This is a genomic window from Paenibacillus sp. FSL R7-0272 (assembly GCF_037969905.1).
GTDB lineage: Bacteria > Bacillota > Bacilli > Paenibacillales > Paenibacillaceae > Paenibacillus > Paenibacillus polysaccharolyticus.
The window spans coordinates 980,414-1,038,084 of record NZ_CP150221.1; the positions used below are offsets into that span (position 1 = coordinate 980,414).

A 57,671-nucleotide genomic window follows, 5' to 3' on the forward strand; every position below is an offset into this window, starting at 1 on the left:
GGATTTCCTGGAACCAGCAGAAGAGAATGAACCATGGTTCCCGATCTACACGTTCAATTTTGAACCGAATAAACCAGAAACGATTGCCAGACAGAAGATGGACGATGTGAAACGCAAATGGTTGCCTAAAGTGATCATGACTTCACCGGCAGAGTTCGATCAGGCGTGGGAAGAATATCAATCCACACTGAAAGAAAGTGCAGATATCAAAGCCTATGAGGATGCACTGACCGAAGAGGTGCGCAGACGTGTAGAGCTGTGGGGTTAAATAGGTGAAACAGATGCAAGTAGTAAGACAGGTTATACGATAAGAAGCAAGATAAGCAATACGATAAGCCTTACGAAAAGTACTACGGTAAGAGAAATATGACAAATAGCATGATAAGTGGTGTGAAGAGTAATACGAGAAGCGGTATCAGTAGGTAATAGCTAAGGTAAAGGCAGAGAGGCTATAGGATATCCTGTAGCCTTTCTTAATCCACACATAAACGTGTACCCATTGGACAGGAATGGATTCGAATCATCCACAGCGGATGATATAGATAAAACTCGGAATCAAGGAGAGAGAAAAGCATGGCTAAAAAGGAGCTACAGTCCTCGGTCAACACCAGTCATATCCCTTCGGGGAAGAGCTGGATCGGGTATAACTTGTCCAGAATGAAAAGTCAGCGCCAATTGATGTGGATGTCATTCCCCTTCATTGCGTTTATTGCTATTTTTGCGTATGGGCCTTTATGGGGCTGGCTCATGGCTTTTCAAAACTATAGACCAGGCCTTGGTTTTATGGAGCAGGATTGGGCAGGACTGGATCATTTCCGAACGTTATTTACAGACCCGACTTTCTTGCGTGTCATTCGCAATACACTGGCGATGAGTCTGATCAGTCTGTTTCTTGGATTTGTCGGTTCAATTGGTCTGGCGCTCTTGCTCAACGAACTGCGGCTGGTTTTATTTAAACGTGTCGTGCAGACCGTTTCTTATCTTCCGCACTTTCTATCGTGGATCATCGTGACAGGCATTGTTGCGAATGTATTGTCGACGGAAAACGGGATTGTGAATGTGCTGATGACCAAGCTGGGGCTGATCGATGCGCCGATTAATTTCTTTGCCGAACCCAAATACTTCTGGGGCATCGTTGGTCTGTCGAGCATGTGGAAAGAGATTGGATGGGGCACGATTATCTATCTCGCATCCATGGCGTCCATTAATCCAAGTCTGTATGAGGCAGCCTCCATTGATGGAGCCGGCCGTTTCCGTAAAATGTGGAATGTCACACTTCCGAGTATCAAACCAACCATCATTATCCTGCTGATTATCAACGTCGGTAACGTACTGAATGCAGGCTTTGAGATTCAATATTTGCTGGGGAACGGACTGGTGCAGGATGTATCCGAGACGATTGATATCTTTGTTCTAAAATACGGGATTAATCTTGGAAACTACTCACTTGCCACCGCGGCAGGAATCTTCAAAAGTGTGGTCAGTCTAGTGCTCATCTTTATCGCCAACGGGATTGCCAAATCTCTTGGTGAAGAGCGGTTGATATGATAAGGGGGCAGCGCTGTGAATCGAATTAGCGGAAAACGAAGCCTGGGTGACTCAATTTTCTCTATCACCAATGGCATATTTATGTTGCTTGTTATGGTTGTTACGTTATATCCTTTTTTAAACACCATTGCCGTATCTTTCAATAACGGTCTGGATACGATTCGCGGGGGAATCTATCTCTGGCCGAGAGAGTGGACGCTGCAAAACTATGTTTCTGTGTTCCAAAATCCACATCTGACCCAAGCGGCATTTATTTCAGTTGCCAGAACGGTCATTGGAACCGTGGTACAGCTCTTCTGTACAGCCATGCTGGCTTATGTACTGAGCCGTAAGGAATACATGTTCAACAAGTTTGTAACGACACTCTTTGTGATTACGATGTATTTCAGCGGCGGCTTGATTCCTGGATACATGCTGATCAAACAAGTGGGGCTACTGAACAGCTTCTGGGTTTACATTATTCCCGGACTCATCGGGGTATTCAACATGATTGTCATCCGTACCTATATTCAGGGGTTATCCGAAGGGCTGATTGAATCGGCGAAAATGGATGGTGCAGGAGATTTCCGCATCTTTATGCGTATTGTGCTTCCGCTCTCTAAGCCGGTGCTGGCTACGGTGGCTCTCTTTATTGCTGTAGGTCAGTGGAACTCCTGGTTTGACTCCATGCTCTATACGGCAGGTAACCGCAATTTGACCACCTTGCAATATGAACTGATGAAGCTGTTATCTTCGGCAACGTCACAAGGGGGAACGGTCAATGTGGATCAGTACAAAAATGTGACGAATATGGTCACCCCCGTATCCATTCGGGCAGCCATCACCATTGTGACAGCCATGCCTATTGTCGTGCTTTATCCATTCTTGCAAAAATACTTTGTCACTGGACTCACCATTGGAGGGGTAAAAGAATGAACAATGTTAATCAAGGCGAGCAATGCACGTTTAACAATCCGATCATGCCAGGATTTTATCCAGATCCGTCTGTCTGCCGGGTAGGGGAAGATTTTTATCTGGTCACATCCACGTTTGCCTATTTTCCTGGCGTTCCGATCTTTCACAGCCGTGATCTGGTTCATTGGAAACAGATCGGTAATGTGCTGGATCGTGAGTCTCAGCTTAATCTGGAGGGCGCAGGGCATTCGCAGGGGATCTTTGCACCGACGCTTCGGCATCATGATGGACTCTTTTATATGATCACAACGAATGTATCTCATGGTGGGAACTTTGTTGTAACCGCTACCGATCCGGCTGGGCCATGGTCTGATCCTTATTTTATTGAAGGTGCGGAAGGTATCGATCCAACGATATTCTTCGATGAAGACGGCAAAGCATATTATTTAGGTACACGGCCTTGCTCGGAAGGTGTCCGTTACAATGGCAACTGGGAAGTGTGGCTACGTGAACTGGATCTTGGTAGTATGAGGCTGGTAGGAGATAGCTATGTTCTCTGGCGCGGAGCGATGGTGGATGTGATCTGGCCGGAAGGACCGCATTTGTATAAAATCGGCGAGTATTATTACCTGATGATTGCCGAAGGTGGCACAGGTCTGAACCATGCGGTTACGATTGCACGCAGCAGCAGTCTGACCGAAGGTTACGTCGGCAATCCGAATAATCCGATTATTACGCATCGTCATATGGGCAAGCATTATCCGGTTATTAATGTTGGACATGCTGACCTGGTACAGGCACCTAACGGTCAATGGTTCATGGTGATGTTGGCTTCCAGACCATATGGTGGGGCTTTCAGTAATCTTGGTCGTGAGACATTCATTGCTTCAGTGGAATGGGAAGATGGCTGGCCTGTCGTCAATCAAGGGCTGGGCAAACTGGAGGAGCAGGGGGTATTGAATCTGCCAGCAGTACCTGTGGAACCAGATCTGCGCTGTGAAAATTTCGACAATGATGAATTGGGCCTGCAGTGGATGTTCCTCCGTAATCCTCAGGAGAACCTGTACTCGTTGACTGAACGCAAAGGTTACCTGCGCTTGAAGCTGAAACCGCAAACATTGAAGGAACTTGAGAATTCCAGCTTTGTCTGTGTACGGCAGCGGCATATGGATTATGTTGCAGCGACTGCGATGGAATTTGTGCCGCAACATGAATATGAGACGGCGGGTCTGGTGGTTATCCAGAATGACCAGTATCACGTGAGAATCGAACGTGCATGTGAAGGTGAGCAGCGGGTTCTGCGGGTAATGACGTGGCTTGGTGGTGAGGAATCACAGGTTGGCCGAGTTGTGCTGGATGGAGAAACTCCGCGTGTTTACATTAAAATGGTGGCGCTAGGACAGCAACTCAGCTTCTACTACAGTACAGATGGAAGTAAGTATCATTTGGTTGCAGGACAAGTGAATACGACCAGCTTGAGCACGGAAGTGGCTGGTGGTTTTGTTGGGTGCTGTATCGGCATGTTTAGTAGCAGTAATGGTGAGTCTTCCGATCAGGTGGCGGACTTTGACTGGTTCGAATATGGTTCGTACTGATATGTAACGGCGAATAACAAAATATCCATCCAAGAAAGCTCAGTCCAGTAGCAGAGGCGCACAGGATTGAGCTTTTTTGATGTTCTTTGTGAACATATCTGGATTAGGATGCTACATTTCCACGCAGGTATTGACCCGGTTTACATCCAAAATTTCGTTCACGTCATGTGCTTCAAATTGATCAAGCAGAGCGTCCAAGCCATACTCCAGCTTGTGTTCAAGCTCCTCCGGATAAATGGGAAGGATCGCATAGAAGTGCACAGTTTGCCCACCCCCCATGTCCAGTGTGAGGAAATCCTCTTCAACCTCAAGTGGAGGCAACACGATTAAGGCGCACATATCTGTATTGTTGGAAAATGGCGTTGCCGGGTCGCCATTGGGTACTGTATGACCCCAACTCAGCCAGGTATCATAGTCATGTGGCAGTCGAGCCATCGTTTTCAACCATCGGATCGGCCAGTAATTATCGGATTCCTCTAATTCTTCTTCTAATAGAGGCCAATCCGGAGGTAAACATATCATCAGTTCTGCATACTCATAGTCCTCTGCATCTTCAGGCGTATTCATTGGCAAGGCACTCATACCTGTGGTATACAACGTATAATAATTACGTTCTGGTGTTGGACGAATGATATGGACATCGATATGAACTCTATCGGACACCAGCTCATGGAACACAGAGTCGGCTTCGCCAAGATATGTATCCGCGTGTTTCTCAATCCGCTGCAGCCATTCGGTTGTTGCATAAGAAGTAGATTGCCACTCGCGATCCAAATCTTTATGACGAATAATAGGAACGCCAGAAGGCGAATATTCAGATGAATTAGACATGTTTACTGCTCCTTTGTACCAAATAATGTATTCGCTTTTTCATCATATCATATCGTGTGAATGGAAGCCCTCACTTCGTTCTATGGTATGATAGGGTCAGGTTGATGAGTTCGATTGAAGGAGCAAAAGGGTATGAATCAGAACGTACAACAGTTCAAAGCCGATTTCTTCAAAGCACTGGCACATCCGATGCGAATTCGCATTCTGGAACTGCTGAGTGAAGGAGATAAAAGCGTCAATGAACTGCAAAGCATTCTTGGAACGGAAGGATCTGCGGTATCCCAGCAACTGGCTGTGTTGCGTAGCAAAAATGTAGTACAGGGCATGAAAGAAGGTACTACAGTCACCTACTCCCTTCGTGATCCGCTGATTAAGGAACTGCTTGCCGTTGCCAAGCAGATTTTTGATAACCATCTAGTCGATGCGATTTCGATGCTTGAGGATATGCGTAAAGACAGCTGACACAGGAAACAAGAGCAACCGGAAGTTAGCAGGGAGCTCTTGTTTTGATGTTTGCAAGATCAGGTAGCGGAAGCACAATTTTATAGGATTGTGATATTTGCGATTGACAGAGCATATATCAAGGAGTAGTGTTCACTTTATATTCAAATATTCAAATATATGAAGAAAAGAAGGTCATGGAGCATGAGAGGCATCGGGAGATATGCGGGGTATCGAATAGCTGATTTTCGCAAAGATCTGATATCGGGGCTGATTGTAGGTATTATTGCGATTCCTCTGGGTATGGCTTTTGCCATCGCCTCTGGAGTCAAGCCGGAATATGGATTGTATACCACCATTATTGCAGGTATTTTGATTTCACTGCTGGGCGGTTCCAAATTTCAGATCGGTGGGCCGACAGGGGCATTTATTCCAATTCTTTTTGCTATAGTCATGCAGTATGGTTATGAAAATTTGCTTATTGCTGGCATGTTGGCTGGACTGATGCTCATTGTTATGGGGATATTCAAACTCGGAGCATTAATTAAATTCATTCCAAGACCCGTGACGATTGGCTTTACAGCAGGCATCGCTGTTTTGATTTTTAGTGGACAGATCGTTAATGTGCTGGGACTTACGGGTGTCACGAAACATGAGGATTTCTACTCCAATATGAAAGAGATCGGGATGCACATCGGGACGATTAATATATACAGTTTGCTGACAGCGGGGGTGTGCCTGGCTGTTCTTCTGCTTGTGCCGAAGTTTGCACCCAAAGTGCCTGCTTCCCTGCTGGGTCTGATATGCTCGACCGTTGTTGCAGCTGTCTTTTTCAAAGATCAGGTGGCTACGATTGGCTCATCCTTTGGTACTATTCCTGGAACCTTACCTGGATTCCACTTGCCGGAGATCACATGGGAGCATATCGTGAATCTGCTGCAACCTGCTTTTGTCATTGCTATGCTCGGTGGTATTGAATCGCTGTTGTCCGCCGTTGTCGCTGATGGTATGACGGGCAGCCGCCATAACAGCAACCGGGAACTGATCGGGCAGGGAGTTGCCAACCTTGTCACACCATTGTTCGGTGGAATCCCGGCGACAGGAGCCATTGCTCGTACAGCAACAAATATTAAATCGGGTGCAGTGTCTCCATTGTCAGGTGTCATTCATGGTGTTGTGGTTCTGCTTGTTTTGGTTCTGTTTGCACCGTATGCATCCCATATTCCGCTTGCCAGCATGGCGCCGGTTCTGATGTTGGTGGCCTGGAATATGAGCGAACGAAAATCCTTTGCTTATGTACTGCGAACCAAAACGGGGGATTCACTTGTGTTACTTTTGACCTTTCTTCTTACTATATTCACGAGCCTTACGACTGCGGTGGAGGTGGGATTGATTCTGGCGGTCATTCTATTTGTGAAACGAATGAGCGAGATGCTGAAAGTGGCCAAGGTACTGCCTGATCCGGATCATAAACATGAGAAGGTTATGGCTCATATGGTACGGGAGGGACATGATTGTCCACAGATCAGCCTGTACACGATCGAAGGGCCATTATTTTTTGGTGCAGCGGATATGTTTGAAAAATCGGTTATGGATTCACTTCCGGAGCGTCCAGGTATGCTCTTGTTACGCATGGGGAAAGTTCCTTTTATAGATACAACAGGAGAGGCTAACCTGGCTAGTTTAATCAAACATTTTGAACGTTCAGGCGGGATCGTACTGTTGTCAGGTCTTCAGGAGCAGCCGCTGGAAATGCTGAAACGAACAGGTTTGCTGGAACGGTTAGATCCGGCACATCGGTTTGAACATACGGGAGAAGCTATAACCTATGCATTAAGGCATCTGAACCAAGAGAAGTGTAAGGGATGCAAACATTTGGCGTTTCGGGAGTGTGCGGCTTTGTCTGGTTGTGGGTTGGAATCTAAGCCTGAGCAGCAGCAAAAGTGGAAAGTCGTGACCGCTAAAGCGGCTCCTTAATAAATGTTCCAATAAATACCTTTATGATATATATTAAGTATATTAATGATATATCAGACAGGAAGGAACTTGACTATGTTTAATCATGCAACGGCTTTACGTTCGGTGCTCAGTCCGGCATATCTGGAGTGGGCATTACAAGCACATTATGATATCGGAACGTGGCAGGAATGCAGGTTTTGGCTGCGAGGTTTGAATGATACTTACCGCTTACGCACAAGCACAGGAACTTATATATTGCGTATATATCGTACTGAGGTGGCGGAAGCAGATGTTCGTTATGAACTGAGTGTTCTGACTGCACTAAAAGAAGGTCTCAGTTCAAGTGCGCATACAGAGGTGGGAGACTTTATCCCAACGAAAGATCAGACCGGGTATACAATGCTGGATGCGGCTGAAGGAAAGCGGGCAGCTGTGATCTTTCACTATATTGAAGGGACAGAAAATAATCTGGAAGATGAGGGTTCCTGCTACGCTTTTGGCCGTTCTGCTGCTGAACTGCACCAAGCTATGGATGGGATTAAGTTGGAACAGGAGCGAGAACTTGCTTCAGCATCAGTAACGGAGTTGGAGTCAGTACATGCAAGGTTTAAGCTGGATACGAAATTTCTCATCGATGAGCCACTGGAGCGAATCATTCGTTACATTGGAGAAAGTCATAAGGAAACAGCATTTTTGCAAACGTTTACCACCGTGTTAAAAGAAAAGATCTCTACCATCTCCAGTTCAGGTCTGGACTACGGCTTATGTCATGGCGATATGCATGGAAACAACAATGTGTTTGAGCAGCAAGAACGCTTCATCCATTATGATTTCGAATGGGCTGCTATGGGATGGCGTGCGTATGATCTGGCTCAAGTGAAAGTTCGGAAACGGCAGTCGGGTGATACGGAGAAGAAGCAGCAGTTATGGGATGCGTTGATGAAAGGATATCGATCTGTTCGGAGCTTTACAGATGCAGATGAACAGGCGGTCGACTTGTTTATTATCGCTCGCAGGTTCTGGGTGATGGGTCTGGATGTGGCCTTTATTGATAGTGATATGGGCGCCCTGGATTATGGCGAAGATTGGTTGAATGACTTTATTGAGGAGTTTCGTGATACAGGTATTGTATAGGGAACTAATTCATATGAAATAAAAAAGTAACTGTCCTTAAAAAACGATTATGCAGGTTTACTCGCATAATCGTTTTTTTTACTTGTTGGTGCTTAATATGATCAATTAATATAGCAATATTCAATTTTGCGCTACCGATATCAACTATGATTGTGTGGAAGAGGCAGCAGTCGCGGCTGCAGCAGCGGCTGCTGCCGACATGGCGGCTTGCTGAGCGACGATAATGTTGGTAATCGTTGTAGACATGGAAGATGTAAGGATCTCATTCTGTAGACTCTCCACATGTTGAAGTGCAGTCAATGCAGATGAGAACAGCAGCAACTCCTGTTTGTTTATAGACCACGCCCCAAAACCATTTTGAGTTCTTAACCAATCGTATGTCTCAATAACCTGATCTACCAGCAAGTCGATCTCTGCTGGCAATAATGCAAAGAGTGCGAGTGAAGGCAGTGTGTACGTTTTATCCATGCGAAGATTCCTTGAACGGAAAGCCTCGCTTAAAGCCAGCAAACGTTCACTGACCTGAGATCCGCCATCCCCGATAACGAGAATGTGTGTTAAGGTCTGCACGCTGTTTTTCGCGGAAAAATGAGGTTTTAACTCCCGATAGAGCTGCTCCATATGCGCGACAGCATTGTCCACATCCAGATTCGACAGGGCTAACATCGCTGTGAAAATATAGTCATCATGTCCTGTGAGGAAGGGATGCTCTTGTTTCATACGGTCATAGAATGCTTTGGCACGTTCCACGGTATGCTGATATTGATCAGGCGGCACTTGAGCAGCGATCTGATAGGCAGCCATCACCAGGTAATCGGAGTTGCGGAACTTGATTTCTTTCATCAAGTCATGGACTTGAATCGTATGTTGCAGTCTAGTAAGTTGATCCGTTGTCAGAGAAAGCATAGCTGCAAAATGAAAGGAAGAAGGGCCCCTAAATGCAGAGAAACGTTTGGTGTGCTGCTTCATCAAGTCGTTGCTTTGTTGAATGGCTTCTGGATCTATACTTTTATTCTCCACTACATATAGCAACGCCGCCAAACGGCGCATGATGGGGTTCTGCCATTTGAATGGTTTCTTGAGCATCAGGGTGTTAGAAACGAATAATTCGGCTTTTTCCAGCAGTTTTGGTTGCATGTGCAACCCTCCTAATGATTAGTAATGTTATTTCAACATAAGAAATATTAAATGAATCAGTGCAATGCATCCCATTGGATAGATCAACGATCTGGAAAACCTATTTTTAAATTCGTTCTGAGGATGCTTTTCGAAAAAGAAGTGTAACACGGTATGTATGATAAAAAATACATCTAGTACCCAGAATGTTATGGTCTGATAGGAACTGAAAAGAAGTGAGAAGATGATCGTATACAGTGGAAGATGAATCCATGTGAAATATGTATATGCTTTTTCTGCTTCCATATCTTTTAATACGATAAACAATTTCCATTCGGATCGTCGGATCGCATCCATTTCATGTAGTAGAAATAGGGAAAGATTAAACAGAAATAAGATCAATAACAAGCTTGGCATCTTTATCCTCCTCATTTAATTTTCATGGATCGGTTGGCAAAGGCATTAAAAATCATACGTGACTCACACTGGAAAAGTTCCGGTAACATGAACAAAAGCGCTATTCACATCACAAAGAAATGATTAGATATTTGAGCAAATTTTGACATATGTACCTGTGAGTGCTTACTTCCTCATAATCCATATTGTATTTCTGCTTCACATCTCGTACAATTTGATGAAGTAATTCTGCATTGCGTTAATGTGAGCGGATTGAAATGGAATGATAATTGGAAGCTGTTTATGAGAAAAGGGGAGAATCACTTGGAATCAAAGGAACTATCGAGAGGGCTGAAACCCCGCCATGTTGAGCTGATTGCGCTCGGCGGTACGATTGGCGTGGGGTTGTTCATGGGATCGGCAAGCACGATCAAATGGGCAGGTCCGTCCGTATTACTGGCCTATTTACTGGCCGGGATTATTATCTTTTTTGTTATGCGTATTATGGGTGAGATGTTGATTCAGGAGCCGGTGACCGGTTCGTTTGCAACATTTGCTCACAAATATATTGGTCCGCTTGCCGGGTTCCTCACAGCCTGGAGCTATTGGTTCCTATGGGTTACGGTGGGAATGGCGGAAGTTACGGCAATCGGGATTTATGTGGGGTACTGGTTCCCGGATATTCCACAATGGATTCCTGCGCTCATCGGGGTATTCATTATTGCGGCAGCCAATCTGGCAGCGGTCAAGTTCTACGGCGAATTCGAGTTCTGGTTTGCGATGATCAAGGTAACCGCCATTGTGGCGATGATTGTTATCGGAACAGGTCTTATTTTCTTCGGATGGGGTAATGGAGGACAACCGATCGGTTTGTCTAATCTGATTAGTCACGGAGGATTTTTCCCAGGAGGCATCAAAGGATTCCTGTTTGCACTATGTATCGTAACGGCTGCTTATCAGGGCGTTGAAATGGTCGGAATTACGGCTGGAGAAGCAGAAAATCCGAAACATACACTGCGCAAAGCGATCAAAAATATTGTGTGGCGTATTCTCATTTTCTACGTAGGTGCGATATTTGTGATCGTTACGTTGTATCCGTGGAACGAGGTAGGAGAGACCGGAAGTCCATTCGTGCTCACCTTTGCCAAAGTCGGCATTGTTGCAGCGGCAGGAATTATTAACTTCGTGGTCCTGACAGCAGCGATGTCGGGATGTAACAGCGGGATCTACAGCGCAGGACGGATGTTATACACACTGGCAGAGAACGGACAAGCACCGGCTTTTTTCAAAAAGCTGTCCAAAGGTGGGGTTCCCCGCAACAGTATCGTGGTAACCATCTCGCTTCTTCTGATCGGGGTTGTACTTAACTATCTGATGCCGGATTCGAAGCTGTTCCTGTACATTTACAGCGCAAGCGTATTGCCAGGAATGGTGCCTTGGTTTGCACTGGCGTTCAGTCAGTTCAGATTCAGAAAGCGTTGGGGACAGGACCTTGCCGAGCATAACTTCAAGTCGAAATGGTTCCCCATCAGCAATTACATTATTATTGTGTATCTTATTCTGGTCATTATCGGTATGGCCTTTAACCCAGATACACGTCTGCCGCTGATTGTGGGTGCAACGTTTATGGCGATTGTAGTGGTTGGCTATTACGTATTTGGCATCGGCGGGCGTCAGTCCAAAGCTAACGATTCCAAATAAAAGGCAACAATGATGACGCACTTCTTGAACATACCCTGTGACTCGCAAAGAGTCCGTATGTTGAAGGAGTGTTTTTTTTCAGTTTAAATACCGGGCAACTCGGTTACAAAGGAAAGAGTGAACCTTTACACAGATGAAATTCACAACACATATATTTGAACCGAGGAGGAACCAAACATGGCTACGCAAAATCAGCATTCGATTCAAGATCCAACGACACAATATCCGAAGGCAACGAAAGAGTGGAAGCAACAGCAGGATGAGCCGGGATTGCAGCGTGAGATGACTCCTGTTCCAGATTGCGGTGAAAAAACGTATAAAGGAAGCGGGCGTCTCACTGGTCGTAAAGCGGTCGTTACCGGTGCAGATAGCGGGATTGGCCGAGCGGTGGCAATCGCCTATGCACGTGAAGGTGCGGACGTTGTACTTTCCTATCTGCCGGAAGAGGAAGCAGATGCCAAGGAAGTGGTGCAACTGATTGAGGAAGCTGGCCGAAGAGCTATTGCCATTCCAGGCGATTTGAAGGATGAGAAATACTGTGAACAGTTGATTGAAACGGCAGTCAAAGAACTCGGTGGCCTTGATATTCTTGCTAATGTGGCGGGGAAGCAGCAGTTTGTCGAGCAGATTGCAGACCTGACGACAGAACAATTCGATGCGACGTTCAAAACAAATGTCTATTCCATGTTCTGGCTCAACAAAGCAGCAATTAAACATATGAAAGCAGGCGGTTCGATTATCAACACTTCGTCGATTCAGGCGTATAAACCGTCTCCGATTTTGCTGGATTATGCAACAACAAAAGCTTCGATCAATACGTTCAGCAAAGCGCTCGCACAGCAGGTAGGGAGCAAAGGTATTCGCGTGAATGTTGTCGCGCCAGGTCCAGTTTGGACACCGCTACAGATTGTTGGTGGACAACCTGTAGAGAAACTGGCTGAATTCGGAAACAACACACCGCTAGGCCGGGCAGGGCAGCCTGCCGAGATGGCTCCAGCATACGTATTCCTGGCGAGTCAGGAATCCAGTTATGTGAGCGGAGAGACATTGAATGCCAATGGTGGTACGGTTAGTCCGTAATAGGGTGAACGCTATATATGATATAGTGATAACTTCGTTATTTGAATTGGATGTCAATCCATTCGATGAAGATTTCAAATAAACAGGCCAAGGCAGAGTCGCTCTGCTTTGGCCTGTTTGACTATGTATAATTCTTAACCCGGTACCAATACGAATAGGCGTCGGTATATCCCAATTTTGCATATAGTCGCCGTGCCGCCGCATTGCCCTCGACCACTTGCAGATAGCTTGAAGTAGCACCATGGCTTTTTCCCCAATGCAACAAATGCAAAATCATCTGCTCTGCCAGACCGCGGTTACGGTAGTCCGGATCTGTAATGATGTCATGCAGTCCAATGAATCCACGTTCAACCACACCTAGCCCACAGGCCACTATACAGCCGTCAACAGACAGTGTGATGAATCCCGTCATTGCGCGGACATTGAATAACATCTGTGTCATGGTTGCCCGAAACTCTTCACTGACCGCATTTAAACGGCAAAAATGATCTAACCATTCCTCCGTTAACTGTTCATTGATATGCGCCTCCAAATGTTCAGGAACTTTCAGATCCTTCAGATCTCGAAGTTGTACAAGCGTTTTATCTACAACGAAATAACCTTTATCTTGTAAAAGTTGATCCAATTGTTCAGGTTGAATGAACGGCGTAATTTTAAAAATGGTATTTAATTGGTTCGAACTGTAGATATTCTCACATGTCTTGATCTTTTCATGCACATCCAGAGTAGAAGGGTAGAGCGGTTGAATGGAGTTGGCGCGTTTGGAATATCCTTCAGCAAAACGTAGCACCCAACCGTCATACAATGAGGTTGATAAAGGTTGCCAGTGGTTGAGCGTTAGTTCTTCAATCAGACGAAGTTTGTTTTCTGTTGCATACATGTGGCTTATCCTCCTCACATAGGATATAGACGATATAACATCGAATTTAATAATAATACATAATAATGTATAAAAATTCAATATAGATTGTTCGGATGTTATTCCTCTGAATGGTATAATCGATAAAGAGATCAATTTGTGGAATGGAGTACAAATAAACATGATTAACATAGAGATTCAGGGACACATGATTACATGTCATATCGAATTCGGTAAACGAAAAAAAGCCTCAATCACCATGGAACTGCCCTACATGGTCACCATTAAGGCTCCGAATGGCACGAGTGAGGAAGTGATCCGGCAACTGGTTATGCATCATGGAACTGAGATTGTACAAAAATCAGCTCGCATGCAGCAAGTCCTGGATGGTCCCCAAGCTAAGGAATATGAGAATGAGGGTAAGGGGGCATTTTTGCTCTTTGGCAAAGCCCATGCCTTGCATCAATTAATTCCGGTGGAGGGGTTAACAGAGGAAGAACTGCGTGCGAATTTGAAAAAGTTTTATTTTGCAGAATGCAAACGCATGATTGGGCAGCGAATTATACGTTATCAGCAGGAACTGAAGGTGAAGCCGAAGTCTATTGATATCGTAGATTCTCCTACGAAATGGGGGAGCTGTAGCTGGGACAAAAAGTTGACGTTTAATTACCGCCTTGCCATGGCGCCACCAGAGGTCATTGATTACGTTATCATCCATGAGCTGTGCCATATTCATCATATGAATCATGATCGCTCGTTCTGGCGGCGGGTAGGTAGTATTATGCCGGATTACAAGGACAAAGAAGATTATCTGATGCGTAATGGAAGGGCCATGACGTTGTAGTATAAAGACACTCAGACGAGTGTCTTTTTTTGTTAGAATCTTTTCAACTTCAGCAGAAGAATATGGTCTGATGTAGTACAATAGAGCCAATATTACTCGCCGCGAACGACACTGAAACATACGTGGTGGAAGGAGCACAAGATGGATCAAAACGGACAGTACTCGGAACTAGTGAATGAATATATTGCTGCATTTCCAGCGGATGTGCAACTAAAATTACAGAGGTTACGGCAGATCATTCAGGAAGCGGCTCCGCTCGCTGAAGAAAAGATTAGTTACAAAATGCCTACATATGCGCAGCACGGGAATCTGGTTCATTTTGCCGCATACACGAAACATATCGGGTTCTATCCTGCACCCAGTGGTATTCTGGCCTTCAAGGAACAACTCTCCAGGTTTAAGGGCGCGAAGGGTTCCGTTCAGTTCCCACTTGATGAGCCATTGCCGGAGGAACTAATTCGCCAGATTGTTGAATTCAGAGTGAAGGAGAATGTGGACTTTTTCTACTCAAAATAATAGGTAACATCAGAGTTGCCGGCCGCAGGGATCAGATACATAAAGTAGGGACTCACCTGTAGGTAGATGTTCAGATCAGACACACCGAGACTGCGAACCGTTAGATTGAAACGGCCATCTGCACCCACTGTGACGGTTTCCGTACGAATATGTTTTTCTTCTGGTGACGGTCCATGAATCTGAAAGGAGAACGTTTGACCCGCATAGGCCGTAAGTGTTCCTCGTACGTTCAAGGTGCGCTCCGCTGTATATTCGAATTGCACATGACGATCATCAAGAATTACCTCATTACCGGTATCCGGTTCTTCAGGCTGTGTTCCGGGATCTTGGGGCTGCGTTCCAGGATTCTCTGGATCGGTCACAGGTTCCTCTGCGGAGGGACTAATCGTGAAAAATTGAGTTTGATAAACGATGTCTGCGTTGGAACCATCTTTTTTCTTCAATCCGGTAATTCGAACGGTAAACGTATCTCCATCCTTCAATGCGTTTAAGTTATCCGGACGGAAAATTACAGCATAGCTATACCCGTATCCATCGGTATTGACGTTGAAAAACGCTGTGGCAGGATCACTGCTGGCAGGAGTTTTTCCACCGAAATTCCAGGTTTTCTGATCCGACATTCGTTTAAGTTCTACCTGAACCTCCGAAGTTAAAGGCTTTGCAAAGACATCCGGGTTCAACTGTGCAGACCAGGCCTGCGATACATTGAAAGCTTCAATCGGAAAAGCGCCTTTGTTTGGATACAGGTTGTAATTGTAGCGCAGCTTTCCTGCCCGACTGGTATCCATCACCTGCATGGTGCTAAAATGACTTGCATAATTTTTGTTGTCCCGGGATGCGATCCCGAAGCCGACTTTTTTCAACTGCGGACTCAGAATCCAGCGACGGTGACCTAGTGCGCCAATGTTACTTGGGTCGGAGTCGTCCATATACGCTTCCACACTTTTAACAGCCAGATTGCCGGCAGCGCCATAGGAAGCATATAAATTGGAACTGGAGGCTGATTTGGCACCCAAGTCAAAAAAATCTTTTGGCATATCGGCAGGTCGAGCCGGGAAATGGCTTAGAGGACCGGTAGAGACAAGAACTGCACCGTGTTGAGCCTGAACGTTAAGCGTAGCATCCAGCACAAGATCGCCTTCCAGTCCCGAAAGGAAACGATAGAAGTTGGCCGCATTTAGTGCCTGTTGCAGAGACGATTCACTTAATACGCCAGCAACATAAGGTGCTGTGGTGGAAGGGGGTTGGATATATGTAGCGGGTTGATCCTTGTTCGACATCCATTGCGTCCATTTTTGATTAATTTCTTGCTGACTTCGCTCAGGCAACAAGCTGTCGACGGGGGCAGCTAAGGTTTGCTGTGCACCGAGTAGTACGAACATTAGACCAGCTAGAGGAAGCGTAAGCAGAGTGCGAATAACCTTTTTCCGAATAAACATCTTCTAATCTCCTTCTACTTCTAAAATGTAAATAATATACTTTCAATTCATTTTATCGACATTAGAGGATGTATCAGTTAGTTGATTCTAATAAAATGAACCTTTTGTACCATTGGATGAAGTTATGCGTAAATGAACAGTTGATTCCATGAAAAAAGCACCTCTCGAAACGGACAAGCCGGATAATGATCTCCCATGCTTGCTTGTTCGTAAGGTGCTGTTGAAGTTTAACCCGAACCCGAAGTCTAATGCTGGTTTAACGATGCTCTTATTAACGTTCTTAATTCTCAGTGTATTCGTTAATAGCCATTTTCCCTTCCTCTACACGAATGAAGTAGGAGTAATCTTCTCTTACATTCAAGTAAAGGTTGAGGTGTTTGGTGTTTTGTTCATTTACCTTGACCGTCAGTTTGAAGCTTCCGTCTGCATCCAGCGTTATGTTTTCGGTCTGAATAGGCAGTACTTCTGGCGCCGGTCCGTTGATATCAATTGGAATGGTGTGACCGGCATAGGCTTTAAACGTACCTCGCAAAGTCAAGGTGTGATCCACCGTATATTCGGCCTGAACTGTACCATCCGGGAGGTTTCCTTGTTTCTCATTGTCGCCTGTTGCGGTGACTTGTTCAGGTCTACCCCAAGGCTGAAATCCTTTTCCCTTCAAGTTCCTCAGAAATACAACAGCTTCTGCGCGTGTAAATAATTCCTTGCCGGCATAACCTTCGACAGTAGCGGATGTTTTACCAGAGGAGTATCCCATGTTCAGCAAATACTGAATATTGTCCTCATCTTTAACATAGTTTCTACCGCCAAGACTGGCGACAATAATAGCAACCTCTGTTCTATTCAGCGCATGATTGCGTAGCTTAGGGTTTCGAATGCTCGCCTCTAGAGGTAGATTGAGTCTGGATGCATAGGTATAGTAACGATCACTCCAGTTCGCACCCGGAGCATCGGTCTTATCCATATACCGCAGGTATTTGGAGTTGGCATACATATTAAACAGCATGGAAAGAAACTCAGCTTCGCTCACCTGATCATTGGGTCTGAACGTGTCATTATCCCCGCTAACCATGTTTTGCTGTATGGCCCACAGAATATCATCTTTAGCCCAGTGAGCCTGAATATCTGTATAATGGAGCATTTTTTTGACTATGACCGTGACAACCGTTTCTTTCCCGGCAAAACGGATTCGTAAATCGGTTTTACCGACCTTTGTTCCGACAATTTTGCCATTCTGGATCGCGATCTTATCCGAAGATGTTGTGTAGGTCAGGTTGGAAAATGGAGAGTATAACGTTCCATCCCCAAGAATCGCTGTTACGGAGGGGGTGTCTACAGTGTCTCCTACTCGCAAAGTTAGATTTGATTTTGCAGGTGTAATCTTGGTTAAAGTCGGATCCTGCCCGCCGTCTACATGGAAGAAACGTGTCGTATAGGAGATTTCAGCGGGAGAGCCGTCTTTCTTTTGCAGACCTGTAATATGTACTTGGAAGGTATCACCGTTTTTCAACAACTGCACATCGTCAGGACGAAAAATAATAGCGCTGTTATCGCCGAAATTGGATGTCTCGACATTAAAATAGGCCTGCTCAAACCAGCGTCTATTGGAAGGGTCTACATTGTAGTATTCCAAAGGAAACTCAGACTTTTTTGGTTGATGGAACGTCCACTTCCGTTGATCAGAGGTTCGGATCATCTCAACTTGAACCTTTTCCAATTCAGGTTCTGCGAACACATTCTGGTTTAATTGAACGGACCAGGCTTGAAGCGCGCCGAAGGCTTCAATGGGAAAGTCGCCTTGGTTGGGAAACAGGCTGTAGTTATAAGGTGCAACTTGAGTTCTGCTTTGGTCAAAGACCTGCATGGCACTATAATAACGAGTTTGTTCTTCCTCTTGATGGGCAGCCAGTCCGAATCCGATTCGTTGCAACTTCGGGCTTAATATCCAGCGGCGATGCCCCACCCGATCAATATTGGATGCATCCGAGTCATTCATGTAGCCCTTGATGCTTCCAGCCAGTACATTGAATTTGTCATTGCTGGTGACATGCAGGTTAGACGAGGAAGCTGAGGTATAGCCTTTATCAAAAAAATCCTTCGGCATATCTGCCGGTTGTTCAGGGGAATGGCTAAGCTGCCCTCCGGTGGAGACAACAACAGCTCCGTGCTGGGCTTGCATATTCAAAGCCGGATCGAGTACCAGGTCTCCAGACATGCCTGCGATAAAGCGATAGAAGTTGGCAGCATTCAGACCTTGCTCCAGATATCTCTCATTGAGCAGTCCGGCAGAATAAGGGAAAACGGTGGAAGGTGTTTCGGTAAACATAGGGAGTGTTTGATCAACCCTCATCCACTCATTCCACTTTTGGTCGATTTCTTGCTGACTACGCTCGGGAAGCAAGCTATCGATCTGTTCTGCATGAGCGGTCTGCGTTCCGCCCAGAAGCAATAACAGGCCAGCGAGTGGCAGTGCAAGCAACGAACTGATTTTCATTTTTGTACCCATCATAAATCTTTAAAACTCCTCTCATCTTCAGTGCACACCCAAAGGGATACGCAAATGTAACTTTATGTATAGTAACTTTATGTATATATGTTATCGTCTGTTTCGTTGATTTTGCTTAGGGTGAATCCAGAATGAAAGGATTAAAAAAAGAACACAGGCTATCCTTAGATGCAGGATAACGTATGCTCCTCTTTCATATCGCTCATATCCAACTCGTTCATTCCAGATTTAAGTCGAAATCCGGCTGACACATATAATCAATGGGATATAGGTCATCTCGTGCTGATATCAATGCGCGGAAGTGAAGATACAGATTATTCGGTTGCTCCACAACGCCACCTGCTCGAAAAGGGACAAGCTCAGCCACAACGAAGACATCCTCTGCATTCGTACAGCGGAAAATAACATTGTTCGGATTAATAACTTCATCCATATAACTGTAGGTCATCACATGAAAGGACTGGCCGCGCCAGTTCGTCTGAATGACCCGGTACGACTGGGTTCGAATCAGATCAATGTAACGTTCCAGTGGGAAGGTATGCTCAAACTGCGTGATATAACCTTTCTGATCTACATCGATCGTAAATTCGACGTCATAGCTTTCGTTGAATTCTTCCTGATATGTACCTTTCATGATCTTCATCGTATTAAAGTGTGATCCAAATTCCGGATCGGTCACATAGGGAATAGAAATCAGTCCAGAATCAACATACTGTGAAATTTGACTTGTCGTGGACGGGGGCTGGTTATGTTTGGTTGGTCTCAGATCAATGGAACCGATCATGCTTCCGGGAAAACCGGGGTTGCAACTTATTCGCATAGTCATCTCCTTTGAATTATAGTCATCTAGTTGGACGAAGTTTACGGGAGAAAGTTGCACCTTAATATGGAAGGAATATCAAGATACAAATTCATCAGTTAACTTGAAGCGGGAGATTTCAGAGGATATAGTGTAGAGGGTATTCTACATTATCAATGACATATACATGAGGTATGGCTTCATGAACGGGAGGGCTAGACATGTTATCCACTAAAGTCATTGAACATTGCCGCGTAAAAGGCTGGTGGCATGAAGACGTGCCGGCTGAATATTGAGGAAGCATTGCGTAAGCTGGACATGGATCTGAACTCGGATTTTGCACAATTCTACCTTCATGCAGAGGATGGACCGACATTCTATAGTCGGCATCAGGAGCTCTACCAGATCTGCTGGGTGATCGAGAATACCGTATACCTGCAGGATATGCATATATCGCAACTTACACTGGGGTTACCAGAGGCATATATTCCGCTGGACAGCTTTGAAGGGGAAGGTGGATTTTTCTATAATCGCCAGACCGACGAGGTTGTGCTGGTTGAACTGGGGGAGTCCATCGAACGTTTCCTGAATGGAGAGAGCAAGCCGCAATGGGCGGATTTCAATGCCTTTCTGGAGTGGTATTTCGGTTTGGCGGAAGTGACCACACTGTAACAGTAAAAGGGTACTCCCGTGGCTATGAAGGCCAAGGCAGTACCCTTTTGCATGTTCCAACTTGATGAACGATATTTTACTTAGAGCTGGTGAATGGACCTTCTACGTTGTTCTTCCCGTAAGGGAAAAACTCATCGACGAGATCTTGAGGTGAGATCGATACGAAGACATGATCCAGGTCGGTCTTTTTCGCAAAATCTATAATGTCACCCGTATAATACCTTGGATCAATCAGATACACATCCGAGACAACCGTCGAGAGAAAAGAAATCATAGGTACGGCGAGGGAGTCCTTGATAAACATGACCTTGAGTCCGTTTGGATTGTCTTTATTCGTCACATGTACGATTCCCTGATTGCCATACAGATACGTAAAGTATTTGTCCGCTGTCAGGTCGTAGGGAGCACCCTTCACATTCAGGGGATATGTCGTAAGCAACGCATCCTCAAATCGACCATTTAAGGTAGCTTCCGTCTCACCTGTTTTAAAATAAAAAGAATAGTTGGTTTTGAATTTCGGATAAATCAGGTCAAAATCATCATCACCGGCGTACAATTTCCCGGTTTTGCGGCCTTGTGAGCCGATAAAGAAATCCTTATAAGGGATTACATTGTAGTTATTCATGTCTGTAAAATAATGCTCGGGATCGAGCGGCTTATGGTACAGCCCGTCCAGATGTTGAACCAGCTGGCCGAAGGCCCAGAAGGCCGTTTTGATTTTCCAGTGATGATCGGTTGTGAAAAACAAATCCTTCGCCGGTATGCCGCTCTCCAATAATCCTTCGCGCAGATCCAACGTGTCGATTCCGCTCTGCTTCAGATGATCCAGAAAACCATCGGCCGTTTCGTTATTGTAGTTATAAGGAATGCCTTCCGGAAATGTTGTATAGCCACGTACATATTTGTCAGGTGTCATAACATACGTAAGCTTGGTTTTTGACCCCAATTGTGCCCCTAGCTCGGCAACCCGATCAGAAAGTTCTTTCGTATCCGTTGGCCCCGTGGCGAAATACGTATAGTGAAGCTTACCCTCCGTATCTTTGACGACCTCGAAGTTGTTCTCTTCGTTCTTCCACATGAGTGACTGCAAGTATCCGTAGGCTTCCACGAATCCAAACTTTTCAAAAACGTGCTCATTGATATCTGCATCCAGTTCGTTGATGATACCTTTGGCATTGGAGAAGCGGTAGTCCGCTGACGCCAGTGTTTTTTTCAAAGGCTCGAAAGAATGAATCATATTCAAGATCGAGAACGTGGCGAGCGCAAGAATGAAGAGGAAGGCGGTCATTCTCTTTTTGGCAAAAAAGTTATGCATATGAAATCCTTCTCTCAGAAATTAAAATATATGAACGGGTTGTATGTTCCTTTGACCAAATAGGATACACATACAAGGAACAGAGCAATAATGGTCACCGGGTAAAGCAGTTCAAGCGGTTTACCGAAGCGTACACCATCCACCATCCATTTGTTCATCCGTAAGGCAAGTGGTGTGGAGAACAGAATGCCTAGAATGAAGAAAAGGGCATATTCCTTCATGAACATCCAGGTCGTATTACTCCAGAACCCGTTACCATACAGTCCGAACATATTGCCAAGGTAGTTGCCAGCCTGTAACAAGTCCGGTGAACGGAAAATCACCCATCCAATAACTACGATAAACATGGCATAGAAATGTCGGAGCGGAGCATACCGTGTGCTCTTATCCAGGTTGAAAATTTTCTCGAGTGCAATGAACGCGAAGTTGATTAATCCCCAGATCACAAATGTCCATTCCGCACCGTGCCAGATGCCCGTCAGTCCCCAGACAATCAGCAGATTGCGGATCATTTTATCCTTGTTGCTAACGCGTGATCCTCCCAGCGGGAAGTAGACATATTCCTTGAACCAGGTGCCGAGCGAGATGTGCCAGCGGCGCCAAAATTCGGTGATGGAGCGTGAGATATACGGATACCGGAAGTTTTCTTCAAACTTGAAACCAAACATAAGTGCGAGTCCAATCGCCATATCCGAATAACCCGAGAAGTCGAAATAAATCTGCAATGTATAGGCAATCGCTCCCAGCCAAGCCAGACTTGAAGCGATATCGCCTGTTCCGCCCATGCTGAATGCATGATCGGCCACAATGGCCATGCTGTTAGATAACAGCACTTTTTTACTCAAACCCACAATAAACCGGCAACAGCCGACCGCGAACTTGTCCCAGCTTTCCTTCCGATGCATCATCTGATCCGCAATCATGTTGTAACGCAGAATGGGCCCAGCTACAAGCTGAGGGAAGAAGGAAATATAGAGGGCGACATAAAACGGATTTTTCTGCACATTTCCATGTCCGCGGTACACGTCAATGACGTAGGAGATCGCATGGAAGGTGAAAAAGGAAATGCCGAGCGGCAACGCAATATGCGGAATGCTGAAGCCAAAGCCTGTACTTTCATTGACAATGCGCAGGGCAAACGCCAGGTATTTATAAACAAACAGCATACCCAGATTGGCAACTAGCATCACGGTGATAACGGTATAAGCGGCAGTGCGCCGATCCCGGTACTTGTCCACGAGCAGTGCGAAAACGTAATTCAGTGCGATGGAGACCAGCATAACCAGCACAAAGCGTGGTTCACCCCATGCGTAGAAGAACAGGCTTGCCACAAGCAACAACATATTTTTCAGCGTCACAGAAAACCGCAATATATAATACAGCCCGAGCACAAGCGGCAAGAAATAAAATAAGAAGACTACACTGGAAAAGAGCACTGCCTTTCCTCCTTGATGATGTTAATGATGAAATAAAAAAGCTACATTTTAAATATCCGCTTGGACCTGCGATGATTCATCGAACGTTGCTTCCCCGCTTGTGAGCCGTGCTGAAGTTTGCGCCAGAGCCAATATGGAATAACCACCGCGAGTCCAATCAGAAGAAGGCCGATTCGGATCATCCATTCCATCCATGGTTGTAACCATACGGTGGAAGGTTCAAGGACTTTGGGAACCTGATCAGGTGAGGGAATGAAACGCGGCGTTCCATCCGCTTCCTTCATCTGCATCGCCGTGGAACGATCAAGTTTAACGTTATAATCGAGATTCCACTTTTGATCCACCAGCGCTCGAATAGTCACCGAATCGGTTTTTGCGGCGTCCGTTCCAATGGTTAGTAGGCCACCCGTTGTGATTGTTACACCCTGTACAGGATGAGCAAGCTGGAAATTCACTTCTACTTCTGGCGTTTCCAAAGCTTTCGATGCTCTCGCCTGTAGGCCACTAACGGTATACGTTGCAACCGATTCACCGGCCACCGGTTTCACGACTCGTTCATCACCTTTGATCATTACAGAAGATAATTGGTTTTCTGCAACAGCTTCTTTCCTAGGTACCAGTTTGATATTTCCAACGCGGTAATTCAGCTGTGCGTTCTCAGTCGTGGTCATTGTAATGCCCCAGCTCAGCATTTTACCTGGTGTGACACGGCCAACCGTAGCTGCATGATTTCGAACCATGAGGCTGGAAAAGGGTACACGAACCTCACCCTCGTACCCGGGCTCCAGCCTTATCAACCCATCTACGGGATGAACCAGCTTCGGTTCTTTGGTTGCCAAGGGGATGAGGATGACATTGCGTTGATCCGCTACTGTTAGTGCCGATTGATCCGTTCGTGTAATGACAACGTTTAGTGGCAGCGTCTGATCGGAATCACTGCGAATCGAGAACCTTAATTCGCTGTAGCCTGACCAGTCCCTGTTTTGCAGCTCATACACATAGGCGGAGTAATAGCCCTTTTGTAGTTCCTCTGTCGAGGTGTTAATCTGTAAGCTGCCGTTACGATTCAGCTTGGACTGCACTTTGGCTCCATTATTCCATACCTTTATAGAACTCTCGTTCCACTGCAACTGATCCGGCTGAGCCCAAGCAGTAGAAGTGATGAGGTATAAGCTTGATAAACCTGATAAACCTGTGAGGATTGCGACAAGCAGCCATTGCTGCCATTTCGTACTCATGCGTTCTGTGCCTCCATGTTATAAATAGGCCATCTCGTCGAGTTCATCACTCGAGATGAAGCTTTTATTCTGTACTGGGCGTTTCGGTTTGTCTGCCTCGGTATACGCCACATTCCATTGTTTCAAAAGAGCTTCCAGTTCAGGCATTTGTCCATTTCGGGCAATGTCCTGAATATTTCTGATCCGGTACAGAATGCCATGTTTGCTTCGCATCGACTTTACCCACATACAGTCAAGAACGAGTCCCTCGGCAAGCGGCAAACGAAGCTCATAGACCAATTCCTGCCTTGATATGTTCAAAAGCAAAAATTCATAGTTAAAGTCCATCAGCATAACGGTTCCATATTCGGGTGTGTCCAGTTCATGGTTCAGCGGAATGCGTGCCAGCTTGCGGTTGGACATGAGGCCTACTTGTCCGCGTTTTACAAAATTCAGACGGATGTCCTCAAATGTACTGATATCTTTATCCAGCTTCTGCGGAAGCGTAGGCTCGCGGTCATACACAATATGTAACAACTGACGCTTATCCTGTTCTGTAATCTCGTGCACTTTAAATGCATACTTCCACTTATTACCGAATGAAGTTACGTGAGTTACCTTGGCTGTAAACTCGCTTGAATAATGATCCGTTACCAGACGTACAGCAAATTCGGCTTCGCTCGGGATGTATCTCGGTGTATCCAGTACGATGGCGATCCCGCCTTCCGAAATATCATGCGTAACCGTGGACAGCGTTTCACCTTCAGTCGTTAGTGTACAGTCCACAGCAGCCAGAATACGCTCATAGTTGCGGAACACTTTACGTCCGCTGAGGAAAAAGATCGACATCATAATGTTGTAGAAATTAATCAACAGCCAGTATAGAACAACGAGAAATCCAATGGTGCCCTGACTAAATGTCCAGTGAATGCAGTTGACGATGCCGATTATAGAGAGCACAGCCAAGATCAGATGCGGAATGATCTGTTTGAGCTGGTAGCTACGATCGTTATGAGCACCGTCTTTACGAGTCACTGCAAATTTATTCATGGTGATGCCCAGTGTTTCCAGAATGACCGCAGGTAGCAGTGAAGGAAAAAGAATAGTTTCGTATACATTCGTCCATTTCGTAGTTCGAATATTACCTGACAACATGCGCAGACACATATTCGTTAATAGATACATCGGCAGCCAGAACACGAGAATTTCCAAAATGGTACACTTCACCACGAGCACACCGAACACAGCAAACAGAATGGGTGACATGATATACAGCACTCGTTTAAGACCGGAATACCAATAGGTTATAGAAGAGATATAATTCAGTCTTTGGGCAAACGTAAGTCCGCGCTTGAACAAGATATTCATTTTTCTGCCCGTTTGAATACATCCGCGTGCCCAGCGTTGGCGCTGTTTGATCAGGCTTTTCAGATCACCGGGAGCAAGTCCGGAAGCAAGTACTTTATTGGTGGCAAAACAGCGATACCCTTTGCTCTGCATTTCAATGCCAGTGGCAAAATCCTCTGTAATGGAACCAGTATAGAAACCACCCACATCTTCGAGTGCCTGCCTCGAAAGTACCGTGTTGGTTCCGCCGTATATAACGGAGTTGGACTTGTTCCGCCCGACCTGCACATCGCGATAGAAGTAGTCCTGTTCATTCGGAATTCGAGCTTCGGAATACAGATTATATTGAAACTGATCGGGATTATAGAAGCTTTGCGGAGTTTGCACGAAGCCAATCTTTTCTCCTGTCAGAAAATAAGGCACGCAGGACGTCAGAAAATCATGCTTCGGAATCATATCGGCATCAAACGTGGCGATTAGAGGGGAGGAAGTATGTTTCATGGCGTTGTTCAAGTTTCCAGCTTTGGCGTGGATGTGCTCTGTCCGGGTCAGATAGTTAATCCCCATATGATCAGCCAGTTTTCGCATCTCGGGACGATTGGAGTCGTCACACAGGTAGATATGTACTTTGGAGCGGTCCGGATAATCCATATTGAGACAGCCGTTAATCGTTTTGAAAAGCAAGGATGCAGGTTCGTTATATGTAGCTATAAAAACATCAACGTCAGGATACAATGACTCATCAACGACAGGAAGTTCAGGATATTCAAGCCGGGTCATGTTATAAAAATGCACAGCGAGTTCAAACATACCAATGAGTTCGACAATCAGGAGGGCAAGACCGGCGGTCACGGCAAGCGGGCCATGGCCGAAAGGAATGGTGAAGAAGGTACGCCATATGACGTAAATACAAGACATGATCACCGTTGCGGTAACCAGCATTTTTTTGCGTGTGCTTAAACGATTCAAGGTGCATACCTCTCTCTATAATTGGTGAAAGTAATCAACGTTCATCAAGTCTAACCATATGTCTATCGTACAATAGCATTCTGAACGAATTCTGAACAAAAGAAATAAATGAGAATGTGAATTGATCCATTATATGTGATGGGAACGACATGTTTTGGTGTTTAAATACAGTCTTTTAATGACGAAATATGTCGAATCATGAAGATTACTGTATTTATTTCATGCGAAATTAGCAACATTTTTATTTCAAGTCCATAATATGGAAAATATTGCGTTGGTGGAATGATTACATATAAAAAGACGAGCCTATGGGCTCGCCTTTTTTGGTTGATCTTTTGCAGATACCGTAATCTCACTGTAGCACTTCCATGCTACCCGAGATTTATTAATCGGATATGTTGCGGGTGTAATATTCAATGATATCCTTACGACGAATGATTCCAAGAAAGACCCGATCTATATCCACCACGGGCACAAAGTTTTGGTCTGCCGCAAGAGTCAGCATATCCTCCATCTCTGCTTCGATGTACACGCACTCATTATAGACACGATGGCTAATCTCATCGACCTGCACTTGGTCCATATTATCAAATGTTAATCCAGGCGTATTACGCATTTTCCATAACAGATCACCTTCGGACAGAGTAGCAACATATTTTCCATCCGGATCAATTACGGGAATGGCGGTGTAGTGGTGCGATTCCAACTGCTCAATAGCATCTTTCATGGAAGCGGTAGACTCGATATAGGCCACTTCGGCTTTTGGGAGTAAAAAATAGCTGATTTCCATCATCGGGCTCCTTTTCAGCCTTTTGCATCGCAAAAAAGCTTTAGTATGTAATTCACTATTCTTATTTAAACATATTATGTGAGCTTAAGGCTATTTTTAATGACAAATTCATCAGATTTGTCACATTGTTTAATCGGCGCAGGAAATTTATAGTATAGAGTAGAGGTGATGTGACATGAAATCGAAACGTAAATTATTATATGGACTCTTGCCGATTCTATTTGCAGGCGGTATTGGAATGTATCTTTATATGCAGAATAGCAAACCGGAGGAACCGAAACCGCAGACAACTGTGAATCAGTACATAGAGCATTTACAAAAGAAAGAGTTCGGCCAGCTGTATTCGTTGATGTCACCTGCTTCGTTGACAGAGGCAGGCATGTCTAAGGAACAGTTTATTGAGAAATACAATGCAATCTACTCGGGTATGCAGGTCTCTGCTGTTAAAGCTGAGCTGACAGCAGCGAATACGACAGGAACGGAAGCTGACTCTGGCGCTCAAACAACAGGGACTGAAAGTGGAACCGAGACTAAAGTTGAATCACAAGCAACAACGGACAAAGAGGGAACGAATCAGGCAGAACAAGGGGCTAGTAATCCTGATCTTTATCAAACCGATTATGATATACAACTGACCACGTTTTTAGGCGAAGTCAACGAGACACATACGCTTAATTTAGTTCGACAGGAGCTGGAGGACGGGAGCAAAGTCTGGCAGATTAACTGGAAGCCGTCCCTGATCCTCAGTGACATGGTGAAAGGTAGCAAAGTTCGGGTGAAGACGTTATTCCCGAATCGAGGGGATATTGTAGATCGTGACGGGTTGCCGCTTGCGACCCAGGGCACAATGAATGAGTGGGGCATCGTACCCGAGAAGCTCGGAGAGAACTCGGATCAGATGATTGCACGCATCGCGGAACATTACAAGGTGTCCGTAGAAGCCATTCAGAAGACACTTGGTCAGACATGGGTGAAACCGGAATTTTTTGTGCCAATGGGCTCGACAGAGGAATTTGATGTACCTTCTTCTCTTAGCGGAGTTGCTCTGCAAAGTAAGGAAATTCGGTATTACCCGCTTGGTGAAGCAGCGGCACATCTGATCGGATATGTGCGTAAGGCCACGAAGGAAGACTTGGACAAAGATACCAAAGGGTATTACCGTGCGGAAGATTGGATCGGCAAAGCCGGACTGGAACAGTCTATGGAGAAGCAGCTACGCGGAGAGCGTGGCGGTTTAATTGAAATTACGGATGAAGCGGGCAACACGCGTTCCGAATTGATCCGCAAAGATGCAGTCGACGGTAAGGATGTGCAACTATCCATCAGCTCCGCACAGCAACAAAGATTGTATCAGACGCTGGCGGGTGGCGGCGATGCCGGAGCGATGGTGATGATGAATCCGAAGGACGGAAATATGCTTGCTATGGTGAGTGCGCCTTCCTACAATCCGAATAAAATGGTTACCGGTCTGACGCAGGCCGAGTGGGATGCCTATTCGGCGAACGAGAAGCTTCCTTTTATCAACCGAGTAACGACACGATATGCTCCCGGCTCAACCTTCAAGGCGATTACTGCGGCTGCGGGGTTGATGGAGAAGGTGACCACACCGGACAAAACCCATGAAATTTCTGGTTTGCAATGGCGGAAGAATGATAGCTGGGGTGGATATTACGTCAAGCGGGTGAAAAGCCTGAGTCCTGTAAATATGGTGGATGCCCTCGTATACTCCGACAATATTTATTTTGCAATGGAAGCGACTGAGATGGGGAGCGCCAAGTTTATCGAGGGCATTCAAAAGTTCGGGTTTGGTGACAATTTCGGGCTGGATGAACTCTATTTGAAACCTAGTCAGTATGCAAATGAGGCGCACAGGGATCTTTCTTCCGAGGTACTGCTAGCCGACACTTCGTATGGTCAAGGTGAGATGTTAATGTCGCCGATTCATCTTGCTACTGCGTTTACGCCGTTTGTGAATGAAGGCAAGCTGGTGAAGCCTGTATTGATTGTTGGAAAAGAGACCCCCGATCCTGAGGTGATTATCACACCGGATGTAGCCAATACCGTTACTGACGCACTGAAACAGGTGGTGTCTCGTCAAGGCGGAACGGCACATGCCCTCAGCTCGATTGCTGGCGGTCTTGCAGGCAAGACAGGAACGGCCGAACTGAAAGCGAAGAAGGGTGAGCAAGGTCAGGAGAACGGATTTTTCGTTACCTTTGATACCGAATCGCCGTCGTTCCTGTTGGCAGCCGTAATCGAAGAGGTGAACGGGCGGGGTGGCAGCCATTATGTGGTGGATCGCTTGAAGCCATTCTTGGAGAAACTTCAGCTTGAGCCGTGACTATGAAATCTGGCAACGATAAGAAATAACCAAAAAACGCGTTCTTGGCTTGAACCATAATGGTCGCCAAGACGCGTTTTTCATTTTACTTTATATACTAAAATTTCATAATGGATTTCAGATCATTTTCTGGCTGTAATCATGAACCGCGCCGAGTTGGTGCGAATCCCTTGCTCGTCGCGGTGATCTTGAACAAATTGTTCAAAGATATCCAGGTCGGACGCGAGTTCTCCGAATTGAGGAACGATAGGCGTGTGTGTCAGCAGGAACAAGAGATCCTCAGGTGTAGCGTAATACTCGGTTACATTATATTCACGGACCTCGATGTGCCGGAAACCTGCATGTTGCAGCTCTTGTTTGTATTTTTCCAAGAGTGTTCCGGGCTCTATGCCGAGATGTTGTCCACGTCCAAATGCTTGCTTTACATTCAATTTATCGTGCTCGCTGACCTGCTGGGTCAGGAATACACCATCCTCTGCGAGAACGTTGTACACTTCTGACGCGGAGAATGCGGAATGTCTGCAAGAAACAATATTGAAGAATGACTTTGGAAACTGTAAGTTGTCCGCATCCATCTGAGTGAATCGCACATTGGAGCATTTTTTAGTTCGCTTTAAATTTCGCTGAGCTGTCTCGATCATTCCATGAGCCAAATCGATGCCGACAAGCAGATGAGCATGTTCAGCAATGGAGAGCACGGCTTCGCCTCCACCTGTGCCGATGTCCAGCAGCAGATCTGATGTTTGGGTGCAACGAGTCACCTCATCATAGAATTCCCAGTCGGTGGGTTCAGAGATCACCTTCATCGTGCTGAAATCCCATCCATTTTGTTGACCGACACGTTCATAAAATGTGTTGTAATCCCACTGTTTTGTCATATTAATTCTTCCTCCAGTATGTGATGTGTTATTTAGGATTTGTTGTTTTCAACCATCGTTCATCTACACATCGAACAGGCTCAAAAGGACAGACCTACCCCTTGGTAGCTGGTACGCGTTTTGATCCAGCCCGACATTTAATTACTTCGAACGATTGGAAACAACATCCCTTTCACCTCACATGTTGGAATAGCCCCATTATACATAATTGACAGCGCATACGCGAGGTGATATTTTGGGGTGGAATCTATTCCAGGAATCCGAGGTGATCAATGGTGGCTGTTCGTGCTAATCAGATTTTTGTTAACTTGCCAGTTCAGGATTTGAAGAGATCGGTTGATTTCTTTACGAAAGTGGGGTTTGAATTCAATGCCCAGTTTACGGACGATAAGGCTACCTGTATGATTGTCGGAGAAAATATCTTTGCCATGCTTCTGGTGGAGGAACGTTTTCAATCCTTTATCACGAAAAAAATCGCGAACGCGGCTGAGACAACAGAAGTGATCGTCGCTTTATCTGTTGCTTCCCGTGAAGAAGTGGATGCGATTGTACAAGCTGCCCTTGATGCTGGAGCGAAGCAATATAACGAACCTCAAGATCATGGATTCATGTATGGACGGAGTTTTCAAGACCTGGACAACCATCTATGGGAAGTCTCTTATATCAATTTGAGCGCGTTCCCTTCGAACCAGCCCGAATAGATCAGCATGAATTGTGCCCTCTAACTATCGCTGAATGGATAAATGAATGAAACTAAATAGATCGGCATCAGATGGATTTGCGGAATATACATGAAGGCCTTCCTTGAAAACAGGAAGGTCTTTTTTTAGGCTACAAAATGAGTGATCAGCATGAATCCTTACTACATATCTTATTTTTCCTTCAGAATATATGGTGCATTTTACCTTTTTGCTATATGATAAATGTCGATTCACCCCGAGATTAGGCAACACATATTCTGGAGTGATATCAAGTAACAGAACGACAACAGAAAAAACAAAAGATAACATATATCTAAATTTACATACGTTTAGGCTGGAGGGATCAGGATGTATTGTCACATATGCGGCACGAAAAATAGTTCTGGGGAGGACCACTGTCAGAAGTGTGGAACCCGATTGAAACAAGATAGCTCCACAGAGGAGCAAATCTGGTCGGAGCCGTCAGGACTGGAGCCACGTAATGCATCTGCAACCGGAACGGTGAGCAAGCGCAAGAGCAGTCCATTTGTATGGATTATCCCACTGCTACTTGCAGCAATTATGGGGGCGTTGTTAGCGTATTATTATAATCAGGAGAATCTGATTAACGCTCATGTGAAGACACTGCATCTTGAGGCAGAGAAGGCTGCACTGGACGGGAAATATTCAGAAGCTCTGGATTTGCTGGACAAAGCCCTCGCTCAAAGACCTAATGTAGGAGCACTCGTTCAGGATCGTAAAATTACAGAGCAAGCAAATAATTTACTAAAACAAATGGACGAAGCCGCGAATCTGCTCAAAACAGGTAAGCTGTCGGAAGCGGACAAAATGATTCAAACCGCGACTAAAACATTAAACGAACGCCAAGAGCCGGTGTTTGATAAGGTAAGGTCAGCCTTGAACAATCGGAAGGTAACCCTGGCTGTTTTGAAAGTGAAAAAGGAAATTGATCAGTTAACAACCGTCGAGGCACTCGCTGAAAAACTCAAAACGATCTCCAAGCTGAACGGTAAGGAAGCCGAAGTTGTGAAGAAACAGATTACGGATAAGCTGGCAGGTATCAGTTACAAGCAGGCCGAGCAGCAGGTGAAGAAGCATGATTTTACAGCAGCGCTGCAAACCGTGGACAACGGATTATCTTATGCGCCCGAGGATCAGAAGCTGACGAAATACCGGGATGAAGTATTGCGTGAGAAAAAAGCGTTTGAGAAAGCGGAGGAAGAACGTATTCGACTTGCAGAACAGCAAGCAGCTGAAGAGGAACTTCGCAATCGTACAGGGGCTGTATACGTAACGGATCTGTCTGCTAAGCTGGATGAGTATGGAGACTTGTATATCAGCGGGGCGGTGTTTAATCAGGGAACACGCCCTATATCATCCGTGGCGCTTATCGTTAGCATCAATGCCTCCAACGGCGATTACATCGGTGAGACAGATGTTTATGTATACCCAGCTATATTGGATGTAGGCGAAGAAGGATATTTTGAAACCTACTATTATGGGGTATATGAAGCCGCGAATGTGACAGTTACGAATGCATCATGGTATGTGGAGTAGGAGGACGACAAAATGAGCAAACGTGTATGGGGAACGATCATTTCCAGTGCAATAATTATTGGTGCTGGTGCTGGAGGCGTATTCTGGATTCACCAGCATACAGCAGTTGAGATGGCGCTAGCTCCCAAACTGGCTGTGGCTTCCTCGAAACAGGCGGATCAACCCAAAGCAAAAACAACATCTAAAACCACAGAAAAGAAAACGCGTAAACAGATTATTGAAGATAGTCAGCGAAAAGTAGTTACGATTGAAAGTAGCGATGGTCTGGGCTCAGGCTTCTTATATAATAACAAGGGCGATGTCATCACTAATGCGCATGTCGTCGAGGGTTCCAAAGAAGTGACGATTCGCACCTTGGATCATCAGGAATATCGGGGTACAGTGATTGGTTTTGGCGAAGAGACGGATGTTGCTGTTGTCAGAGTCCCTGATCTTGTGAAAATGGAACCTCTGCCTATTGCGTCAGCCAAAGCGGAGGTTGGTGATGAAATTCTGGCACTCGGTAGTCCGCTTGGTTTTGAGAATACGGTGACTACCGGTATTATTAGCGGACTTGACCGCAGTTTTGAAATCCCGCCTTATATTTATACCAACTTGTATCAGATATCTGCTCCGATTACTAATGGTAACAGCGGCGGTCCGCTGATCAACGCCGAAACGGGAGAAGTGCTGGGGATTAATTCGACGGTGGTTAAACAGGAAGGTGGACTGGGGTTCAGCATTCCTATCATCAGTGTGTTGAAGCAGGTGCAACAATGGTCAGAGCGCTCACCTGATACCAAAGGGGCACAAACGGTAAGGGACTCATCTTCGCAGACGTCGTCCGCTGCTTTATCTGAAGCGGAAGCACTGGTTGCTGATTTTTACAACTACCTGAACATGAGTGATTATGTATCTGCCTATGCGTTGCTCGGAAGTGATTGGCAGAAGGGCACAAGTTACGCTAAATTTCGTGAAGGCTATACGTATACGAGCTATGTTAGTGTGGAGAAAATTTCGTCTGCGACTACGAGTAAGGAAGAGATGGAAGTGAGCGGTGTGATCGCTGCCGAGGAGCGCAAGGATGGGGAATACGTAACGACTCAATATAACGTGACATATCAGGTCGGATACGAGAATGGCCAATTAAAGATATTACATGGACAGGGTAAAAAGAAGAAATAAATGGATTCGTGAATAAAAGGAGGGCTTGCTACATGTAAAATGTACCCCTTGTAAAGGACAAATTAAAAAAGGTTAGGCAGCTTCAAGCTGTCGTCTGTATCTTGCAGGCGGCAGCTTGTTTAAGTTCCATTGGCCTCGATAATGATTGTAGTAGATCATGTAGCTCTTTACTTCTTGCTTAACCTCCTCCAGAGTCATGCATGTTTTAAAATTGGTTTCATCTTTAAAATGCCCAAAGAAGGATTCTTGTGGAGCGTTGTCCCAACAGTTTCCTCGCCGTGACATGGATTGATTGAACCCCATTTGTTTCACAAGCTTTTGGAACTTGGGGCTTGTATAGTGAAATCCTTGATCCGAATGAATCAAGGCATCCGAAGTCAGATGCCTATGCTTTTTGAGTTGTTTCAACGACTCCATTGCAATGTCCAATCCAAGGGAAGCGGAGACTTCATAGGCTAATATTTCATTCGTCTCGGCATCTTTAATCGTTGATAGATAGGCTCGTTTGCTTATCCCATAAGTTAAGTACGTAATGTCGGTTAAGAGAACCTTGCCTGCAATTCCTGGCTTAAAGGCTCGCTTTAACAGGTTGGGACAGGTTCGATGCTCTTGCGTCGCTTTAGCCATACGACGTGCTGGATTTGCTTTTCGAATGGGACAAACGATGTTGTACTTCTGCATGATCCGACGAATGCGCTTAAGATTGTATATGACGTTATACTCAAGTGCGAGCGTCATTTTAATTTGACGTGCGCCTTTGTTCCTCCTACGGTAATGGTAGGCTTTCAGGATGATCGCTTTCACCTTATGGTCGTCCTGTTCCTGCTTTTGACGATGTAGCCTGGCGCTTTCACTACAATAGCGGTAGTAGCCTGAGCGTGAAACACCAGCAATAGCACAAAGAACATGCACCTTGCCTTGGAAAGAGCAGGTATGCATCATCTGTTGAATCAGTTCGAATTTTTGTCGTGTACGGAGTTGGATTTTTTTCTTCTCATCTGCCTTTCGAGGTGATCGAGCTTTTTTAAGAATTCATTCTCCGCTTCAAGCCATTTCATTTTTGCTTCCAAACGGGCATATTTTTCTTCAAGACTTAATTCACGGTTTAGAGGACGGCCTGAAGCGTGTTTTCTACCATCCGTTAATCCAGCAGATCCTTGTTCCTGAAATGCCGTACGCCACCGATTGGAAGCCTTTTGAATCCGGGTTGCACCCAAAACGTCAATGGGGAAGCCAGCTTCCTGAAAGATTTCACTGGGAAGCGTACCTTGACTATGTTGTTGAATAAATCGTTCTTTGAATGCATCCGTGTATGTAATCGCTTTAGCACTAACATTTCTTACATAGGGATTTCTTCTCAACTGATCTTGCTCTTGCATTGTAAAGTGTTTTTTTGACATTTGCTTGACCACCGCTCGTTTTTTATTCATTGTACACAAAAAAGACCCTACAAGATGACCTTTTTTAAGTGTCCATCTTATAGGGTACATTTTAATGGCGGGTTCTCCTTTTTATATTGCGGATTAGACATATATTTGCTAGAATACAGAACGAATGTTCAGTATATAAGAATGGAGTGAAGTGAGTGAGTTTGAATAAAAAGCAGCTCCAGTCCGAGCAGACCAAGAAAAAACTTGCGGATGCATCCAAAGCCCTTTTTGTACAAAAAGGATATAAAGCAACGTCTATTGAGGACATCGTCGCGGCGACTGGAAGTAGCAAGGGAAATATATATTATCATTTCAAAAGCAAAGAAGGGCTCTTCCTCTATCTCATTGATGAATGGGATCGGGAGTGGGAAGCGAGCTGGAAGTCAAAAGTGCATCTGTATCACACTTCCACCGAGAAAATCTATGGCCTGGCGGAACAGCTCATTATGGATGATATCAACCATCCTTTAACAAAAGCGGCTGATGAGTTCTTCACTGGAGAGAAAAAAGAGAATGATATTGAAGAACGAATCGCAGTATTGTTTGAACGGCACATCCAATTCAATAAGCAGCTGATTCAAGAAGGAATAGACAGCGGGGAGTTCAATGATCAGAATGTAGAGCATCTTGCGTTGATTTTGGAAAGTACCATTATTGGGCTTAGCCAAATGTCACGGAAGCTCGAACCGAGCGAGGCTCTTGCGTTGTATCGTCAGGCCGCCAGTGTATTTCTGCACGGGATTGCCAAGGATAAACAGCATAATTAGACAACGATGGAGGATGGAATCATGGCTTTACTGACACGTAACAGGGGCGCGTTGCTGCTGTTGATGTTGAATATTTTTCTCGTATTTATGGGTATTGGTCTGGTTGTGCCGATCATGCCTGCTTACATGAACTTGCTTCATATTACGGGCTTTACGATGGGACTTCTGTTCGCGGCGTTCTCTTTCACACAGTTTTTGTTCTCTCCAGCAGCAGGTCGTTGGTCAGACCAGTGGGGACGCAAAAAGATTATCGTATTCGGGATGCTGATCTTTGCGGTATCAGAATTTATGTTCGGTGCGGTGAATGCGCCTTATCTGCTCTTCGCAGCCCGAATGCTGGGCGGTATTGGCGCGGCGTTGATCTTTCCTGCGGTTATGGCCTATACGGCTGATATCACAACGGAAGAAGAACGCGGTAAAGGCATGGGGCTTATTAATGCAGCGATCACAACAGGTTTTATCATCGGGCCAGGGATCGGCGGTTATATTGCCGAGTTCGGCATACGGGTTCCTTTTTATGCGGCAGGGGTTGCGGGTTTGCTGGCTGCAATCATTACACTGATTATCTTGCCTGAATCCGAGCGGAGCGCGAGTGAGCAGACTACACCTGAAACTAGCGGGGCAAAAGTAAAGGCACCAGGTATGGTATCTCAGCTTATCAATTCTTACCGGGAACCTTACTTTTTCAGTCTAATCATCGTATTTGTCATGGCTTTTGGTTTGGCTAACTACGAGACGGTATTCTCCCTGTTTGTGGATCACAAGTTTGGTTTCACGACCAAAGATATTGCGTTTATCATTACATTTGGTTCCATTGCTGGAGCAGTTGTGCAAGTATCCCTGATTGGCTGGTTGCTGAACACATTTGGGGAAAAGAAGGTTATTACGGTATGTTTGCTGTTTGTCTCCGTATTCGTATTACTAACCTTATTCGTTCACACGTACTGGTTAATCGTTGTTGTAACGTTTATCGTCTTCTTGGGAATGGATATTTTACGCCCTGCAATCAGTACGCAGATGTCCAAGCTCGCTGAAGAACAACAGGGGTTTGTGGCTGGGCTGAATTCCGCTTATACAAGTCTGGGCAACATCGCTGGACCCATCGTAGCTGGAGCGTTGTTTGATGTGAATATTAACTATCCGTATGTATCGGCTGCGGCGGTGCTTGGCATCTGTTTCTTATTATCCTTACGTGTGCTAAGAAGTGTTAAATCGGTACAAGAGCCAAAGGTTCAAGTGTAATTCTTCTAAATATAAAACGTGAACACTTCAAGTTTGGTATAATAAGAAATGCTGGAAGTGAACCACATGGGCTGAGTTACATTGGAACATTACCGAGGAAGATCATTTTTAGACATAGACAGGATTAATGGAGTGATAACATGAGCAAAGCAAAAGGTAAGGGCGGCACAGGCCGCGGAACAGGCAAGAAAGGCTGGAATCGCTGGCAGGCCAGTGCTAACCGAGCGAAGAGTGCTCCAAAGCCTTATAAAAGCAAGGGAACCAAGAATAAGGAAAGCGCCGAGTCTGCTACGGATAAGTCCTAGTAAACGGACATGTGAAGAGGCAGAGTTGTATCAGGTGCGTAGTTTGTCAGAGAAACAGCAGTTTTTGGATGTGGTATTCATATCTGAAGAACTGTTGTTTTTTTATGAAGGCATAAGGGAAGGGGGATTAATGGATCAGACATTTAAAAAAGTTCTAAATATATAGAGAGGTAAATATTAAGGTGCACTGCTTTGTTTAGTTCTTAAGGTAAGCAGCTGGTATCATAAGGCAATGTGACTTTAAAAACAAAGTGTTTTTATATTGAATAAACAACACCTCAAAATTCAATCCTAAATATGGAAAATTAAATTTAATAAATAATGCTTTACATGTGGTGGCGATACATGGTATATTCTTATTCCGGCCAAGAAAACACAGCTTACACGGTGCGGCAAGCAAATGAAAACAAGCTTCGAAAGAAACTTGAAAAAAGAGCTTGCAAAGTTGGTTCGGACATGATATTATATAAGAGTTGCTGAAACGAATTGGTTTCGGTAGCGAGAACAAGTTTGATCTTTGAAAACTGAACAACGAGTGAGTAAACATTCTGCTTGCAGAATGAACAAATGAGATTTTTAATCTCGTCAGATTCAAAATGAGCTTATCGCTCTTTTCAATACCCCGATGAGTTTCACGGCGTTTAACGACGCTGCGACATTCATCTTTATTGGAGAGTTTGATCCTGGCTCAGGACGAACGCTGGCGGCATGCCTAATACATGCAAGTCGAGCGGAGTTGATGGAAAGCTTGCTTTCCAGATACTTAGCGGCGGACGGGTGAGTAACACGTAGGCAACCTGCCCTCAAGCTTGGGACAACTACCGGAAACGGTAGCTAATACCGAATACTTGTTTTCTTCGCCTGAAGGGAACTGGAAAGACGGAGCAATCTGTCACTTGGGGATGGGCCTGCGGCGCATTAGCTAGTTGGTGAGGTAACGGCTCACCAAGGCGACGATGCGTAGCCGACCTGAGAGGGTGATCGGCCACACTGGGACTGAGACACGGCCCAGACTCCTACGGGAGGCAGCAGTAGGGAATCTTCCGCAATGGGCGAAAGCCTGACGGAGCAATGCCGCGTGAGTGATGAAGGTTTTCGGATCGTAAAGCTCTGTTGCCAGGGAAGAACGCTTGGGAGAGTAACTGCTCTCAAGGTGACGGTACCTGAGAAGAAAGCCCCGGCTAACTACGTGCCAGCAGCCGCGGTAATACGTAGGGGGCAAGCGTTGTCCGGAATTATTGGGCGTAAAGCGCGCGCAGGCGGTCATGTAAGTCTGGTGTTTAATCCCGGGGCTCAACCCCGGATCGCACTGGAAACTGCGTGACTTGAGTGCAGAAGAGGAGAGTGGAATTCCACGTGTAGCGGTGAAATGCGTAGAGATGTGGAGGAACACCAGTGGCGAAGGCGACTCTCTGGGCTGTAACTGACGCTGAGGCGCGAAAGCGTGGGGAGCAAACAGGATTAGATACCCTGGTAGTCCACGCCGTAAACGATGAGTGCTAGGTGTTAGGGGTTTCGATACCCTTGGTGCCGAAGTTAACACATTAAGCACTCCGCCTGGGGAGTACGGTCGCAAGACTGAAACTCAAAGGAATTGACGGGGACCCGCACAAGCAGTGGAGTATGTGGTTTAATTCGAAGCAACGCGAAGAACCTTACCAGGTCTTGACATCCAACTAACGAGGCAGAGATGCGTTAGGTGCCCTTCGGGGAAAGTTGAGACAGGTGGTGCATGGTTGTCGTCAGCTCGTGTCGTGAGATGTTGGGTTAAGTCCCGCAACGAGCGCAACCCTTATATTTAGTTGCCAGCACTTCGGGTGGGCACTCTAGATAGACTGCCGGTGACAAACCGGAGGAAGGTGGGGATGACGTCAAATCATCATGCCCCTTATGACCTGGGCTACACACGTACTACAATGGCCGGTACAACGGGCTGCGAAATCGCGAGATGGAGCCAATCCCAACAAAGCCGGTCTCAGTTCGGATTGCAGGCTGCAACTCGCCTGCATGAAGTCGGAATTGCTAGTAATCGCGGATCAGCATGCCGCGGTGAATACGTTCCCGGGTCTTGTACACACCGCCCGTCACACCACGAGAGTTTATAACACCCGAAGTCGGTGGGGTAACCGCAAGGAGCCAGCCGCCGAAGGTGGGATAGATGATTGGGGTGAAGTCGTAACAAGGTAGCCGTATCGGAAGGTGCGGCTGGATCACCTCCTTTCTATGGAGAATCGTCTTCTGCAATGAAGACATTCAAATCTAAAATCTAGCCAGGTCGGCTAGTTACTCACTCGTTGCTCAGTTTTGAGAGCTCAAACTCTCAAAACTTCTCGTTTGTTCGACCGACACATCCGTGAACGGCCCGAACGAAACGATTTGTTCTTTGAAAACTAGATATCGAAACGAAACAAACGCGAATTAGAACATTCCTTTAAGCTGATCTTGTGTAAACAAGTGAAGTGTTTTATAAGGTAGATTGCTGGAGCGAGTGATCGAAATGGAACGACTTTTGGCTTTGCGTAAGCAAACCAAGGGAAGTGACAGCTCGAACACGAGCGCAATGGTTAAGCTACTAAGAGCACACGGAGGATGCCTAGGCGCTAGGAGCCGATGAAGGACGTGGCGAACAACGAAACTGCCTCGGGGAGCTGTAAGCAAGCTTTGATCCGGGGATGTCCGAATGGGGAAACCCAGCTGGGGTAATATCCAGTTACTCATAACTGAATACATAGGTTATGTAGAGGCATACCAAGGGAACTGAAACATCTAAGTACCTTGAGGAAGAGAAAACAATAGTGATTCCGTCAGTAGCGGCGAGCGAACGCGGAGAAGCCCAAACCAAAGAGCTTGCTCTTTGGGGTTGTGGGACGTCTCACATGGAGTTACAAAGGAGTCAGTTAAACGAAGAGGTCTGGAAAGGCCCGCCAAAGAAGGTAAAAGCCCTGTAATTGAAAGTTGATTCTCTCCGAGACGGATCCCGAGTAGTGCGGGGCACGTGAAACCCCGTATGAATCCGGCAGGACCATCTGCCAAGGCTAAATACTTCCTAGCGACCGATAGTGAAGCAGTACCGTGAGGGAAAGGTGAAAAGCACCCCGGAAGGGGAGTGAAATAGAACCTGAAACCGTGTGCTTACAAAAAGTCAGAGCCCGTTTTAGGGGTGATGGCGTGCCTTTTGTAGAATGAACCGGCGAGTTACGTTCCCGTGCAAGGTTAAGGTGAAGAGCCGGAGCCGCAGCGAAAGCGAGTCTGAATAGGGCGACTTAGTACGTGGACGTAGACCCGAAACCGGGTGATCTACCCCTGTCCAGGGTGAAGGTGCGGTAACACGCACTGGAGGCCCGAACCCACGCATGTTGAAAAATGCGGGGATGAGGTGGGGGTAGCGGAGAAATTCCAATCGAACTCGGAGATAGCTGGTTCTCCCCGAAATAGCTTTAGGGCTAGCCTCGGAAAACAGAGTCGTGGAGGTAGAGCACTGATTGGGTGCGGGGCCCGCAAGGGTTACCAAGCTCAGTCAAACTCCGAATGCCATAGACTTACTTCCGGGAGTCAGACAGTGAGTGCTAAGATCCATTGTCAAAAGGGAAACAGCCCAGACCATCAGCTAAGGTCCCCAAGTGTGTGTTAAGTGGGAAAGGATGTGGAGTTGCACAGACAACCAGGATGTTGGCTTAGAAGCAGCCACCATTGAAAGAGTGCGTAATAGCTCACTGGTCGAGTGACTCTGCGCCGAAAATGTAACGGGGCTAAACACACCACCGAAGCTATGGCTTGATGCTTTGCATCAGGGGTAGGGGAGCGTTGTATAAGGGTTGAAGGTGTACCGTAAGGAGCGCTGGACATTATACAAGTGAGAATGCCGGTATGAGTAACGAAAAGATCAGTGAGAATCTGATCCGCCGAAAGCCTAAGGGTTCCTGAGGAAGGCTCGTCCGCTCAGGGTAAGTCGGGACCTAAGGCGAGGCCGAAAGGCGTAGTCGAAGGACAACAGGTCGAAATTCCTGTACCACCGTAAATCGTTACGAGCGATGGGGGGACGCAGTAGGGTAGTGACGCAGACTGATGGATGTCTGTCCAAGCAGTAAGGCTGGTTAGTAGGCAAATCCGCTAACCGTAAGGCTGAGCTGTGATGGGGAGTGAAAATTACAGTAGCGAAGGTCATGATCTCACACTGCCAAGAAAAGCCTCTAGCCAGATGAAGGTGCCCGTACCGCAAACCGACACAGGTAGGCGAGAAGAGAATTCTAAGGCGCGCGGAAGAACTCTCGTTAAGGAACTCGGCAAAATGACCCCGTAACTTCGGGAGAAGGGGTGCCCCGGTAGTGTGAATAGCACGAGGGGGCCGCAGTGAAAAGGCCCAAGCGACTGTTTAGCAAAAACACAGGTCTGTGCGAAGCCGTAAGGCGAAGTATACGGGCTGACGCCTGCCCGGTGCTGGAAGGTTAAGGGGAGTGGTTAGGGAGTAATCCCGAAGCTGTGAACCGAAGCCCCAGTAAACGGCGGCCGTAACTATAACGGTCCTAAGGTAGCGAAATTCCTTGTCAGGTAAATTCTGACCCGCACGAATGGCGTAACGACTTGGGCGCTGTCTCAACGAGAGATCCGGTGAAATTTTAATACCTGTGAAGATGCAGGTTACCCGCGACAAGACGGAAAGACCCCATGGAGCTTTACTGCAGCTTGATATTGAATTTGGGTACGATCTGTACAGGATAGGTGGGAGCCTTTGAAGCGTGAGCGCCAGCTTGCGTGGAGGCACCGTTGGGATACCACCCTGATCGTATCTAGGTTCTAACCTGGTACCGTAATCCGGTGCGGGGACAGTGTCAGGTGGGCAGTTTGACTGGGGCGGTCGCCTCCTAAAGAGTAACGGAGGCGCCCAAAGGTTCCCTCAGAATGGTTGGAAATCATTCGAAGAGTGCAAAGGCATAAGGGAGCTTGACTGCGAGACCTACAAGTCGAGCAGGGACGAAAGTCGGGCTTAGTGATCCGGTGGTACCGCATGGAAGGGCCATCGCTCAACGGATAAAAGCTACCCTGGGGATAACAGGCTTATCTCCCCCAAGAGTCCACATCGACGGGGAGGTTTGGCACCTCGATGTCGGCTCATCGCATCCTGGGGCTGAAGTAGGTCCCAAGGGTTGGGCTGTTCGCCCATTAAAGCGGTACGCGAGCTGGGTTCAGAACGTCGTGAGACAGTTCGGTCCCTATCTGTCGTGGGCGTAGGAAATTTGAGAGGAGCTGTCCTTAGTACGAGAGGACCGGGATGGACGTACCGCTGGTGTACCAGTTGTTCCGCCAGGAGCACCGCTGGGTAGCTATGTACGGACGGGATAAGCGCTGAAAGCATCTAAGCGTGAAGCCCCCCTCAAGATGAGATTTCCCAGTATGTAAGACCCCTTGAAGACGACGAGGTAGATAGGCTGGGGGTGGAAGTGCAGCAATGCATGGAGCTGACCAGTACTAATCGGTCGAGGGCTTATCCAATATGCAAGTTTTAAATCGCGTGCGTTTCGTTTCGAATCTAGTTTTCAGAGAACAACACTCTGAATGATATGGAAAGAAGTTAAACTTCGATCCAATCGCGTTTGGTGGCGATGGCGGAGGGGTTCCACACGTACCCATCCCGAACACGACCGTTAAGCCCTCTAGCGCCGATGGTACTTGGACCGCAGGGTCCTGGGAGAGTAGGACGCCGCCAAGCAAAGCAAAGACACACTTGATGAAAATCAGGTGTGTTTTTTTGTGTGGACGATTAAACCTAAGCTAAGTGAGAAAGCAGTTTCAGTTATGATACGAAACAAGTCTGATAAAACATCCTGATTTTGACTTGTTTTATACATAAAATACTGTCTTTCCATTGTGCCAAGCTGTGATACAATAGGTGAGGTCTATATAGAAACGGAACACGCATAATTACGAGGAGGAACCGTAACACCATGAAATCAGCCCCGTTTATAGCTGTTGAAGGTCCGATTGGAGCGGGGAAAACAACGTTAGCTACGATGCTTTCCCAAGAATTGAATCTCCCATTGGTTAAAGAAATTGTCGAGGAGAATCCATTTTTGGCCTCCTTTTATCAAGATATCGACGAGTGGAGCTTCCAACTCGAAATGTTTTTTCTGTGTAACCGATTTAAGCAACTAGAAGATACAGGCGCACAATTTATTAAACAGAACAGCCCAGTCGTTTCGGATTATCATATTTATAAAAATTTGATCTTCGCTGAACGTACCTTAAAAGGAACGAAGCGGGATAAATACCGCCAAATCTATCATCTGTTAACGGATGACCTGCCCAAACCCAATCTGGTGCTCTACATTGAAGCTGAGCTGGATACATTGATGTACCGGATTAATAAGCGCGGGCGTTCCTTTGAGCAGGATATGGACCCTGCGTATATGGAGCAGTTAATTGCCGACTACAAAACAGGGATGGAGTATTTGGCCAATGGAACGAATCCGCCAGTCATTCTCAAGATTGATGCAGAGCAACTTGACTTTGTGGAACATCCTGAGGACTTCAGACAGATTGTTAATCAAGTAAAGGAGCTTATCATATGAATAACTATGGCATTCCAGCGAATGCATTAATTACAGTAGCAGGAACGGTAGGGGTGGGGAAATCCACACTGACGGCGGCACTTGCAGATCGATTGAATTTCAAAACGTCGCTTGAGCAGGTTGATCATAATCCGTATTTGGAAAAGTTTTACCATGACTTTGAACGCTGGAGTTTTCATCTGCAGATTTATTTCCTCGCTGAACGTTTTAAAGAACAGAAAAAGATTTTTGAATTGGGCGGTGGTTTTGTACAGGATCGCTCCATCTATGAGGATACGGGCATCTTTGCACAGATGCATGCCGATCAGGGCACGATGTCTGCTACCGACTTTGAGACGTATAGTAGCTTGTTTGAAGCGATGGTCATGACGCCTTATTTTCCACACCCGGATGTTCTGATCTATCTGGAAGGCAGTTTACCATCGATTCTGAACCGGATTAACGAACGTGGTCGTGAAATGGAGATTCAGACAGATCGCTCGTATTGGGAGCACATGCATGAGCGCTATTCCGTATGGATTAACCGGTTTACAGCTTGCCCAGTACTGCGCTTGAACATTGATGAATATGATGTGCATGATTCGGCTTCAGTCGATGCTATTCTGGAGCAGATTGCAGCTGTTATTAAGCCTTCCAAAGAAGCGCAGGTATAATTTAAATATATTTATCCTATATAGGACAAGGAATAGGGGAAAATAGACATCTCTTTTACAGTGATACAGGCTGTGGAAGGGGTGTCTTTTTTTGTTTTTTATATAAGTTAATCTAAAAAAAGGATTTAGTTGATCAAGCTTTATTGGAATATGTATGTATAGAGCTATTAAAATACAGAAAAATGTTGAAATTTGAAGCTTTTTGTGGTTTTATAGGGAAGGTGAATTCTGGAAATATAGTATAAGCATGACTCAGGAGGGAAAGACATTGTGGAAGAAAAGCAAGGAGTAAAGATTGGAATGCCGATTATCGGTGGTTTGATTGCTGCCATACTGGGAGGTGTGGTGTGGGCTGCGATTGCAGCTATGACGGAGTATGAGGTTGGACTTATTGCGATACTGGTTGGCGTGCTTTGCGGGTACGCTGTCGTGTTGTTCTCAAACAAAAAAATCGCAACGGTGCACAAGATTATTGCTGTTGTTTTCGCGATGGTGGGTATCTTGCTTGGTAAATACTTGACGGTGGTTTATTTTACATCTGAATTATTTACCGATGTGAGCATGTTGACTCTGGTATTTGACGGAGAAATGATTAGTGCGTTTGCAGAAACAATTAAAGAATACTTTAGCGAGCCTACAGACTGGTTGTTCATCGTTTTGGCAATTGTATCTGCTTGGCAAATTCCAGGCCGGATGGCGAAAACAAGCATGGCATCAGAAGCATCGACCTCGGATCAAGCACCAAGAGCGTAAGCAAAACATGAAGTTCTCGGAGTGGACATCAACATCAGGATGATTCACATTGCGGCCGGGATTTCGATCGAGGGATCGGTGGAGATTATCAAAAGGACGTAACGCCTCAGGGGTTACGTCCTTTTTGATGTTATTGATTCTGATCGGCAAATACAGCCATGGCATGACACATGAATTGTGCCAGTCCCTCACCAAACTGATCGATATTCTTGGTGAAGCGTTCATCGTCTACGTACATCTGACCAAGTCCTTTGAAGGCTTCTGGGGAATAGTTCCCGATTTCATTCAGGTAAATGTACCATTGTTTAATCTCGCCCTGTACTTCGGCAGATTCGGGTGCTGTGTGGCGAATGGCTGCTAATCGTCTGAAGATATCATTCATCTGATTAGAAAGTTCTTTTTGTTTGTCAGCAGGCTGGTCATTTAATTTCTGGTTTGCCTCATTGACGGCGTTATCACCCCAGCGCTCGCGTGCTTCCTGTTCGTACGGATTTTGACTAAAATCAAAGCCCTGAAATTGTTCTTTAGGGGTCATTTCAATCTCTCCTCTCAGATGTAGTACGGTTTTATCGATGGTGGTAATCATTTGATCCAGACGCTGGCGTTTTTCCAGCAAAATGAGTTTGTGCATATGCAATGCTTCCTCCGCATCAAAGGCGGGGTCATCTAAAATGTTTTTGATTTCTTTTAGCGAGAAGCCGAGTTCTTTGAAAAATAAAATCTGCTGAAGTCGTTCCAGATTGGCATCCGAATACATTCGATATCCGGCATCAGTGACCTCATCTGGAACAAGTAGCCCGATCTCGTCATAGTGATGCAGTGTGCGCACACTGATTGAAGCCAGTTCGGAGACTTCTTTTACTTTCATGGCCATGGGTGAAACCTCCTTACACCATGAATTGTACAATGTCACGTTACGTAAGAGTCAATAAGTTAATGATGTGAAAAAGGAGGATCATAGGAATTCAAAGCAAAGCTTGAGAAAAATAAGGTTTTTCTTCGTTAACAAGCTTAAGTACCTTTAATGCTGTATGCAAAACCCCTGCTCATTTCTGTAAGCTTATCAAAGATAGCAAATGAATATTTGAGCTATCCAAAATACAGAACAAAGGGGCTTTCAATGTGATTTCAAACGAGATGGATTCCATTAAAGAAGACATATATGCCAAAAAACAAGGTCTTCCATGGGTTGCTTTGCTGGCGTTAGCTATGGCAGGATTTATCTGCATACTTACTGAAAGCCTGCCTGCTGGACTACTCCCTCAGATTGCCATGGGTCTTGGCGTAACGCAGGCCAAAGCCGGACAACTGGTTACGTTGTATGCTGCAGGCTCTCTGGCAGCGGCAATTCCACTGACTGTGGCAACTCGCGGGTGGAGACGTAGACCTCTTTTGCTGCTATGTATTATAGGCTTTCTCTTATTTAACACGGTGACTGCCTTATCTTCGGTATATGTTATAACGTTGATTGCACGTTTTTGTGCAGGAGTAGCAGCGGGGGTGCTATGGGGAATGACCGCTGGATATGCAAGTCGGATGGTGCCAGAGTCATTAAAAGGAAAAGCTATAGCCGTTGCTATGGCAGGTACACCTTTGGCATTAGCGCTTGGTGTTCCGATCGGTACTTTTTTTGGAACGTATGTAAGCTGGCGTTTAATCTTTGGAACGATATCTATATTGACGCTCGCGCTTATTGTATGGGTGTTCTGGAAAGTTCCAGATTATGAAGGCGAGGTCAAGCAGAATCAACTCTCACTGCATAAAATCCTGTTTCTTCCTGGAATACGGCCTATTTTATTTGTGGTGCTTGCCTGGGTGTTAGCTCATAATATTTTGTATACTTACATTTCTCCTTTTCTGGAAAATACAGCACTGGCCCATAGAGTTGATCTGATTTTACTCCTATTTGGCGTAACTTCAGTGATGGGTATTTGGATTATTGGACTGCTGATTGATCGCTACTTAAGGATACTGGTGCTATTAAGTGTTGCGATATTTGCTTTTGCCTCAGCGGCGATGGCAATCTGGAGCAATCAGCCGGCTGTTATCATTATAGGGGTGATTGCATGGGGATTGACCTTTGGCGGAGCGGCAACGTTACTCCAAACAGCTATTGCACATGCAGGAGGCCGCAGTGCCGATATCGCCCAATCGATGTTGGTAACGGCATGGAATCTAGGGATCGGTGCGGGAGGTATGGTTGGTGCTATCCTGCTTCATTGGAGCGGAGCTAGATTCCTGCCGGGTTCCTTGGTGATATTGTTGTTTGTCGCTCTTCTCATCACGTTGTGCTCTAAAAAACACGGATTTCCTAGTTCACCTTGAAATGGTGATATCTAAAATAGAAAAGATGAATGGTTAGGATTCCTTTGAGATCAGGAACTGGGGTTCATCAATTAGGTTTTTGGATGCAATAGGCGAGGACATTGCGATAAGTGTAGTATAGGTTCCGTATTTGTCACATTGATTTCCGAATGCCTCTAAGTCAGCAATAGAATCTGTCATGACTTTCAATAAATAATTGTGTTCTCCACTGACGCGATAACATTCTACAACTTCGGGCGACATACGGCAGAAATCAAGGAAAGCAGTGCATTCTCTAGTCTGAAATAGTAGATAGGATGTACTCTGTTTTCCTAATTTTTGCGGATTAATGATGGTGCGGTACCCTTCAATAACACCACTTTCCTCCAGTCGTTTTACACGTTCCGTGACGGCTGGCTGTGAAAGTCCCACCAATTTTCCTAATTCGGTCATGGACAATCTGGCTTGGTTTTCCATATGAAACAGGATGTTTCTATCGATCTGATCCATAAACTCACTTCCTTTTATTCTATAGGTGATATTTCGGATATGCTTTTATATCCATAGTAATTAAAAGATAATGATTTGTAAATGTGAAGCTTTATAGTAGAAATGATTTATATATTAAATATATTTGGGATGGAAGGGAGGGGGAAGAGATCGATATGTGCGTGATGCAAGGTGGGAAGAAGGTGAGAAAGGCGAAAGGATTTAAAGGAAGCAGAAGGAGGTATGGGGCGCTATAGGATGACCAGTTTGCGGAAGGATAAGGATAAGGATAAAAAAGGAATCAGGAGGATATATAGGCTGCAGAAGGATGCAAAGGAGGCGAAGAATAAAACAAGAATGCAAAGGATGCAGACCGAGTGGCTGCAACCTTTGCATTATAGGGCCGGGAGCATGGCTATGCCTGCTGCCTGCGGGTGATCGCAGCGAGCTGTGCAGTCGCCGCGTGCACATCGGCCGCGCCCGCGATGGCGGAGATGACGGCTACGCCGTCGGCTCCAGCCGCCATCACGGCGGCCGCGGTATCGGGCGTAATGCCGCCGATACCGACCACCGGAACTGCGATGCCTGCGGCGCGCAGTTCCGCAACCCCGGCGGGGCCCAGCACAGCGTGGGCATCCGCTTTGGAGCGCGTCGGGTACATCGGCCCGACGCCAAGATAGTCTGCGCCCGCCTGCACGGCACGGCGGGCTTCAAGGACGGAGTGGGCGGATACGCCAAGCATCCGCCCATCTCCGATGCGGGCGCGTGCCAGCGCCGCGTCCGCATCGTCCTGGCCGACGTGTACACCGTCGGCCTCCACCGCCACAGCCAGCTCCACATCATCGTTCACGATGAACGGTATCCCGTGCTGGCTGCACACCTCACGAAGCCGCAGCGCAAGCGTTCTGCGGGCTTCGCCTGCCAGTGCACCAGTTCCCTTCTCGCGGAACTGGAACAGCGTGATGCCGCCAGTGATCGCCTGGCGGAGCACCTCCACCGGGTCACGCGTCGTATTGACGCTACCCATCACCAAATACAACTGCAGCGCGCGGTGGACCGCTTCCGCATCCCATCTACGCATCAGCGGCACCCCGCTGTCTGCGCTGGTACGCAAAGTGATTCGTTGGCCCGTGCCCGGTCCCGAATCCCAGCTCATCTTCAATGGCTGCCTGAATGAATGCTCGCGCGGTCGTAACGGCAGCCAGAATAGGGGCACCCTTCGCCAGTTCCGCCGTAATGGCAGCAGAGAACGTGCAGCCGGTTCCATGGGTATGACGTGTCATAACACGAAGGTTCTCCAAATAATGAAAGGAATGCCCGTCATACAGGATATCGATAACCGTACCGCTTCCCGTATCATGTCCTCCTTTAATCAAGGCATATGTTGAACCCATCTGCACCAATTGCTTTGCGGCTTCCTCGCGCTCACTCAGGTTCCGAATCGAACTCCCGATAAGTAGTTCGGCTTCGGGAATGTTAGGTGTGATAACCAAAGCAAGAGGTAGCAGATCTTCCACAAGTGCTTGCACAGCCTCCTGCTGGAGCAGAGGTGCACCTCCTTTGGCAACCATCACGGGATCAATAACCAGATTTGACCAGTCGTATTGCTGACATTTTGCCGCAACAAGACGAATAATCTCGGCACTATACAGCATACCTGTCTTGATGGCACGCGGCTGAAAGTCGACTCCCGTTGAATCAAGTTGCTGGGCAATGCCGTCGTAATCAATCGGAAACACGCCTTGAACCCCTGTAGTGTTCTGAGCGGCGATTGCAGTAATGACCGTCATGCCGTATACACCAAGTTCTTGAAAGGTTTTGAGATCTGCCTGAATTCCTGCACCGCCGCCGTTATCAGACCCGGCAATCGTTAACGCTTGAGCAATATTCATCAGACACCTCCACGAATCTGACGGATTTGTGCATGCTCGGAGAACAGCGAAGGTGTAATCTGCGCCAGTTGATTTAACAATTCAATCTGGAAGCTGCCTGGCCCCTGATGAGCCGTTCGTGCTGCAGCCTGTTCAGCAGCTACACCGTAGGTTGAGACGGCTTCCACCACGCTGTTCAGCATGTCGCGCCCCGGCTCGGCAATCGCAGCAAAAGCACCAATGACTGAGCTGAGAAGACAGCCTGCCCCGGTAACTTGGGTGAGCAATGCATGTCCGTTGCTTGTGAGGAAAGTATGATATCCGTCTGTAATAATGTCGTACTGGCCCGTAATAACGACAATACAGTCAAGCTGTTGCGCGGCCTTCTCCGCAATGCTAATCCGATCACCCTCGCCAACCCCGGCGTCCACACCTTTGATATTCCATGGCACACCAATGACATGGGCCACTTCGGCGACATTGCCTCTTAATACGGTAAGACGAAGCTCACGAACCAGCATTTGTACCGTATTGGTGCGATATGTCGTGGCTCCTGCACCAACAGGATCAAGGACAACAGGCACATGATGTGCATTGGCTGATTGTCCGGCTAGACGTATCGCTTGAACGACCTTTTCATCCAATGTGCCGATGTTCAGAACCACCGCACCAGCCATTCGAGCGACGTCAGCGACTTCTTCATGAGCATAGGCCATAAACGGAGAGGCTCCGAGGGCAAGCAGACCATTTGCGGTAAAAGGGGCAACCACAAGGTTGGTAATATTATGAACCAAAGGATTGAGTGAACGTACACGTTCAAGATAAGACATCCAAATGACCTCCTTATTTTCAAATGATGGATATGGTTATGAGCGAGACGACTAGCTGAAATACAAAAAAGCCCCACCCATTTCCGGAGAAATGAACGGAGCTATACGTTTGAACTGAAGTTGATCCCCATCTAGGATAGAGATCCCCTACTGCCAATAAAAGCCGCTCCACTTCCCTCCGCTGGTATAATCCAGATCAGGTTCAAAGGGTCCGAATCGCCGTATTCGTCTCAGCCGCAAGGCTCCCCCAGTGCAAATGTACAAGATATGCAGTTATGTACTCAGCATATATCCATCTTGACTTAATGTAAATAGGGCGAGGATTTAAGCCTTGAAATGGGGATGAAAAATACACTGGACTTTGTTACTGATCCGCTATTCTGATTTACCTTAGCTCGTGAACCCGATATAATGGGGATTGGCTCATATGGCCGTACTACGAATGAGGGCAGGACCGTTGTTCCTCCCGGCAGAATGGGGACCCTGAGTTGAAAACGTTCAAGAAAGTATATATTGAAATTACGAGCATCTGTAATCTGGCATGCAGCTTTTGTCCACAAACGAAGCGAGCCAAAGGATTCATCGACCCTGAAGTCTTTAATAATATATTGGATCAGATCAAACCACACACAAAACATATTTACCTGCACGTCAAAGGGGAACCGCTGCTTCATCCCAAAATTGACCTGTTGCTGGATATGGCTCATGCCAAGGGATTTAAAGTGAACATTACGACCAACGGTACGCTACTGCCAAAGACACAGCATAAATTATTGGGCAAACCTGCACTGAGACAGATGAATTTCTCGCTGCACAGCTTTGACGGCCATGAAGGTTCTACGGATCGTGACGGATACTTGCATAACATCTTGTCTTTTGTTCGAGAAGCGGTGAAACATAACGTCATTGTCTCGTTCCGACTATGGAATCTGACTCAGGATAACTTCACTAATGCTCAGATGAATCGCAATCGGGAGACACTTGAGGTGCTGGAAAAGGAATTCAATCTGGACTTCCGTATTGAAGAAAAGGTGGTTGCGGGTAGTGGCGTGAAAATTGCACCCAACGTATACCTGAATCAGGACCATGAATTCCAATGGCCAAGTCTCGATGCACCTGAAGATGACGGCAAAGGTTTTTGTCATGCATTACGCAGTCAGGCAGCTGTGCTGGTTGATGGAACCGTGGTTCCATGCTGTTTGGATGGAGAAGGTGTCATCAACCTTGGAAACATCCATGAAAAGTCTTTTTCCGATATTGTGGACGGAGAGCGTGCGAACAATCTGGTATACGGTTTTTCTAAAAGGGAAGCTGTAGAAGAACTTTGCCGCAAATGCGGATACCGCCAGCGTTTTGGAGCAGGAGCTTGAGACGGTGTGGCACATCGTAGAATAATTTGTAGTGAATTCAGGCTTGTCTGCTGAAGTATAGATGGAACGTTCTGCGGCCCTATTGTCTGATATCAGACGATAGGGTCTTTTTTTGATGGAACTTAACGGTAAAAACAGCATATTACGAGTTAATATCGGTACATATCAAATAAACAAAAATCAAATAAAAAGGCGTTTATATTGGATTTTATTCTAAAAAATGTAAATGTGATCTTAAGATTATTCCTGTAATCTCCCTTTTTTTGTAGGATTAGGACAGGTTCCGAGCAGTGATCTACTTCTGCGGTTCTGTCAGACAAGCTAGCGTGCTTGGAGACAAATTCACTTATATTAAGGGAGGATGTTCTTGATGAAAAAAATGTTAACGCTGTTGTTGTCCGCCGGTCTGGTCGCTTCCATATTTGGTGTTATGCCCGCAGCGGCTGCGCCAACGGTTGTAAATTCAACGATTGTTGTACCTAAGGGCACGACGTATGATGGACAGGGGAAAACCTTTGTGGCTAATCCATCCACCTTGGGTGACGGTTCTCAAGCAGAGAATCAGAAGCCGGTCTTCCGGCTGGAAGCAGGTGCTACACTGAAAAATGTCATCATTGGTGCGCCAGCGGCAGACGGTGTACATTGTTATGGTAACTGTAATATTTCGAATGTAGTATGGCAGGATGTGGGCGAGGACGCGTTGACATTGAAATCGTCAGGAACGGTGAACATTACAGGCGGTGCGGCATACAAGGCTTATGATAAAGTGTTCCAGATCAATGCGGCAGGCACAATTAACATTAAAAACTTCCGTGCCGATGATATCGGCAAGCTGGTGCGGCAAAATGGAGGCACAACATTCACTGTCAACATGACTCTTGATAATTCCAACATCTCGAATGTAAAAGATGCCATTATGCGTACAGATAGTAGCAGCTCCCAAGGCAAAATTACCAATACACGTTATTCCAAAGTGCCAACACTTTTCAAAGGATTCGCTTCAGGTAAAACGAGCCAGTCGGGTAATACGCAGTATTAAACTGTGGGGAGCTTAGTTATCCAAACCAGGTAGACTGGATCAGTGTACCAAATTTATCTGTCGAACAGTGCGGTAGGAATCACTAATCTAACCATTGAATAATCTATCCATTAATCGTTTGAATAAGCATGTTGCTTATATAACTAAGCCATATGCACCATACAGGGTGGAGCAGAGCAAATGCTGCTTCACCCTGTTTTTTTATGCTCATAGCCATACGACAACATTTAGCCAACTTGATTTGCATATGGGCAATATGAAGCTTCTTGTGATAACATGTGCACTAACTGTACCAATCGCATGATTAAGAGGGGATATTTATGTCAATTCGCATCAAAATGTTGCTTTCGTTTACAGGCATGCTTGTTATCAGTCTCCTGTTTATATTGCTTACAGCAAGTCTCTATACGATTGCGGCAACAGGGGATTTGCAAAGCTTCCGAGATATATACAAAGTCCATTATCAGATCAATCCACTGACGGAACAGGGAGAGACGATCTTTCAAGAGATGAAGTTTACAGCGAAAAGTGATCCGGACGAGCTACAGGACAAGGTATTGCTTCGGGAATACGATATGAAACTTCGAGCCGAGAAATCCGGGCTCTACGTGAGGCGTGAGGACAGTCCGATCTTTGAATCGCGGACATTCCATCAACCCGGATTGGGACAGGCACTGCCCGCCTATGATCTGAACAACAACCAGATTCGAAGTACGTTTAACATCGGTGAGCGCTTCTACGCGTATGCCAAGTTTGATTTTCAGTATTCAGATGGAGAACGAGGCAGTATCTTTGTCATACGGGAGAGAAGTCCGTTTGCAGAACTGACACGCAAGCTGTTGCCTGTGATGTCTCTCCTGTTGATTGGTGTCCTGATCATCGCTAACCTGCTTCTGTTCCGCTGGATTACACGTAGTTTCATTCAACCGTTGCATCAGTTACGAAGTTCGGCTGAACAGATCAAAAACGGTAATTTGTCTTTCAAGCTTGAACCTTCCTCCAATGACGAAGTGGGACAGCTTAGTGAGGCATTTGAAAGTATGCGGAATCAGTTGCAACGATCCAATGAGTTGCGACAGCAAGATGAGATTAACCGCAGAGAGTTGATCTCCAATATTTCGCATGATCTTCGCACGCCGATTACTAATATTAAAGGGTATATCGAGGGGATTCGGGATGGGGTAGCGAACACACCGGAGAAGATGGATACTTACGTCAACATTATTCATTCCAAAGCGGTTAGCATGGATAAACTGGTGGATGAATTGTTCTTGTACTCCAAACTGGACTTGAATCAGGAACCGTTTGTGTTCAGCCCAGTGGATCTGGTTGATTTTATGGAGGATAGCATTGAAGAACTGCGATATGATCTGGAGGACAAAGGAGTAGGACTCGAGTGGCATAACAGAACTTCGGGCTCCGTTCTGTCTGCTGTGGATCTGGATAAACTGAAACGCACGATTGTCAACATTGTTGATAATGCACTGAAATATATGAATGATGATGACAAACGACTCCGTATTACTCTTGAAACGAATCAAGAGTGGAATACCATTACATTCCAGGATAATGGGAAAGGCATATCCGAGGAAGATCTGCCGCATATATTTGAGCGTTTCTACCGAGCCGAGCATTCACGCAACTCGTCTACGGGCGGAAGTGGTCTTGGACTGGCTATTGCCCACCAGATTGTAGCTGGACATGGTGGTTTAATCTGGGCAGAAAGCAAGCTGGGTGAAGGCACGAGCATCCATATCCAATTGAAAAGGCTCATAGATGAAAGGGGGGAGAAGCTATGACTGATATTCTGATCATTGAGGATGAAACGACCATTGCCGAACTGGAGCGGGACTATTTCGAACTCCACGGATTTACGGTAGAGCTGTGTCATAACGGGGATGAAGGATTGCGCCGTGCTCTGGAAGAGAATTACCGACTTGTCATCGTAGATTTGATGCTTCCCGGGATGGATGGTTTCGAATTATGCAGGCTCATTCGTGAGGAGAAGGAAGTGCCCATCCTTGTCGTTTCCGCGAAAAAAGAGGAGATCGATAAAATCCGCACGTTTAATCTCGGTGTCGACGATTTTATTACGAAGCCGTTCAGCCCAAGCGAATTGGTCGCAAGAGCCAAGGCTCACCTGACCCGGTACGAGAGATTGCTCGGCAAGAGCAAACCTGCTGAACAGGATGAGATCCACATTCGCGGACTTCACATCGACAAGGGATCACGCCGTGTATTTTTGAACGGAGAAGAGGTGGGCATCACCACCAAAGAATTTGATCTGCTTGTATTTTTGGCGAGTCATCCGAACCGCGTATTCAGCAAATCCGATCTATTCGAACGAATATGGGGCATGGAATCGAATGGCGATATTGCAACGGTAACAGTGCATGTTCGTAAGCTGCGCGGGAAACTGGAGAGTGATCCGAAACATCCGGAATACATCGAAACGGTCTGGGGTGCGGGGTATCGTTTCACCATATAAGTTTAGAGAAAGATTCGTTGCAGTTTATATTTTGTTAATATATTTGTTCTTTGGAGTTTCTTTTTATCCCCTACGCTATAGATAGATGCAACAACTACCTACAGAGGGGAAGAACATTTCATGAATCTTACAGCTCGTAAACTAGTAGCACTATTAACGATAACCGCATTGGGAACAGCGACACTTCCATTCACAACACCTCAAGCTCAGGCAGCTGGATTCACAACTTCTATGTCCGCTACAGCGACACAGCTTACGAATCAACAGGTGCAGGCGGCCATCAAAGAACTAAACCGTCTCGGGATCATGAACGGATATAGCGATCAATCGATGGGTGAACTTCGGGCGATCACACGCGCAGAGTTAGCTTCATTGATATATAGAACATTTGATTTGCAGAGCAAGACAGGAGACAGTGCAGTAACGTTAACGGATATCCAGGCGAACGCTTGGTATGCGCCTTATGCTATTAAGGCGGTGGAGACAGGGATCATGCAGTCCGTGGATGGAGAGTTCCATCCTCAAAGTCTGGTAACGGATGCGGAGCTGGAAGAGGTTATATCTAAAGCATTAAAACGGGATGTGAAGTCCGTACACCATTGGATGAGTGCTTTCTATGAAGAAACGGGCTCTGTGACACGGGGCGAAACGGCAGTGTTGCTGCAAAAGGCTTATCAAGCTATCCCATCGGATCAAGCTCGCATTGAGAGTATTAAACCGTTGAATAACATGACTCTTGTGATCACCTTCGACAAGCCACTTACGGCAGAAGATGAAGTGTTTGCCAAATCCCGGACAGACTTTGCATTCAGCGGGGGGCTAACCTTAACCAACATGCCACGTTTGAAAACAGGCTCTGTTGCTACATACATCGTGCCGACATCCGTTCAACAAGCTGGAGAAGCATACAGCCTTACATATAAAGGACAAGATGCTGGTTCATTCAAAGGCAGTGACGTTAAAGTAAATATGACTCAAGTGCGTCAGGTCACGAATGATACGTTTGAGATTGAAGCTTTGAAGGAAAAAGGTGTGGTGGATTACGGTTATATTATTTCGGCATACAGCGCTGGTCGCGGGGCTAATGCTTTCATTCTGAACGATCAGGAGCAGGCAGACGGCAAAACGTATCAAATTATTTCGTCCATGCAGGCAAGACAAGTTACCATTACGCCGGAAAATGGCGAGCCGATCATTGCCAAATATGTTCCGTTTACGCAATCCACTGATGGCAGACAAGAACCCAAATTCCGATTGCCAGAAGGCCAGATTCTGAAACCAGGGGTATCTTACACTGTGACTTCGGAATGGGCCAGTATCGAGCATGCTTCCTTTACTGCGAAATCATTCGAAGCATTAGTCGTTAAGAGCGCTAAAGTCGCGAGTGATAGTGCCATTGAAGTGACACTTGCCCAAGATCCGGGAGATGAACTATTCTCTGGACGGAGTGTTAGCCTGACAGCACCAGATGGGCATGTCCTGACAGCGACGTATAAATATTCAAGCCGGAAAGGTGCAA

General features: G+C 46.1%; 47 protein-coding genes, 3 rRNA genes and 1 riboswitch (2 of these 51 running past the window's edge). Of the genes, 31 read left to right on the forward strand and 19 right to left on the reverse strand.

The features are described 5' to 3' along the window. The 4 genes from MKY23_RS04240 to MKY23_RS04255 all read left to right on the forward strand — a co-directional run. Positions 1-268, forward strand: the 3' portion of a protein-coding gene (locus tag MKY23_RS04240) for an extracellular solute-binding protein (RefSeq protein ID WP_253497197.1). Its footprint begins 1,406 nt before the window's first position; 268 of the gene's 1,674 nt are visible here — the last part of the coding sequence; its start codon lies beyond the left edge, outside the window; it ends in the stop codon at positions 266-268. A gap of 305 nt (positions 269-573) precedes the next feature. Continuing rightward, positions 574-1,548 (forward strand): ABC transporter permease subunit, encoded by a 975-nt coding sequence (locus tag MKY23_RS04245; RefSeq protein WP_186811797.1) that lies wholly within the window; start codon positions 574-576, stop codon positions 1,546-1,548. 15 nt (positions 1,549-1,563) lie between these two features. Then, the gene (locus MKY23_RS04250; protein ID WP_186375587.1) at positions 1,564-2,463 is read left to right on the forward strand and encodes a carbohydrate ABC transporter permease; all 900 of its coding nucleotides are present in this window, start codon (positions 1,564-1,566) and stop codon (positions 2,461-2,463) included. Beyond that, positions 2,460-4,037 carry a glycoside hydrolase family 43 protein gene (locus tag MKY23_RS04255; protein WP_154960323.1) on the forward strand — a complete coding sequence of 526 codons (1,578 nt, stop codon included), beginning with the start codon at positions 2,460-2,462 and terminating at the stop codon, positions 4,035-4,037. The genes MKY23_RS04250 and MKY23_RS04255 overlap by 4 nt, the downstream gene beginning before the upstream one ends. Before the next feature lie 111 nt (positions 4,038-4,148). Here the strand turns inward: MKY23_RS04255 and MKY23_RS04260 are convergent, their stop codons facing one another. Then, positions 4,149-4,868, reverse strand: a complete 720-nt coding sequence (locus tag MKY23_RS04260; protein WP_339835591.1) for a suppressor of fused domain protein — start codon at positions 4,866-4,868, stop codon at positions 4,149-4,151. Between the two features lie 132 nt (positions 4,869-5,000). Here MKY23_RS04260 and MKY23_RS04265 point away from each other — a divergent pair, with 132 nt between their 5' ends. The 3 genes from MKY23_RS04265 to MKY23_RS04275 all read left to right on the forward strand — a co-directional run bounded on the left by MKY23_RS04265 (position 5,001) and on the right by MKY23_RS04275 (position 8,402). Further along, the gene (locus MKY23_RS04265) at positions 5,001-5,330 is read left to right on the forward strand and encodes a metalloregulator ArsR/SmtB family transcription factor (protein WP_154891673.1); all 330 of its coding nucleotides are present in this window, start codon (positions 5,001-5,003) and stop codon (positions 5,328-5,330) included. A 183-nt stretch (positions 5,331-5,513) separates the two neighbouring features. Next, on the forward strand, positions 5,514-7,286 hold the full coding sequence (sulP, locus tag MKY23_RS04270; protein WP_339835595.1) for a sulfate permease: 1,773 nt from the start codon (positions 5,514-5,516) through the stop codon (positions 7,284-7,286). A 75-nt stretch (positions 7,287-7,361) separates the two neighbouring features. Next, positions 7,362-8,402 (forward strand): phosphotransferase, encoded by a 1,041-nt coding sequence (locus MKY23_RS04275; RefSeq protein ID WP_339835598.1) that lies wholly within the window; start codon positions 7,362-7,364, stop codon positions 8,400-8,402. A gap of 144 nt (positions 8,403-8,546) precedes the next feature. Here MKY23_RS04275 and MKY23_RS04280 read toward each other — a convergent pair whose 3' ends face one another. Together MKY23_RS04280 and MKY23_RS04285 are read right to left on the reverse strand one after the other, a co-directional pair. Continuing rightward, positions 8,547-9,539 (reverse strand): DUF4003 family protein, encoded by a 993-nt coding sequence (locus MKY23_RS04280; RefSeq protein ID WP_339835602.1) that lies wholly within the window; start codon positions 9,537-9,539, stop codon positions 8,547-8,549. 27 nt (positions 9,540-9,566) lie between these two features. Next, positions 9,567-9,950 carry a DUF6713 family protein gene (locus tag MKY23_RS04285; protein ID WP_318294980.1) on the reverse strand — a complete coding sequence of 128 codons (384 nt, stop codon included), beginning with the start codon at positions 9,948-9,950 and terminating at the stop codon, positions 9,567-9,569. Positions 9,951-10,238: 288 nt separating this feature from the next. Between MKY23_RS04285 and MKY23_RS04290 the strand changes: the two genes are divergently transcribed. Both MKY23_RS04290 and MKY23_RS04295 read left to right on the forward strand, forming a co-directional pair. Next, positions 10,239-11,615: an amino acid permease gene (locus tag MKY23_RS04290; protein ID WP_090923391.1), complete on the forward strand. Its 1,377-nt coding sequence runs from the start codon at positions 10,239-10,241 to the stop codon at positions 11,613-11,615. 177 nt (positions 11,616-11,792) lie between these two features. Then, entirely contained in the window at positions 11,793-12,695 is a 903-nt protein-coding gene (locus MKY23_RS04295) for an SDR family oxidoreductase (protein WP_090923140.1), read from the forward strand. A gap of 121 nt (positions 12,696-12,816) precedes the next feature. Here MKY23_RS04295 and MKY23_RS04300 read toward each other — a convergent pair whose 3' ends face one another. Continuing rightward, positions 12,817-13,575 (reverse strand): GNAT family N-acetyltransferase, encoded by a 759-nt coding sequence (locus MKY23_RS04300; protein ID WP_154985227.1) that lies wholly within the window; start codon positions 13,573-13,575, stop codon positions 12,817-12,819. 160 nt (positions 13,576-13,735) lie between these two features. Here MKY23_RS04300 and MKY23_RS04305 point away from each other — a divergent pair, with 160 nt between their 5' ends. Together MKY23_RS04305 and MKY23_RS04310 are read left to right on the forward strand one after the other, a co-directional pair. Continuing rightward, the gene (locus MKY23_RS04305) at positions 13,736-14,398 is read left to right on the forward strand and encodes a SprT family zinc-dependent metalloprotease (protein ID WP_167375785.1); all 663 of its coding nucleotides are present in this window, start codon (positions 13,736-13,738) and stop codon (positions 14,396-14,398) included. 141 nt (positions 14,399-14,539) lie between these two features. Further along, on the forward strand, positions 14,540-14,914 hold the full coding sequence (locus tag MKY23_RS04310) for a DUF1801 domain-containing protein (protein ID WP_154985228.1): 375 nt from the start codon (positions 14,540-14,542) through the stop codon (positions 14,912-14,914). On the opposite strand, the gene MKY23_RS04315 is transcribed toward MKY23_RS04310, so the two are convergent. The 3 genes from MKY23_RS04315 to MKY23_RS04325 form a co-directional block, all read right to left on the reverse strand. Next, positions 14,902-16,353 carry a CAP domain-containing protein gene (locus MKY23_RS04315; RefSeq protein WP_339835613.1) on the reverse strand — a complete coding sequence of 484 codons (1,452 nt, stop codon included), beginning with the start codon at positions 16,351-16,353 and terminating at the stop codon, positions 14,902-14,904. The genes MKY23_RS04310 and MKY23_RS04315 overlap by 13 nt on opposite strands. Before the next feature lie 280 nt (positions 16,354-16,633). Then, the gene (locus tag MKY23_RS04320) at positions 16,634-18,862 is read right to left on the reverse strand and encodes an S-layer homology domain-containing protein (protein WP_339835615.1); all 2,229 of its coding nucleotides are present in this window, start codon (positions 18,860-18,862) and stop codon (positions 16,634-16,636) included. Between the two features lie 214 nt (positions 18,863-19,076). Next, positions 19,077-19,679: a hypothetical protein gene (locus tag MKY23_RS04325; protein ID WP_336121094.1), complete on the reverse strand. Its 603-nt coding sequence runs from the start codon at positions 19,677-19,679 to the stop codon at positions 19,077-19,079. A gap of 249 nt (positions 19,680-19,928) precedes the next feature. Here MKY23_RS04325 and MKY23_RS04330 point away from each other — a divergent pair, with 249 nt between their 5' ends. Further along, on the forward strand, positions 19,929-20,330 hold the full coding sequence (locus tag MKY23_RS04330; RefSeq protein ID WP_260510834.1) for a hypothetical protein: 402 nt from the start codon (positions 19,929-19,931) through the stop codon (positions 20,328-20,330). Positions 20,331-20,406: 76 nt separating this feature from the next. Here the strand turns inward: MKY23_RS04330 and MKY23_RS04335 are convergent, their stop codons facing one another. The 5 genes from MKY23_RS04335 to MKY23_RS04355 all read right to left on the reverse strand — a co-directional run bounded on the left by MKY23_RS04335 (position 20,407) and on the right by MKY23_RS04355 (position 27,404). Next, positions 20,407-21,645 carry a hypothetical protein gene (locus tag MKY23_RS04335; protein ID WP_221788480.1) on the reverse strand — a complete coding sequence of 413 codons (1,239 nt, stop codon included), beginning with the start codon at positions 21,643-21,645 and terminating at the stop codon, positions 20,407-20,409. Positions 21,646-21,659: 14 nt separating this feature from the next. Continuing rightward, the gene (locus MKY23_RS04340; RefSeq protein ID WP_221788482.1) at positions 21,660-23,081 is read right to left on the reverse strand and encodes an MBOAT family protein; all 1,422 of its coding nucleotides are present in this window, start codon (positions 23,079-23,081) and stop codon (positions 21,660-21,662) included. Between the two features lie 41 nt (positions 23,082-23,122). Further along, positions 23,123-24,319, reverse strand: a complete 1,197-nt coding sequence (locus MKY23_RS04345; RefSeq protein ID WP_339835622.1) for a hypothetical protein — start codon at positions 24,317-24,319, stop codon at positions 23,123-23,125. A gap of 18 nt (positions 24,320-24,337) precedes the next feature. After that, the gene (locus tag MKY23_RS04350; protein ID WP_154891690.1) at positions 24,338-26,614 is read right to left on the reverse strand and encodes a glycosyltransferase; all 2,277 of its coding nucleotides are present in this window, start codon (positions 26,612-26,614) and stop codon (positions 24,338-24,340) included. 385 nt (positions 26,615-26,999) lie between these two features. Next, complete coding sequence (locus MKY23_RS04355) at positions 27,000-27,404, reverse strand: CBS domain-containing protein (RefSeq protein ID WP_090923108.1); 405 nt, start codon at positions 27,402-27,404, stop codon at positions 27,000-27,002. A gap of 175 nt (positions 27,405-27,579) precedes the next feature. On the opposite strand from MKY23_RS04355, the gene MKY23_RS04360 reads away from it, so the two are divergent. Continuing rightward, positions 27,580-29,745, forward strand: a complete 2,166-nt coding sequence (locus MKY23_RS04360; RefSeq protein WP_221788485.1) for a penicillin-binding transpeptidase domain-containing protein — start codon at positions 27,580-27,582, stop codon at positions 29,743-29,745. Between the two features lie 122 nt (positions 29,746-29,867). On the opposite strand, the gene MKY23_RS04365 is transcribed toward MKY23_RS04360, so the two are convergent. Then, positions 29,868-30,623: a class I SAM-dependent methyltransferase gene (locus MKY23_RS04365; protein ID WP_221788487.1), complete on the reverse strand. Its 756-nt coding sequence runs from the start codon at positions 30,621-30,623 to the stop codon at positions 29,868-29,870. Positions 30,624-30,898: 275 nt separating this feature from the next. Here MKY23_RS04365 and MKY23_RS04370 point away from each other — a divergent pair, with 275 nt between their 5' ends. From MKY23_RS04370 to MKY23_RS04380, 3 genes are all read left to right on the forward strand, one after another. Beyond that, positions 30,899-31,324 (forward strand): VOC family protein, encoded by a 426-nt coding sequence (locus MKY23_RS04370; protein WP_145414606.1) that lies wholly within the window; start codon positions 30,899-30,901, stop codon positions 31,322-31,324. A gap of 417 nt (positions 31,325-31,741) precedes the next feature. Then, complete coding sequence (locus MKY23_RS04375; RefSeq protein WP_221788489.1) at positions 31,742-32,881, forward strand: hypothetical protein; 1,140 nt, start codon at positions 31,742-31,744, stop codon at positions 32,879-32,881. A gap of 12 nt (positions 32,882-32,893) precedes the next feature. Next, complete coding sequence (locus MKY23_RS04380; RefSeq protein WP_221788491.1) at positions 32,894-34,045, forward strand: trypsin-like peptidase domain-containing protein; 1,152 nt, start codon at positions 32,894-32,896, stop codon at positions 34,043-34,045. Between the two features lie 72 nt (positions 34,046-34,117). On the opposite strand, the gene MKY23_RS04385 is transcribed toward MKY23_RS04380, so the two are convergent. Beyond that, a protein-coding gene (locus MKY23_RS04385) for an IS3 family transposase (protein ID WP_260511209.1) occupies positions 34,118-35,445 on the reverse strand; the annotation gives its coding sequence in 2 pieces (ribosomal slippage) (positions 34,118-35,076 and positions 35,076-35,445; 1,329 coding nt in all). Between the two features lie 191 nt (positions 35,446-35,636). Here MKY23_RS04385 and MKY23_RS04390 point away from each other — a divergent pair. The 9 genes from MKY23_RS04390 to MKY23_RS04430 all read left to right on the forward strand — a co-directional run bounded on the left by MKY23_RS04390 (position 35,637) and on the right by MKY23_RS04430 (position 45,761). Next, the gene (locus MKY23_RS04390; RefSeq protein ID WP_253500333.1) at positions 35,637-36,242 is read left to right on the forward strand and encodes a TetR/AcrR family transcriptional regulator; all 606 of its coding nucleotides are present in this window, start codon (positions 35,637-35,639) and stop codon (positions 36,240-36,242) included. Positions 36,243-36,263: 21 nt separating this feature from the next. After that, entirely contained in the window at positions 36,264-37,484 is a 1,221-nt protein-coding gene (locus MKY23_RS04395; protein WP_090923097.1) for an MFS transporter, read from the forward strand. Positions 37,485-37,624: 140 nt separating this feature from the next. After that, positions 37,625-37,789, forward strand: coding sequence for a DUF3934 family protein (locus tag MKY23_RS04400; protein WP_339835632.1), 165 nt, complete (start codon positions 37,625-37,627; stop codon positions 37,787-37,789). 665 nt (positions 37,790-38,454) lie between these two features. After that, a 16S ribosomal RNA gene (locus tag MKY23_RS04405) occupies positions 38,455-40,010 on the forward strand. 341 nt (positions 40,011-40,351) lie between these two features. After that, positions 40,352-43,279, forward strand: a 23S ribosomal RNA gene (locus MKY23_RS04410). 100 nt (positions 43,280-43,379) lie between these two features. Then, positions 43,380-43,496: ribosomal RNA gene (gene rrf, locus MKY23_RS04415) — 5S ribosomal RNA — on the forward strand. The 16S, 23S and 5S rRNA genes sit together here, the layout of an rRNA operon. A 235-nt stretch (positions 43,497-43,731) precedes the next feature. Further along, positions 43,732-44,355 carry a deoxynucleoside kinase gene (locus MKY23_RS04420; protein ID WP_090917349.1) on the forward strand — a complete coding sequence of 208 codons (624 nt, stop codon included), beginning with the start codon at positions 43,732-43,734 and terminating at the stop codon, positions 44,353-44,355. Next, positions 44,352-45,008 (forward strand): deoxynucleoside kinase, encoded by a 657-nt coding sequence (locus tag MKY23_RS04425; RefSeq protein WP_090917351.1) that lies wholly within the window; start codon positions 44,352-44,354, stop codon positions 45,006-45,008. The genes MKY23_RS04420 and MKY23_RS04425 overlap by 4 nt, the downstream gene beginning before the upstream one ends. 270 nt (positions 45,009-45,278) lie before the next feature. Next, the gene (locus MKY23_RS04430; protein WP_154960193.1) at positions 45,279-45,761 is read left to right on the forward strand and encodes a hypothetical protein; all 483 of its coding nucleotides are present in this window, start codon (positions 45,279-45,281) and stop codon (positions 45,759-45,761) included. Between the two features lie 130 nt (positions 45,762-45,891). Here the strand turns inward: MKY23_RS04430 and MKY23_RS04435 are convergent, their stop codons facing one another. Beyond that, positions 45,892-46,635, reverse strand: coding sequence for a MerR family transcriptional regulator (locus MKY23_RS04435; protein WP_154985534.1), 744 nt, complete (start codon positions 46,633-46,635; stop codon positions 45,892-45,894). Positions 46,636-46,898: 263 nt separating this feature from the next. Between MKY23_RS04435 and MKY23_RS04440 the strand changes: the two genes are divergently transcribed. Beyond that, positions 46,899-48,086: an MFS transporter gene (locus MKY23_RS04440; RefSeq protein WP_339835637.1), complete on the forward strand. Its 1,188-nt coding sequence runs from the start codon at positions 46,899-46,901 to the stop codon at positions 48,084-48,086. A gap of 33 nt (positions 48,087-48,119) precedes the next feature. Here MKY23_RS04440 and MKY23_RS04445 read toward each other — a convergent pair whose 3' ends face one another. The 4 genes from MKY23_RS04445 to thiM form a co-directional block, all read right to left on the reverse strand. Continuing rightward, on the reverse strand, positions 48,120-48,575 hold the full coding sequence (locus tag MKY23_RS04445) for a winged helix-turn-helix transcriptional regulator (RefSeq protein WP_090917359.1): 456 nt from the start codon (positions 48,573-48,575) through the stop codon (positions 48,120-48,122). A 394-nt stretch (positions 48,576-48,969) separates the two neighbouring features. After that, complete coding sequence (gene thiE / locus MKY23_RS04450; RefSeq protein WP_339835641.1) at positions 48,970-49,635, reverse strand: thiamine phosphate synthase; 666 nt, start codon at positions 49,633-49,635, stop codon at positions 48,970-48,972. Beyond that, entirely contained in the window at positions 49,628-50,446 is an 819-nt protein-coding gene (thiD, locus tag MKY23_RS04455) for a bifunctional hydroxymethylpyrimidine kinase/phosphomethylpyrimidine kinase (protein ID WP_339835644.1), read from the reverse strand. Before thiD ends, thiE begins: the two co-directional genes overlap by 8 nt. Continuing rightward, positions 50,446-51,255: a hydroxyethylthiazole kinase gene (gene thiM, locus MKY23_RS04460; RefSeq protein ID WP_339835648.1), complete on the reverse strand. Its 810-nt coding sequence runs from the start codon at positions 51,253-51,255 to the stop codon at positions 50,446-50,448. The genes thiD and thiM overlap by 1 nt, the downstream gene beginning before the upstream one ends. A gap of 156 nt (positions 51,256-51,411) precedes the next feature. Then, positions 51,412-51,514, reverse strand: a riboswitch (TPP riboswitch). Between the two features lie 229 nt (positions 51,515-51,743). Here thiM and MKY23_RS04465 point away from each other — a divergent pair. From MKY23_RS04465 to MKY23_RS04485, 5 genes are all read left to right on the forward strand, one after another. Further along, positions 51,744-52,625 (forward strand): radical SAM/SPASM domain-containing protein, encoded by an 882-nt coding sequence (locus MKY23_RS04465; RefSeq protein ID WP_090917367.1) that lies wholly within the window; start codon positions 51,744-51,746, stop codon positions 52,623-52,625. A 370-nt stretch (positions 52,626-52,995) separates the two neighbouring features. Continuing rightward, the gene (locus MKY23_RS04470) at positions 52,996-53,664 is read left to right on the forward strand and encodes a pectate lyase (protein WP_154960199.1); all 669 of its coding nucleotides are present in this window, start codon (positions 52,996-52,998) and stop codon (positions 53,662-53,664) included. 320 nt (positions 53,665-53,984) lie between these two features. Further along, on the forward strand, positions 53,985-55,463 hold the full coding sequence (locus tag MKY23_RS04475) for a HAMP domain-containing sensor histidine kinase (RefSeq protein ID WP_339835653.1): 1,479 nt from the start codon (positions 53,985-53,987) through the stop codon (positions 55,461-55,463). Further along, positions 55,460-56,152: a response regulator transcription factor gene (locus MKY23_RS04480; RefSeq protein WP_339835656.1), complete on the forward strand. Its 693-nt coding sequence runs from the start codon at positions 55,460-55,462 to the stop codon at positions 56,150-56,152. Before MKY23_RS04475 ends, MKY23_RS04480 begins: the two co-directional genes overlap by 4 nt. Before the next feature lie 120 nt (positions 56,153-56,272). Continuing rightward, positions 56,273-57,671, forward strand: partial view of an S-layer homology domain-containing protein gene (locus MKY23_RS04485; protein ID WP_339835659.1) — the 5' portion only. Its footprint extends 113 nt past the window's final position; the window shows 1,399 of its 1,512 coding nt (coding positions 1-1,399); the start codon lies at positions 56,273-56,275; its stop codon lies off the right edge, out of view.

Bases quoted from the DNA above. Each gene is read 5' to 3' on its own strand.
- MKY23_RS04245 (WP_186811797.1), top strand. From the start codon at position 574: ATGGCTAAAAAGGAGCTACAGTCCTCGGTCAACACCAGTCATATCCCT.
- MKY23_RS04255 (WP_154960323.1), top strand. From the start codon at position 2,460: ATGAACAATGTTAATCAAGGCGAGCAATGCACGTTTAACAATCCGATC.
- MKY23_RS04260 (WP_339835591.1), bottom strand. From the start codon at position 4,868: ATGTCTAATTCATCTGAATATTCGCCTTCTGGCGTTCCTATTATTCGT.
- MKY23_RS04265 (WP_154891673.1), top strand. From the start codon at position 5,001: ATGAATCAGAACGTACAACAGTTCAAAGCCGATTTCTTCAAAGCACTG.
- sulP (WP_339835595.1), top strand. From the start codon at position 5,514: ATGAGAGGCATCGGGAGATATGCGGGGTATCGAATAGCTGATTTTCGC.
- MKY23_RS04275 (WP_339835598.1), top strand. From the start codon at position 7,362: ATGTTTAATCATGCAACGGCTTTACGTTCGGTGCTCAGTCCGGCATAT.
- MKY23_RS04280 (WP_339835602.1), bottom strand. From the start codon at position 9,539: ATGCAACCAAAACTGCTGGAAAAAGCCGAATTATTCGTTTCTAACACC.
- MKY23_RS04285 (WP_318294980.1), bottom strand. From the start codon at position 9,950: ATGAGGAGGATAAAGATGCCAAGCTTGTTATTGATCTTATTTCTGTTT.
- MKY23_RS04295 (WP_090923140.1), top strand. From the start codon at position 11,793: ATGGCTACGCAAAATCAGCATTCGATTCAAGATCCAACGACACAATAT.
- MKY23_RS04300 (WP_154985227.1), bottom strand. From the start codon at position 13,575: ATGTATGCAACAGAAAACAAACTTCGTCTGATTGAAGAACTAACGCTC.
- MKY23_RS04305 (WP_167375785.1), top strand. From the start codon at position 13,736: ATGATTAACATAGAGATTCAGGGACACATGATTACATGTCATATCGAA.
- MKY23_RS04310 (WP_154985228.1), top strand. From the start codon at position 14,540: ATGGATCAAAACGGACAGTACTCGGAACTAGTGAATGAATATATTGCT.
- MKY23_RS04315 (WP_339835613.1), bottom strand. From the start codon at position 16,353: ATGTTTATTCGGAAAAAGGTTATTCGCACTCTGCTTACGCTTCCTCTA.
- MKY23_RS04320 (WP_339835615.1), bottom strand. From the start codon at position 18,862: ATGATGGGTACAAAAATGAAAATCAGTTCGTTGCTTGCACTGCCACTC.
- MKY23_RS04325 (WP_336121094.1), bottom strand. From the start codon at position 19,679: ATGCGAATAAGTTGCAACCCCGGTTTTCCCGGAAGCATGATCGGTTCC.
- MKY23_RS04330 (WP_260510834.1), top strand. From the start codon at position 19,929: ATGAAGACGTGCCGGCTGAATATTGAGGAAGCATTGCGTAAGCTGGAC.
- MKY23_RS04335 (WP_221788480.1), bottom strand. From the start codon at position 21,645: ATGCATAACTTTTTTGCCAAAAAGAGAATGACCGCCTTCCTCTTCATT.
- MKY23_RS04345 (WP_339835622.1), bottom strand. From the start codon at position 24,319: ATGAGTACGAAATGGCAGCAATGGCTGCTTGTCGCAATCCTCACAGGT.
- MKY23_RS04355 (WP_090923108.1), bottom strand. From the start codon at position 27,404: ATGGAAATCAGCTATTTTTTACTCCCAAAAGCCGAAGTGGCCTATATC.
- MKY23_RS04360 (WP_221788485.1), top strand. From the start codon at position 27,580: ATGAAATCGAAACGTAAATTATTATATGGACTCTTGCCGATTCTATTT.
- MKY23_RS04365 (WP_221788487.1), bottom strand. From the start codon at position 30,623: ATGACAAAACAGTGGGATTACAACACATTTTATGAACGTGTCGGTCAA.
- MKY23_RS04380 (WP_221788491.1), top strand. From the start codon at position 32,894: ATGAGCAAACGTGTATGGGGAACGATCATTTCCAGTGCAATAATTATT.
- MKY23_RS04395 (WP_090923097.1), top strand. From the start codon at position 36,264: ATGGCTTTACTGACACGTAACAGGGGCGCGTTGCTGCTGTTGATGTTG.
- MKY23_RS04400 (WP_339835632.1), top strand. From the start codon at position 37,625: ATGAGCAAAGCAAAAGGTAAGGGCGGCACAGGCCGCGGAACAGGCAAG.
- MKY23_RS04420 (WP_090917349.1), top strand. From the start codon at position 43,732: ATGAAATCAGCCCCGTTTATAGCTGTTGAAGGTCCGATTGGAGCGGGG.
- MKY23_RS04425 (WP_090917351.1), top strand. From the start codon at position 44,352: ATGAATAACTATGGCATTCCAGCGAATGCATTAATTACAGTAGCAGGA.
- MKY23_RS04435 (WP_154985534.1), bottom strand. From the start codon at position 46,635: ATGGCCATGAAAGTAAAAGAAGTCTCCGAACTGGCTTCAATCAGTGTG.
- MKY23_RS04440 (WP_339835637.1), top strand. From the start codon at position 46,899: ATGGATTCCATTAAAGAAGACATATATGCCAAAAAACAAGGTCTTCCA.
- MKY23_RS04445 (WP_090917359.1), bottom strand. From the start codon at position 48,575: ATGGATCAGATCGATAGAAACATCCTGTTTCATATGGAAAACCAAGCC.
- thiE (WP_339835641.1), bottom strand. From the start codon at position 49,635: ATGCGTAGATGGGATGCGGAAGCGGTCCACCGCGCGCTGCAGTTGTAT.
- thiD (WP_339835644.1), bottom strand. From the start codon at position 50,446: ATGAATATTGCTCAAGCGTTAACGATTGCCGGGTCTGATAACGGCGGC.
- thiM (WP_339835648.1), bottom strand. From the start codon at position 51,255: ATGTCTTATCTTGAACGTGTACGTTCACTCAATCCTTTGGTTCATAAT.
- MKY23_RS04470 (WP_154960199.1), top strand. From the start codon at position 52,996: ATGAAAAAAATGTTAACGCTGTTGTTGTCCGCCGGTCTGGTCGCTTCC.
- MKY23_RS04475 (WP_339835653.1), top strand. From the start codon at position 53,985: ATGTCAATTCGCATCAAAATGTTGCTTTCGTTTACAGGCATGCTTGTT.
- MKY23_RS04480 (WP_339835656.1), top strand. From the start codon at position 55,460: ATGACTGATATTCTGATCATTGAGGATGAAACGACCATTGCCGAACTG.